Source organism: Wenxinia marina DSM 24838, assembly GCF_000379485.1.
GTDB classification, from domain to species: Bacteria; Pseudomonadota; Alphaproteobacteria; order Rhodobacterales; family Rhodobacteraceae; genus Wenxinia; species Wenxinia marina.
Genome location: NZ_KB902281.1, coordinates 1 through 54,042 on the forward strand (window position 1 = coordinate 1; position 54,042 = coordinate 54,042).

The 54,042-nt window shown below is 71.7% G+C and carries 62 protein-coding genes (1 of these 62 only partly in view); 35 read left to right on the top strand and 27 right to left on the bottom strand.

What is annotated here, in order from left to right; genetic code table 11:
• Positions 1-231, top strand: a 231-nt coding sequence (locus tag A37W_RS0105410) for an integrase core domain-containing protein (RefSeq protein ID WP_018302008.1), incomplete at its 5' end; no start/stop codon positions are given.
• A gap of 402 nt (positions 232-633) precedes the next feature.
• Here the strand turns inward: A37W_RS0105410 and ilvN are convergent.
• Genes ilvN through tyrS form a run of 3 tightly spaced genes read right to left on the bottom strand, consistent with a single transcriptional unit; the run spans position 634 to position 2,755 of the window.
• Positions 634-1,197, bottom strand: a complete 564-nt coding sequence (gene ilvN / locus A37W_RS0105415) for an acetolactate synthase small subunit (RefSeq protein ID WP_018302009.1) — start codon at positions 1,195-1,197, stop codon at positions 634-636.
• 21 nt (positions 1,198-1,218) lie between these two features.
• Complete coding sequence (locus A37W_RS0105420) at positions 1,219-1,500, bottom strand: hypothetical protein (protein ID WP_018302010.1); 282 nt, start codon at positions 1,498-1,500, stop codon at positions 1,219-1,221.
• A 4-nt stretch (positions 1,501-1,504) separates the two neighbouring features.
• Positions 1,505-2,755, bottom strand: coding sequence for a tyrosine--tRNA ligase (tyrS, locus tag A37W_RS0105425; protein WP_018302011.1), 1,251 nt, complete (start codon positions 2,753-2,755; stop codon positions 1,505-1,507).
• Between the two features lie 122 nt (positions 2,756-2,877).
• Here tyrS and A37W_RS0105430 point away from each other — a divergent pair, with 122 nt between their 5' ends.
• A complete protein-coding gene (locus A37W_RS0105430) occupies positions 2,878-4,008 on the top strand; it encodes an anhydro-N-acetylmuramic acid kinase (protein ID WP_081617036.1) in 1,131 nt (376 codons plus the stop codon).
• 161 nt (positions 4,009-4,169) lie between these two features.
• Here A37W_RS0105430 and A37W_RS0105435 read toward each other — a convergent pair whose 3' ends face one another.
• Genes A37W_RS0105435 through soxR form a run of 4 tightly spaced genes read right to left on the bottom strand, consistent with a single transcriptional unit; the run spans position 4,170 to position 7,878 of the window.
• Positions 4,170-5,381, bottom strand: a complete 1,212-nt coding sequence (locus A37W_RS0105435; RefSeq protein WP_026198314.1) for a TPM domain-containing protein — start codon at positions 5,379-5,381, stop codon at positions 4,170-4,172.
• Between the two features lie 9 nt (positions 5,382-5,390).
• Positions 5,391-6,203: an isocitrate lyase/PEP mutase family protein gene (locus A37W_RS0105440; protein ID WP_018302013.1), complete on the bottom strand. Its 813-nt coding sequence runs from the start codon at positions 6,201-6,203 to the stop codon at positions 5,391-5,393.
• The gene (locus A37W_RS0105445) at positions 6,200-7,393 is read right to left on the bottom strand and encodes a pyridoxal phosphate-dependent aminotransferase (protein ID WP_018302014.1); all 1,194 of its coding nucleotides are present in this window, start codon (positions 7,391-7,393) and stop codon (positions 6,200-6,202) included. The genes A37W_RS0105440 and A37W_RS0105445 overlap by 4 nt, the downstream gene beginning before the upstream one ends.
• 32 nt (positions 7,394-7,425) lie before the next feature.
• Positions 7,426-7,878 carry a redox-sensitive transcriptional activator SoxR gene (gene soxR, locus A37W_RS0105450; RefSeq protein WP_018302015.1) on the bottom strand — a complete coding sequence of 151 codons (453 nt, stop codon included), beginning with the start codon at positions 7,876-7,878 and terminating at the stop codon, positions 7,426-7,428.
• 79 nt (positions 7,879-7,957) lie between these two features.
• Here soxR and A37W_RS23665 point away from each other — a divergent pair, with 79 nt between their 5' ends.
• Both A37W_RS23665 and A37W_RS0105460 read left to right on the top strand, forming a co-directional pair.
• Positions 7,958-8,134, top strand: a complete 177-nt coding sequence (locus A37W_RS23665; RefSeq protein WP_018302016.1) for a hypothetical protein — start codon at positions 7,958-7,960, stop codon at positions 8,132-8,134.
• A complete protein-coding gene (locus A37W_RS0105460) occupies positions 8,134-8,520 on the top strand; it encodes a VOC family protein (protein WP_018302017.1) in 387 nt (128 codons plus the stop codon). Before A37W_RS23665 ends, A37W_RS0105460 begins: the two co-directional genes overlap by 1 nt.
• A gap of 557 nt (positions 8,521-9,077) precedes the next feature.
• Here the strand turns inward: A37W_RS0105460 and A37W_RS0105465 are convergent.
• Positions 9,078-9,434, bottom strand: coding sequence for an MmcQ/YjbR family DNA-binding protein (locus A37W_RS0105465; protein WP_018302018.1), 357 nt, complete (start codon positions 9,432-9,434; stop codon positions 9,078-9,080).
• A gap of 28 nt (positions 9,435-9,462) precedes the next feature.
• Between A37W_RS0105465 and A37W_RS0105470 the strand changes: the two genes are divergently transcribed.
• The 5 genes from A37W_RS0105470 to A37W_RS0105490 all read left to right on the top strand — a co-directional run bounded on the left by A37W_RS0105470 (position 9,463) and on the right by A37W_RS0105490 (position 14,690).
• A complete protein-coding gene (locus tag A37W_RS0105470; protein WP_026198315.1) occupies positions 9,463-10,002 on the top strand; it encodes a DUF1697 domain-containing protein in 540 nt (179 codons plus the stop codon).
• 135 nt (positions 10,003-10,137) lie between these two features.
• Positions 10,138-11,499, top strand: coding sequence for a cysteine--tRNA ligase (gene cysS, locus A37W_RS0105475; RefSeq protein ID WP_018302020.1), 1,362 nt, complete (start codon positions 10,138-10,140; stop codon positions 11,497-11,499).
• A 103-nt stretch (positions 11,500-11,602) separates the two neighbouring features.
• Positions 11,603-13,237: a citramalate synthase gene (cimA, locus tag A37W_RS0105480; RefSeq protein ID WP_018302021.1), complete on the top strand. Its 1,635-nt coding sequence runs from the start codon at positions 11,603-11,605 to the stop codon at positions 13,235-13,237.
• A complete protein-coding gene (locus A37W_RS23670; RefSeq protein WP_018302022.1) occupies positions 13,234-13,926 on the top strand; it encodes a class I SAM-dependent methyltransferase in 693 nt (230 codons plus the stop codon). Before cimA ends, A37W_RS23670 begins: the two co-directional genes overlap by 4 nt.
• Positions 13,923-14,690 carry a phytoene/squalene synthase family protein gene (locus tag A37W_RS0105490; protein ID WP_018302023.1) on the top strand — a complete coding sequence of 256 codons (768 nt, stop codon included), beginning with the start codon at positions 13,923-13,925 and terminating at the stop codon, positions 14,688-14,690. The genes A37W_RS23670 and A37W_RS0105490 overlap by 4 nt, the downstream gene beginning before the upstream one ends.
• A gap of 1 nt (position 14,691) precedes the next feature.
• On the opposite strand, the gene A37W_RS0105495 is transcribed toward A37W_RS0105490, so the two are convergent.
• From A37W_RS0105495 to cobA, 4 genes are read right to left on the bottom strand one after another with little or no spacing between them, the layout of a single operon-like run.
• Complete coding sequence (locus tag A37W_RS0105495) at positions 14,692-15,093, bottom strand: DUF6157 family protein (protein ID WP_026198316.1); 402 nt, start codon at positions 15,091-15,093, stop codon at positions 14,692-14,694.
• Positions 15,094-15,124: 31 nt separating this feature from the next.
• Positions 15,125-16,363, bottom strand: coding sequence for an MFS transporter (locus A37W_RS0105500; RefSeq protein ID WP_018302025.1), 1,239 nt, complete (start codon positions 16,361-16,363; stop codon positions 15,125-15,127).
• A gap of 10 nt (positions 16,364-16,373) precedes the next feature.
• Positions 16,374-17,660 carry a cobyrinic acid a,c-diamide synthase CobB gene (locus tag A37W_RS0105505; protein ID WP_018302026.1) on the bottom strand — a complete coding sequence of 429 codons (1,287 nt, stop codon included), beginning with the start codon at positions 17,658-17,660 and terminating at the stop codon, positions 16,374-16,376.
• Positions 17,661-18,491 (bottom strand): uroporphyrinogen-III C-methyltransferase, encoded by an 831-nt coding sequence (gene cobA / locus A37W_RS0105510; RefSeq protein WP_018302027.1) that lies wholly within the window; start codon positions 18,489-18,491, stop codon positions 17,661-17,663.
• Positions 18,492-18,579: 88 nt separating this feature from the next.
• Here cobA and A37W_RS0105515 point away from each other — a divergent pair, with 88 nt between their 5' ends.
• The 4 genes from A37W_RS0105515 to A37W_RS0105530 are packed head-to-tail and all read left to right on the top strand — an operon-like array spanning position 18,580 to position 21,645.
• Positions 18,580-19,620 carry a cobalt-precorrin-5B (C(1))-methyltransferase gene (locus A37W_RS0105515; protein ID WP_018302028.1) on the top strand — a complete coding sequence of 347 codons (1,041 nt, stop codon included), beginning with the start codon at positions 18,580-18,582 and terminating at the stop codon, positions 19,618-19,620.
• Complete coding sequence (locus A37W_RS0105520) at positions 19,617-20,351, top strand: cobalt-precorrin-6A reductase (RefSeq protein WP_018302029.1); 735 nt, start codon at positions 19,617-19,619, stop codon at positions 20,349-20,351. Before A37W_RS0105515 ends, A37W_RS0105520 begins: the two co-directional genes overlap by 4 nt.
• Positions 20,348-20,980, top strand: coding sequence for a DNA-3-methyladenine glycosylase family protein (locus A37W_RS0105525; RefSeq protein ID WP_018302030.1), 633 nt, complete (start codon positions 20,348-20,350; stop codon positions 20,978-20,980). Before A37W_RS0105520 ends, A37W_RS0105525 begins: the two co-directional genes overlap by 4 nt.
• Positions 20,977-21,645, top strand: coding sequence for an alpha/beta hydrolase (locus A37W_RS0105530; protein WP_018302031.1), 669 nt, complete (start codon positions 20,977-20,979; stop codon positions 21,643-21,645). The genes A37W_RS0105525 and A37W_RS0105530 overlap by 4 nt, the downstream gene beginning before the upstream one ends.
• Positions 21,646-21,657: 12 nt before the next feature.
• Here the strand turns inward: A37W_RS0105530 and hemB are convergent, their stop codons facing one another.
• The gene (gene hemB, locus A37W_RS0105535) at positions 21,658-22,668 is read right to left on the bottom strand and encodes a porphobilinogen synthase (protein WP_018302032.1); all 1,011 of its coding nucleotides are present in this window, start codon (positions 22,666-22,668) and stop codon (positions 21,658-21,660) included.
• 144 nt (positions 22,669-22,812) lie between these two features.
• Between hemB and A37W_RS0105540 the strand changes: the two genes are divergently transcribed.
• Complete coding sequence (locus A37W_RS0105540; RefSeq protein WP_018302033.1) at positions 22,813-23,343, top strand: hypothetical protein; 531 nt, start codon at positions 22,813-22,815, stop codon at positions 23,341-23,343.
• A gap of 251 nt (positions 23,344-23,594) precedes the next feature.
• Complete coding sequence (gene mfd, locus A37W_RS0105545) at positions 23,595-27,062, top strand: transcription-repair coupling factor (protein WP_018302034.1); 3,468 nt, start codon at positions 23,595-23,597, stop codon at positions 27,060-27,062.
• A gap of 16 nt (positions 27,063-27,078) precedes the next feature.
• Here mfd and A37W_RS0105550 read toward each other — a convergent pair whose 3' ends face one another.
• From A37W_RS0105550 to A37W_RS24005, 4 genes are all read right to left on the bottom strand, one after another.
• A complete protein-coding gene (locus A37W_RS0105550) occupies positions 27,079-28,407 on the bottom strand; it encodes an HlyC/CorC family transporter (protein WP_018302035.1) in 1,329 nt (442 codons plus the stop codon).
• 138 nt (positions 28,408-28,545) lie between these two features.
• Complete coding sequence (locus A37W_RS0105555) at positions 28,546-29,505, bottom strand: site-specific tyrosine recombinase XerD (protein ID WP_018302036.1); 960 nt, start codon at positions 29,503-29,505, stop codon at positions 28,546-28,548.
• Entirely contained in the window at positions 29,505-31,043 is a 1,539-nt protein-coding gene (locus tag A37W_RS0105560) for a hypothetical protein (RefSeq protein WP_018302037.1), read from the bottom strand. The genes A37W_RS0105555 and A37W_RS0105560 overlap by 1 nt, the downstream gene beginning before the upstream one ends.
• Positions 31,043-31,198 (bottom strand): hypothetical protein, encoded by a 156-nt coding sequence (locus A37W_RS24005; RefSeq protein ID WP_018302038.1) that lies wholly within the window; start codon positions 31,196-31,198, stop codon positions 31,043-31,045. Before A37W_RS24005 ends, A37W_RS0105560 begins: the two co-directional genes overlap by 1 nt.
• Before the next feature lie 172 nt (positions 31,199-31,370).
• Here A37W_RS24005 and A37W_RS0105570 point away from each other — a divergent pair, with 172 nt between their 5' ends.
• The 6 genes from A37W_RS0105570 to A37W_RS0105595 all read left to right on the top strand — a co-directional run bounded on the left by A37W_RS0105570 (position 31,371) and on the right by A37W_RS0105595 (position 36,878).
• Positions 31,371-31,964, top strand: a complete 594-nt coding sequence (locus tag A37W_RS0105570; protein WP_018302039.1) for a shikimate kinase — start codon at positions 31,371-31,373, stop codon at positions 31,962-31,964.
• Positions 31,961-33,073, top strand: a complete 1,113-nt coding sequence (aroB, locus tag A37W_RS0105575) for a 3-dehydroquinate synthase (RefSeq protein ID WP_018302040.1) — start codon at positions 31,961-31,963, stop codon at positions 33,071-33,073. The genes A37W_RS0105570 and aroB overlap by 4 nt, the downstream gene beginning before the upstream one ends.
• A 44-nt stretch (positions 33,074-33,117) precedes the next feature.
• Positions 33,118-33,861, top strand: coding sequence for an RNA methyltransferase (locus A37W_RS0105580; RefSeq protein ID WP_018302041.1), 744 nt, complete (start codon positions 33,118-33,120; stop codon positions 33,859-33,861).
• 68 nt (positions 33,862-33,929) lie between these two features.
• A complete protein-coding gene (gene ctaA, locus A37W_RS0105585; RefSeq protein WP_018302042.1) occupies positions 33,930-35,081 on the top strand; it encodes a heme A synthase in 1,152 nt (383 codons plus the stop codon).
• Positions 35,078-36,547 carry a carboxypeptidase M32 gene (locus A37W_RS0105590; RefSeq protein ID WP_018302043.1) on the top strand — a complete coding sequence of 490 codons (1,470 nt, stop codon included), beginning with the start codon at positions 35,078-35,080 and terminating at the stop codon, positions 36,545-36,547. The genes ctaA and A37W_RS0105590 overlap by 4 nt, the downstream gene beginning before the upstream one ends.
• A gap of 94 nt (positions 36,548-36,641) precedes the next feature.
• Positions 36,642-36,878: a hypothetical protein gene (locus tag A37W_RS0105595; protein ID WP_018302044.1), complete on the top strand. Its 237-nt coding sequence runs from the start codon at positions 36,642-36,644 to the stop codon at positions 36,876-36,878.
• Positions 36,879-36,894: 16 nt separating this feature from the next.
• Here A37W_RS0105595 and A37W_RS0105600 read toward each other — a convergent pair whose 3' ends face one another.
• The gene (locus tag A37W_RS0105600; protein WP_018302045.1) at positions 36,895-37,677 is read right to left on the bottom strand and encodes an enoyl-CoA hydratase; all 783 of its coding nucleotides are present in this window, start codon (positions 37,675-37,677) and stop codon (positions 36,895-36,897) included.
• A 59-nt stretch (positions 37,678-37,736) separates the two neighbouring features.
• Here A37W_RS0105600 and A37W_RS0105605 point away from each other — a divergent pair, with 59 nt between their 5' ends.
• Entirely contained in the window at positions 37,737-38,156 is a 420-nt protein-coding gene (locus A37W_RS0105605; RefSeq protein WP_018302046.1) for a PaaI family thioesterase, read from the top strand.
• Positions 38,157-38,256: 100 nt separating this feature from the next.
• On the opposite strand, the gene A37W_RS0105610 is transcribed toward A37W_RS0105605, so the two are convergent.
• Entirely contained in the window at positions 38,257-38,451 is a 195-nt protein-coding gene (locus tag A37W_RS0105610) for a DUF1127 domain-containing protein (protein ID WP_018302047.1), read from the bottom strand.
• An 88-nt stretch (positions 38,452-38,539) separates the two neighbouring features.
• Here A37W_RS0105610 and A37W_RS0105615 point away from each other — a divergent pair, with 88 nt between their 5' ends.
• Positions 38,540-39,937, top strand: a complete 1,398-nt coding sequence (locus A37W_RS0105615) for an aminotransferase-like domain-containing protein (RefSeq protein ID WP_018302048.1) — start codon at positions 38,540-38,542, stop codon at positions 39,935-39,937.
• A 13-nt stretch (positions 39,938-39,950) separates the two neighbouring features.
• On the opposite strand, the gene A37W_RS0105620 is transcribed toward A37W_RS0105615, so the two are convergent.
• On the bottom strand, positions 39,951-40,451 hold the full coding sequence (locus A37W_RS0105620; protein WP_018302049.1) for a 2'-5' RNA ligase family protein: 501 nt from the start codon (positions 40,449-40,451) through the stop codon (positions 39,951-39,953).
• Between the two features lie 186 nt (positions 40,452-40,637).
• Here A37W_RS0105620 and rplM point away from each other — a divergent pair, with 186 nt between their 5' ends.
• The 8 genes from rplM to A37W_RS0105660 all read left to right on the top strand — a co-directional run bounded on the left by rplM (position 40,638) and on the right by A37W_RS0105660 (position 46,529).
• On the top strand, positions 40,638-41,099 hold the full coding sequence (rplM, locus tag A37W_RS0105625) for a 50S ribosomal protein L13 (RefSeq protein ID WP_018302050.1): 462 nt from the start codon (positions 40,638-40,640) through the stop codon (positions 41,097-41,099).
• A 3-nt stretch (positions 41,100-41,102) separates the two neighbouring features.
• Positions 41,103-41,603 (top strand): 30S ribosomal protein S9, encoded by a 501-nt coding sequence (gene rpsI, locus A37W_RS0105630; RefSeq protein ID WP_018302051.1) that lies wholly within the window; start codon positions 41,103-41,105, stop codon positions 41,601-41,603.
• Between the two features lie 231 nt (positions 41,604-41,834).
• Positions 41,835-42,707, top strand: coding sequence for an ABC transporter permease (locus A37W_RS0105635; RefSeq protein WP_018302052.1), 873 nt, complete (start codon positions 41,835-41,837; stop codon positions 42,705-42,707).
• On the top strand, positions 42,707-43,504 hold the full coding sequence (locus tag A37W_RS0105640) for an ABC transporter permease (protein WP_018302053.1): 798 nt from the start codon (positions 42,707-42,709) through the stop codon (positions 43,502-43,504). The genes A37W_RS0105635 and A37W_RS0105640 overlap by 1 nt, the downstream gene beginning before the upstream one ends.
• Positions 43,501-44,589, top strand: coding sequence for an ABC transporter ATP-binding protein (locus tag A37W_RS0105645; RefSeq protein ID WP_018302054.1), 1,089 nt, complete (start codon positions 43,501-43,503; stop codon positions 44,587-44,589). Before A37W_RS0105640 ends, A37W_RS0105645 begins: the two co-directional genes overlap by 4 nt.
• 192 nt (positions 44,590-44,781) lie before the next feature.
• Positions 44,782-45,282, top strand: a complete 501-nt coding sequence (locus tag A37W_RS0105650) for a chaplin family protein (RefSeq protein ID WP_157236466.1) — start codon at positions 44,782-44,784, stop codon at positions 45,280-45,282.
• A 235-nt stretch (positions 45,283-45,517) separates the two neighbouring features.
• The gene (locus A37W_RS0105655) at positions 45,518-46,192 is read left to right on the top strand and encodes an FAD-binding oxidoreductase (protein ID WP_018302055.1); all 675 of its coding nucleotides are present in this window, start codon (positions 45,518-45,520) and stop codon (positions 46,190-46,192) included.
• Positions 46,193-46,262: 70 nt separating this feature from the next.
• Positions 46,263-46,529, top strand: a complete 267-nt coding sequence (locus A37W_RS0105660) for a hypothetical protein (RefSeq protein WP_018302056.1) — start codon at positions 46,263-46,265, stop codon at positions 46,527-46,529.
• 2 nt (positions 46,530-46,531) lie between these two features.
• Here the strand turns inward: A37W_RS0105660 and A37W_RS0105665 are convergent, their stop codons facing one another.
• A complete protein-coding gene (locus A37W_RS0105665; RefSeq protein WP_026198321.1) occupies positions 46,532-47,218 on the bottom strand; it encodes a M48 family metallopeptidase in 687 nt (228 codons plus the stop codon).
• Positions 47,219-47,357: 139 nt separating this feature from the next.
• Here A37W_RS0105665 and A37W_RS23675 point away from each other — a divergent pair, with 139 nt between their 5' ends.
• On the top strand, positions 47,358-47,516 hold the full coding sequence (locus tag A37W_RS23675; RefSeq protein ID WP_018302058.1) for a hypothetical protein: 159 nt from the start codon (positions 47,358-47,360) through the stop codon (positions 47,514-47,516).
• Here A37W_RS23675 and A37W_RS0105675 read toward each other — a convergent pair.
• From A37W_RS0105675 to A37W_RS0105695, 5 genes are all read right to left on the bottom strand, one after another.
• On the bottom strand, positions 47,513-48,706 hold the full coding sequence (locus A37W_RS0105675) for a vWA domain-containing protein (protein WP_018302059.1): 1,194 nt from the start codon (positions 48,704-48,706) through the stop codon (positions 47,513-47,515). The genes A37W_RS23675 and A37W_RS0105675 overlap by 4 nt on opposite strands.
• Positions 48,707-48,722: 16 nt before the next feature.
• On the bottom strand, positions 48,723-48,893 hold the full coding sequence (locus A37W_RS23550) for a hypothetical protein (protein WP_018302060.1): 171 nt from the start codon (positions 48,891-48,893) through the stop codon (positions 48,723-48,725).
• Complete coding sequence (locus A37W_RS0105685; RefSeq protein WP_229666046.1) at positions 48,890-50,176, bottom strand: DUF2927 domain-containing protein; 1,287 nt, start codon at positions 50,174-50,176, stop codon at positions 48,890-48,892. Before A37W_RS0105685 ends, A37W_RS23550 begins: the two co-directional genes overlap by 4 nt.
• A 74-nt stretch (positions 50,177-50,250) precedes the next feature.
• Entirely contained in the window at positions 50,251-50,703 is a 453-nt protein-coding gene (locus tag A37W_RS0105690; protein WP_018302062.1) for a GNAT family N-acetyltransferase, read from the bottom strand.
• A gap of 88 nt (positions 50,704-50,791) precedes the next feature.
• Positions 50,792-51,640: an AAA family ATPase gene (locus A37W_RS0105695; RefSeq protein ID WP_018302063.1), complete on the bottom strand. Its 849-nt coding sequence runs from the start codon at positions 51,638-51,640 to the stop codon at positions 50,792-50,794.
• 184 nt (positions 51,641-51,824) lie between these two features.
• Here A37W_RS0105695 and dksA point away from each other — a divergent pair, with 184 nt between their 5' ends.
• The 3 genes from dksA (at position 51,825) to A37W_RS0105710 (ending at position 53,794) form a co-directional block, all read left to right on the top strand.
• On the top strand, positions 51,825-52,247 hold the full coding sequence (dksA, locus tag A37W_RS0105700; RefSeq protein WP_018302064.1) for an RNA polymerase-binding protein DksA: 423 nt from the start codon (positions 51,825-51,827) through the stop codon (positions 52,245-52,247).
• Between the two features lie 106 nt (positions 52,248-52,353).
• Positions 52,354-52,674 (top strand): hypothetical protein, encoded by a 321-nt coding sequence (locus A37W_RS0105705; protein WP_018302065.1) that lies wholly within the window; start codon positions 52,354-52,356, stop codon positions 52,672-52,674.
• A gap of 13 nt (positions 52,675-52,687) precedes the next feature.
• Complete coding sequence (locus tag A37W_RS0105710) at positions 52,688-53,794, top strand: FAD-dependent monooxygenase (RefSeq protein WP_018302066.1); 1,107 nt, start codon at positions 52,688-52,690, stop codon at positions 53,792-53,794.
• Here A37W_RS0105710 and A37W_RS0105715 read toward each other — a convergent pair.
• Positions 53,735-54,042, bottom strand: partial view of a hypothetical protein gene (locus A37W_RS0105715; protein ID WP_018302067.1) — the 3' portion only. It continues 91 nt past the right edge of the window; the window shows 308 of its 399 coding nt (coding positions 92-399); its start codon lies off the right edge, out of view; its stop codon occupies positions 53,735-53,737. The genes A37W_RS0105710 and A37W_RS0105715 overlap by 60 nt on opposite strands.

Here is a 54,042-nt window from a genome sequence, read left to right on the forward strand (position 1 = left end):
GACTTCTCGCGCCCCGGCAAGCCGACCGACAACGGGTTCATCGAGGCGTTCAATTCGAAGCTCCGGGCGGAGTGCCTGAACGCCCACTGGTTCATGAGCCTTGCCGACGCCCGCGAAAAGCTCGAGGATTGGCGTAGGCACTACAACGAGGACCGACCCCACAGCGCGATCGGATACAACGTCCCGATCGCGATGCATTTTCCCGATGGCGCGACCAGCCCGTCATCGTGAGACGGCCGGAAAAATCCAGCTTCCGGCGGTCCAGCGCTGGGGAGCGGAGCAACGGCCGGAAAAATCCAGCTTCCGGCGGTCCAGCGCTGGGGAGCGGAGCAGCCTCGGCCGAGCATCGAATCAGGAGCCGGGGGTGGGAGGTCTTTGCAGTTTCGATGTCGCGCGCCTCCGGAGGGTGCAGGCCACGACATCACGAACTGGGGACGATGGCACTCGCGGGCGCACGCCGGTGGCGTCCGTGCCTTCCGGCCCCGGCGACCGGGCCCGAGGTGAATCGGACGCAAGCGCGACTTCAGGCGCTCGGCCGATCGAGGTGGTGGGTCAGGCCCGGGACGTGTGATCGCTCGTGGGACGATCTCTCGAAGGCTGCGTGCAGGGGACTTCGAGCGTCTCCCCGGACCCTCAGCTCTGCCCGCGCGACAGCGCCGCGACGCCGGTGCGCGCCACCTCGACCAGCCCCAGCGGACGCATCAGGTCGGCGAAGGCGTCGATCTTCTCGGGCGTGCCCGTCACCTCGAAGATGAAGCTCGACAGCGTGGAATCCACCACGTTGGCGCGGAAGATCTCGGCCAGGCGCAGCGCCTCGATCCGCTTGTCGCCCTCGCCGGTGACCTTGAAGAGGCCGAGCTCGCGCTCCACCGCGCGGCCCTCGACGGTCAGGTCGTGGACCTCGTGCACCGCGACGATGCGGCCGAGCTGCGCCTTGATCTGCTCGATGATCTGCGGCGTGCCGGAGGTGACGATGGTGATCCGGCTGCGGTGGCCCTGGTGGTCGACCTCGGCCACCGTCAGGCTCTCGATGTTGTAGCCGCGGCCCGAGAACAGGCCGATCACCCGCGCCAGCACGCCCGGCTCGTTCTCGACCAGCACGGCCAGCGTGTGCCGCTCCACCGCGTCGCCGTAGGCGGAGCGCAGGTTGTAGGCCGAATGGCTGGTCGAGCCCTTCTCGATGTTCAGAGGTGACATCCCCGTCTCCTTGTCAGCGTGTCAGCAGGCGAGCCGCGCATCGTAGGTGTTGACGCCCTGCCGCTGGGTGAGGCTTTCGACGTCGCAGCCGGTGGCCATCACCACCGCCGCCTCGGCGTTGCGGAAGAGGCGGCCCTGGTTGGCGATCCCGGTCGAGAAGTTGCGGACGGTGGCGGTGCGGCCCTGCCGCTCGACCGAGAAGACGTCGCCGCCGATCTCCACCCGCTCGCCCTCGCCGCGGAGATCCACGACGGCGCCGCCGGTACAGGCGGCGAGGGTCAGGACAAGGGCGAGCGCCCGCACCGGGTCAGCCCAGCTGCACCAGGGCGTGGCGCTTGCGCCCCGCCGAAAGCTTGACCGGCGCCGAGAGGCGCGCGGCGTCGAACATCAGGCCCGGATCGCTCACCACCTCGTCGCCGACGCGGGCGCCGGCGCTGTCGATCAGGCGCTTGGCTTCCTTACCCGACGCGGCGAGCCCCGATCGCACCAGCAGCTGCGTCAGCGAGATGCCCTCGCCCACGTCGTCCGCGCTCAGCGTCAGCGTCGGCAGGTCGTCCCCCACGCCGCCCTTCTCGAACACCTCGCGCGCCGTCGCCTCGGCCGCCGCCGCCGCCTCGGTCCCGTGCAGCAGCCCCGTCACTTCGTTCGCCAGACGGATCTTCGCCTCGTTGATCTCGGCCCCGCCGAGGGCGCCGAGGCGCTCGCACTCGTCCACCGGCACCTCGGTGAAGAGTTTCAGGAACCGGCCCGCGTCCGCGTCGGTCGTGTTGCGCCAGAACTGCCAGTATTCGTAAGGGCTCAGCATGTCGGCGTTCAGCCACACCGCGCCGCCCGCCGTCTTGCCCATCTTCCGCCCGTCCGACGTAGTCAGGAGCGGCGTCGTCAGGCCGAAGATCTCGTGCTCCAGCACCCGGCGCGTCAGGTCGATGCCGTTGACGATGTTGCCCCACTGGTCCGACCCGCCGAACTGGGCGAGGCAGCCGTAGCGGCGGTTCAGCTCCAGGAAGTCGTAGGCCTGCAGGATCATGTAGTTGAACTCCAGGAACGACAGCGACTGCTCGCGGTCGAGCCGGGACTTCACGCTCTCGAACGACAGCATCCGGTTCACGCTGAAATGCCGGCCGATGTCGCGCAGGAAGGACAGGTAGTTGAGGCCGTCCAGCCACTCGGCGTTGTTCAGCATCAGCGCGCCTGTCGGGCCGTCGTCGTAGGACAGGAACCGGGTGAACACCGTCTTCAGCCGGTCAGCGTTGGCGTCGATCTGCTCGTTCGTCAGCAGCGGACGCTCGTCGGCGCGGAAGGACGGATCGCCGACCTTCGTCGTGCCGCCGCCGATCAGGGTGATCGGCTTGTGCCCCGTCTTCTGCAGCCAGCGCAGCAGCGTGATGTTCACCTGGTGGCCGACATGCAGCGACGCCGCCGTCGCGTCGTAGCCGACATAGGCGGTGACGACCTCCCGCGACAGCCGCTCGTCGAGGCCCTGATAGTCGGTGCAGTCGGCCAGGAAGCCGCGCTGCATGATCGTGGCCATGAACTCGGACTTGGGATGGTAGGTCATCGCCTCTCGCCGCCTCGCACCTTGCATGTCCCCGACTTGCGTCTTCCCGTCGGGTCGGCGCACTCTATAGGGCGAAGCCGGGGCGGGGGGAACCGCCCTTTGCGGGGCAAGCGGGGCACGGGATGGGCGCTGGCAGAGACGACCCGTGGCGGCGGGGTCCGGTGAGGGCGCTCGGCGCGATGTCGGGCACCTCGCTGGACGGCGTGGACGCCGCGATGATCGAGACCGACGGCGAGACCGTGACCGGCTTCGGCGAGGCCGCCTACCGACCCTATTCCGACGACGAGCGCGCGGTGCTGCGCGCCGCCCTCGGCCGCTGGGAGGGGCCGGAGGTCGACGCGGCGGCCGAGGTGGTCGAGACCGCCCATGCCGAGCTGCTGGCGACGTTCGAGGACGTGGACGTGGTCGGCTTCCATGGCCAGACGCTGGCGCACGATCCGCGCGGCCGCGGCACCCTGCAGGCCGGGGACGGGCGGCTGCTGGCCGAAGTGCTGGGCCGGCCGGTGGTCTGGGACTTCCGCTCCGCCGACGTGCGCCTCGGCGGGGAGGGGGCGCCGCTGGCACCGTTCTTCCACTTCGCGCTCGCGCGGCACGTCGGGGCCGCGGCGCCGCTCGCGATGCTGAATCTCGGCGGCGTCGGCAACCTGACGTGGATCGACCCCGCCGCCGCGCGTCCCGAGGATACCGGTGCCTTGCTGGCCTTCGACACGGGGCCGGCCAATGCGCCGATCGACGATCTCGTCGCCCGCCGCACGGGGGAGCGGCGCGACGAGGGCGGGGCGCTGGCGGCGGCGGGCGAGGTGGACGAGCGCATCGTCGAGCGTTTCCTCGGCCATGCCTACTTCTACCGGATGCCGCCGAAGTCGCTGGACCGCGACGCCTTCGCGGCGCTCGCCGAGGCGGTGGCGCCGCTGTCCGACGCCGACGCGGCCGCGACGCTGACCGCCTGCGCGGCGGCGGGGGTGATGCGGGCGATGGAACATTGCCCGGCGCCGCCCGAGCGGCTGCTGGTCACCGGCGGCGGGCGGCACAACCCGGTGCTGATGGCGATGATCGAGGCGGGCGTCGACTGCCCGGTCCAGCCGGTCGAGGCCGCCGGCCTCGACGGCGACATGCTCGAGGCGCAGGCCTTCGCCTATCTCGCCGTGCGGGTGGCGCGCGGCCTGCCGACCTCGGCCCCGGGGACGACCGGAGTGCGGGCGGCGGTGGGGGGCGGCACGCTCAGCCGGCCGGGAGAGCTGGTGGTGGCGTGAGCGCCGTCGCCGTCGATGGAAGGCGACGCCGAGCATTTGGGGCCGACCCGTCCCGGGCTCGACCCGGGACCTCGACCCTCTGGGCACTGGCCCATCCGCAGCGAGGCCCCTGCTCGGGGCCGGGGCGGGTAGGCCTCTCCGGCTGACCGCCTCCCTGACCGCTACCAGCTGCCGCTCGCGCCGCCGCTCTTGTCGTCGTCGGGCGCGTCCGTCGACCTGGACGCGGGCCTCGCGCCGCCGGCCGGCTTCGCGCCGGCCTTGCCCGGGGCCTTGGAGCCCGGCTCCGGCTCCGTCCGCGCAGCCGATTTCGTCGCGTCCTGCGGCTCGGCTCCGCCCGCAGACTTCGTCGCCTCCCGCGGCTGCGTCCCGCTGGCCGATTTCGTCGCCTCGCGCGGGACCGCGCCGCTCGCCGACGTCGTCGCCTCGCGCGCCTGGGGTCCGCTCGCCGACGTCTTCGCCTCCGTCGGCACCACCCCGCTGGCCGGCACCGCGGCGGCCGTCATGGCCGGGCTGCCGGTCGGCCGTGCGCCGCCGCTGGCCGAGGTGGCCCTGGACCGCGCCGGATCGGGCTCTTCCCTGGGGATCGTGTAGCCCTCGCGCTCCACGTGGCCGCAATGCGGACAGGTGGTGCGGACTTCGCCGCGGCCGGCGTGGTCGACCGTCGCCTCCTGCAGGGTGACCCGCTCGCGCGTCAGGCCGGTCTTGCCGCAGGCCGCGCAGGGCATCGCGGCGAGCTTGGCGGCCGAGCGGCGCATCAGCGCCCAGATGCCGGCCGCCGCCGCCACGATGATCCCGCCGAACCACAACAGCGCGTTGCCGCCGCCCTCGGCGTCGCCCCCGGCCGCGCCCACCGGCTCGGCCGCCGCAACCGGGGTCTCCTCGGCGGCGACCGTCGGCGCGACGATCCGGCTGACGATGGCGTCCGCCCCGGCGGTGATGCCTTGCGCGAACTCGCCGTCCTGGAAGGCCGGCACAACCTCGTCGTCGATGATGCCCTGCGCCTCTTCCGAGAGGTCGGCGAAGGCGGGGCCGAGCCGGATGGCAAGGTCGCGGTCCTCGGAGATGACGAGGAGCATCGCCCAGCGACCCTCGGTCTGGTCGCCGAGCGCCCATTCGCCGGCGAGCATCTGGGCGTAGTCCGACACCTCCTCGCCCATCGTGTAGAGGCCGGAATTGAGCAGCGTGACGACGACGACCTCGGCATTCTCCTCCTGCCGGACGGCGATCAGGCGCTCGGCCAGTTCGGCCTCCTGCACCGGGGTCAGGAGGTCGGCGTCATCGGTGATCGGGGTCTCGCCCCGTGTGGGATAGACCTGCGCGAGGGCAGGCAGGGCCGCGAAAATGGCGGCGACGGTCAGGATCAGGAAACGCATGTCTGAAGGTCACTCCTTCGTGAGCAATGCGTCCACGATATCCCCGCCGAGTGAATTGCCAAGCCTTTCGAACCGCCCGTCCCCGAACATCTCCTCGGCCGCGTCGCGGATCGTGCGGTGCGTCACCCGCGCCAGCGACGAGCCGAGGGACAACCGCGCCGCCCCGGCGGCCGCGAACTCCGCCACCGTATGGCCCCGCATCGCGCCCGCGATCAGCACGTTCACCGGCCCCGGCACTTCAGAGCAGACGCGGCCCACGGTCGCGAGGTCGGGCAGCAGCGGCGCGTACAGGCAGTCGGCGCCCGCCGCGGCGAAGGCGGTGAGCCGCCGGACCGCCTCGTCCACGTCGTAGCGGCCGGTGAGGACGCCGTCCGCCCGCGCCGTCAGGACGAAGCTGTCCGGCAGCGCGCGGGCCGCCGCGGCGGCCGCCCGGATACGTTCCACCGCGAGGTCGAACGCGTAGGCGTCTTCGCCCGGCAGCGCCGTGTCCTCGATGCAGATCCCGGCAAGTCCGATTTCGGCGGCAAGACGCACCGTTTCGGCGCAGGTCTCCGGGCTCTCGCCGAAGCCGTTCTCGAAGTCGCCCTGCACCGGCACGGTCACCGCCCCCACGAGGTCTGCCGCGTGCGCCAGCGCCTCATCCCGGCTGACCGTCCCGCCGTCCGGCCGGCCGAGGGTGAAGGCATGGGCGGCCGAGGACGTCGCTATGGCCTGCGCCCCCAAAGCCGTGAGCATCTTCGCCGAGCCGCGGTCCCAGGCGTTCGCCAGGATGAACGGCCGGCCGGGCACGTGCAGCGCCCGGAATTGCTCTCCCATCGTCATCGTGCCGCACCTCTCCGCGCTCCCGCCCGCGCGGCCGCGAAGGCGAGGAGCCGCCCCAGCGCGTCCGCGTAGGCCGCATCCTCGACCGTCATCGCGACGCGGACATGGCCCGCCGCCGCGGCGCCGAAGCTCTCGCCCGGCATCACCGCCACGCCCTCCGCGTCCAGCAGCCCCTCGGCGAAGTCGGAGCCCGACAACCCTGTCGCGCGGACGTCCAGCATCGCGTACATCGCCCCGCCCATCGGCGCGAGGCCGACCGCCTGCTGCCGCGCCACCAGGTCTCGCGTGATCTCCCGCCGCCGCCGGAACGGCTCGGCGATCCGCGCCTCGAACTCCGGCCCCTGCCGCAGGGCGTAGAGGCCCGCCTGCTGGACGAAGCCCGGGATGCCGTAGGTCGTGTGCGTGGCGAGGTCGATCATCGCGGCGATGGCGTCCGGCGGTCCGATCACCCAGCCGAGGCGGCTGCCGGTCATCGCGTGGCTCTTGGACAGCGAGCCGACGACGAGCGTCCGCTCCGCCATCCCCGGCAGGGCGCGGGGCGAGAGGTGCGCCCCCTCCCACACCTGCGCGTCGTAGACCTCGTCCGAGATCAGCCACATGCCACGGTCCGTCACGACGCGGGCGATCCCGTCCAGCGCCGCGCGGTCGTAGACGACGCCTGCCGGGTTGTTCGGCGTGTTGATCAGCAGGCTCCGCGCCCCCTGGGCCGCCTCCGCCAGAGCGGCCGGGTTCGGGACGAAGCCGCGGCTCGCCGGGGCGGGAACGGCGACCGGGATCGCGCCGGCGGCGCGGACGGTGCCGGGGTAGGTGGCGTAGTAGGGGTCGATGAACAGCGCCCGGTCGCCCGGATCGCACGCCGCCATGTGCGCGGCGAACAGCGCGGCCTGCCCCCCGGGCGTGACGAGGACGTTCTCGGCCCGCGTCTCCGCCCCGGTGGTCCGCGTCACCCGCTCCGCGATCGCCTCCCGCAGGGCGGCGGAGCCGGCGATGGGCGAATAGCCGGTGTGTCCGCCCCGCGCCGCCGCATCCATCGCCGACAGGATCGAAGGATCGGTCGGCACGTCGTGCTCGCCGATGGTCAGCTCGACGATGGGCTGGCCGGCCTCCTTCAGCGCGCGGGCGCGGCGATAGAGGCCCCAGCCGTCGTCGCCGCCGGTGGTGAGGGTGGTGATGCGTCTCGACAGGGTCATGGCGCGCACCTCGCCCCGGAGGGCGCGTGCTGTCAATCGCGCTCCAGCAGCACCGGCCCCGGCCCCTCGTCCGCCCGCGCGTCGTCGGGATTGTAGAGCGCGCAGCGGTCGAGCGAGAGGCACCCGCAGCCGATGCACCCGTCGAGCTTGTCCCGCAGCCGCGTGAGCGCCGCGATCCGGGCGTCGATGCCGGCCCGCAAGTCCCGCGAGATGCGTGTCCAGTCCGCCTGACTGATCGCCCGGTCGGGCGGCAGGTCCTTCAGGTGCCCCGCGATCTCGGCCAACGGCAGGCCGAGCTTCTGCGCCGCCATGGCGAAGGACAGGCGCCGGATGTCGGACCGGGCGTAACGCCGGTGGCCGCCCGCGTTGCGCACGGGCGCCAGGATGCCGTGCGTCTCGTAGAAGCGGATGGCCGACACGGCGAGGCCGGTGCGGGCGGCAAGGTCGCCGATGGCGAGGCCTTGCGAGGGCAGGGGACGGGGCAAGGAAGATGGTCCTTGATCTGAAGTGCGCTTGAGAAATTACACATGAGTCGTCCCGAACGCCACACAAAGGAGAGAGACGATGACGATACGCATCTGCGCCAACCCGCTGGAGGCCCGCCTGATCGAGCGCGACGGCCTCGGCTGGGGGCTCGACTACGCTTGCGGCTGCCTGGACGCCGTGACCGACGGCGCCCGCCGCCAGCGCCGGCGCCTCGTCCGCCGCCTGATCGACGCCGTCGCCCGGAGGACCGCGTGATGGCCGGCCGGATCGAGCACGCGAACGTCACGGTCGCCGACCCCGACGCCACCGCCGCGATGCTGAGCGACCTGTTCGGCTGGCACGTCCGCTGGTCGGGCCCGTCGATCCACGGCGGCCGGTCGGTGCATGTCGGCACGGACGACGATTATCTCGCCCTCTACGCCGGCCCCGCCGCGCGGGGGCAGTCGGCCGCGCCGGACAGCTATGTCACGAAAGGCGGGCTGAACCATATCGGCATCGTCGTGGACGACCTGGATGCCGCGGAAGCGCGGGTGACGGCCCGCGGCTACGAGGCCCACAGCCACGCCGACTACGAGCCCGGACGACGGTTCTACTTCCGCGAGGAGAACGGGATCGAGATCGAGGTGGTGAGTTACGGATGAGGGGGAAGGGCGCCGAAACCCAAGAGGCGGTTTCGGACGACCCGGCCCGTTGACCACGAGCCGCCGCTCCAACCCAACACAACCCGCCCCGGCCTCGAGCCGGGGCCTCGCGGTCCCGGGGCAGGCGCCCGGCGGAGCGAGGTCCCGGGTCAGTGCCCGGGACGGGTTTGCTGCGGGGACGGGGAGCCGCGCCCCCGCCTTGAGCCGGGGCCTCGCCATCATGGGGCTGGCGCCCGGCGGGCGGGGTCCCGGGTCAGGCCCGGACGGGTTTGCTGCGGGGACGGGGAGCCGCGCCCCCGCCTTGAGCCGGGGCGGCAGGAGTCGCGGCGCGAGGTCCCGGGGCAGGCCCGGGACGGGTTGTCCCATGGTGACGCGCCGAGCCCTCGGGGCGGACGCCCCGGGGACCCGCCCGTTCTGCCACGACACGCCCGCCCCGGCCCTGAGCCGGGGCCTCGTGAAGACCGGGCGCCCGGCGACGCGAGGGCCCGGGTCGGGCCCGGGACGGGTCGGCCCTTGTATTGCCGCCTCGACGTGTACTCGGGGCCGGGAATTGCCGGTCAGGCTTCGGGGACCGGCTGCAGCGCGGCCTGCGTCTTCTTCGGCAGGCCCGCCCGGACCGTGCGGTAGGACACCAGCAGCCGGTGCCGCAGCAGCGCCTCGTCCGCGCCGCCATCGAGTGCGATCTCGACCCAGCTGCGGTGGAAATACTTCGCCTTCGGCCAGCCGAAGAGGTCGTTCAGGTGCTCGGCCTCCTCGACCGATCCGCACTTCACCGCGACCGCCTCGTTCACCGCGCCGATGCAGGCGAACATCTTGCCGCCGACCTTCCACGCGTCGTGCCCGCCGCCCCAGGGGTCGGACACCTCGGCGCCCGGAAAGGTCTCGCAGATGCGGTTGACTGTGGCCCGGCTCATGGGGTCAGGCTGGGGCATGGACGAGGACATGACAAGATGGGTCGCGCTGCTGCGCGGGGTGAACGTGGGCGGCGTGAAGGTCGCGATGGCGGATCTGCGCGCCGCGGCCGAGGGGCTGGGGTGGCGGGACGCGCAGACCTACATCGCCTCGGGCCAGATGGTGTTCCGTGCCGCGGGCGAGGACGACGCGCTGGCCGGGGACCTCCGCACGGCGCTGAAGGATCGGGCGGGCGTGGACACGCCCGTCATGGTGCTGCCGAAGGTGGACCTCGACGCGGCACTCGCCGACTGCCCGTTCGAGCCCGAGGAGGGCAGCCATGTCCACGTCTTCTTCCTCTGGGACGCCCCCGAGGTTGACATCGACGCCTACCACCGCTGGAAGGCCGACGACGAGGAACTGAAGGTCGACGGCCGCCGCGCCTGGCTGCACGCGCCCTCGGGCATCGGCCGCTCGAAGCTGGCGGAGCGGCTGGACAAGGTCCTCAAAGGCACCGACATGACCGCCCGCAACCTCAACACCGTCCGCAGGCTGGCCGAAATGCTGGACGCGATGGACGCAGAGGGCTAAGAAGGCCGCATGAAGAGCATCTGCATCATCGGCTGCATCATTCCCTGCTGACACCACGTCGCGGGCCGCTCTTTCACACCTTCCCAAACCGGTTGAAATCAGTCAGGCCCGCGGGCGAACCCCGCGAGAGGTCCCATGACGACGATCCGGCTGACCAACACGCTGACGAAGCGCAAGGAGACGTTCGAGCCGCTCGATCCGCGGAACGTGCGGATGTACGTCTGCGGGCCCACCGTCTACGACCGCGCCCACCTCGGCAACGCGCGGCCCGCGGTGGTGTTCGACGTGCTGTTCCGGCTGCTCCGCCACGTCTACGGGGCGGAGCACGTCACCTACGTGCGCAACATCACGGACGTCGACGACAAGATCAACGCGCGGGCGGCCGAGAGCGGGCGGACGATCCGCGAGATCACCGACGAGACGGCGCAATGGTATGCCGATGACATGGCGGCGGTGGGGGCGCTGACGCCCACCCACACGCCGCGGGCGACCGAGTGGATCGCGCCGATGGTGGCGATGATCGAGGAGCTGATCGACGGCGGCCACGCCTACGAAGCCGAAGGCCACGTCCTGTTCCGCGTCCGCAGCGACCCCGCCTACGGCCGCCTCTCCGGTCGCTCGGTCGACGACATGATCGCGGGCGCCCGCGTCGAGGTCGCGCCGTACAAGGAGGACCCGATGGACTTCGTCCTCTGGAAGCCCTCCACTCCCGATCTGCCCGGCTGGGACAGCCCCTGGGGCCGCGGCCGCCCCGGCTGGCACATCGAATGCTCGGCCATGGCCGGAGAGCTGCTGGGCGAGACGTTCGACATCCACGGCGGCGGCATCGACCTGGCATTCCCGCACCACGAGAACGAGCTGGCGCAATCCTCCTGCGCCCATCCGGACGCCGGCTTCGCCCGGGTCTGGATGCACAACGAGATGCTGCAGGTGGAGGGCAAGAAGATGTCGAAGTCCCTCGGCAACTTCTTCACCGTCCGCGACCTGCTGGACCAGGGCGTGCCGGGCGAGGTGATCCGGTTCGTGTTCCTGGGAACGCACTACAGCAAGCCGATGGACTGGACGGAGAAGAAGCGGGAGGAGGCGGAGGCGACGCTGCGGAAGTGGCGGGCGCTGACGGACGGCGTCGAGCCCGGTGCCCCGCATCCCGAGGTGCTGGCCGCGATCGCGGACGACCTCAACACCGCCGGCGCGCTGGCCGTCCTGCACCGCCTCGCCGGAGAGGGCGACGCCGCAAGCCTCGCGAGCTCCGCCGCGCTCCTGGGGCTGCTCGGGACCGACCTCGGCGGATGGGAGACGGCGCCGGACCTCGGGCCGTTGGCCGAGCGGCTTTCGGCGCTGCGGGCCGAGGCGATGGCGTCGAAGGACTTCGCCGCCGTGGACGCGATGAAGGCGGCCCTCGCCGCCGCGGGCGTCGAGGTGCGGATGTCGAAGGGCGGCGTCGACCTCGTGCCGGGCGCGGGCTTCGATGCCGGCAAGCTCGGGGCCCTGACGTGAGCGCGGGGCGGCAATCGGGGAGGGGGGCCGTCTGCCCCCCGCGTGCTGGCGCACGCCCCCCCGAGAGGTATTTGCAGCAAGATAGGAGCAGGGGGCGGGCGCGATGACCGAACGGCTCTATCTCTACGACACCACGTTGCGGGACGGGCAGCAGACGCACGGGGTCCAGTTCTCGACCGGAGAGAAGGTCAGGATCGCGGGCGTGCTGGACCAGCTCGGCCTCGACTACGTCGAGGGCGGCTGGCCGGGAGCGAACCCGACCGACAGCGAGTTCTTCGAGACCGCGCCCACGATGCGGCCGACGCTGACGGCGTTCGGCATGACCAAGCGGGCAGGACGCTCGGCGCAGAACGACGAGGTGCTGGCGGCGGTGCTGAATGCGGGCACGCCGGCCGTCTGCCTGGTCGGCAAGACGCACGATTTCCACGTCTCCACCGCCCTCGGCATCTCGCTGGAGGAGAACACCGAGAACATTCGCCAGAGCGTCGCCCATGTGGTCGCCGAGGGGCGCGAGGCGCTGTTCGATGCCGAGCACTTCTTCGACGGCTGGAAGGCGAACCGCGCCTATGCGCTGGAGGCGGTGCGGGCGGCCCACGAGGCGGGCGCGCGGTGGATCGTGCTGTGCGACACCAACGGCGGCACGCTGCCGCATGAGGTGGGCGCGATCGTCGCCGACGTGATCGCCGCCGGCATCCCGAGCGAGCGCCTGGGCATCCACACCCACGACGACACCGGCAACGCGGTCGCCAACACCCTCGCCGCCGTGGATGCGGGGGCGCGGCAGATCCAGGGCACCCTCAACGGCCTCGGCGAGCGCTGCGGCAACGCCAACCTCACCACGCTGATCCCGACGCTGCTGCTGAAGGAGCCCTACCGGAGCGCCTTCGAGACCGGCGTGACGATGGAGGCGCTGGCGGGCCTCAGCCGCGCGTCGCGGCTGCTGGACGACATCCTCAACCGGGTGCCGCTGAAGCAGGCGCCCTACGTCGGCGGCGCCGCCTTCGCCCACAAGGCGGGGCTGCACGCCAGCGCGATCCTCAAGGACCCCTCGACCTACGAGCATGTCGACCCCGCCCTCGTCGGCAACGTCCGCATCGTGCCGATGTCCAACCAGGCCGGGCAGTCCAACCTGCGCCGCCGCCTCGCCGAGGCGGGGCTGGAGGTGGCGCCGGGCGCCGCCGCGCTGCCGGCCATCCTCGACCGGGTGAAGGCGCGCGAGGCCGAGGGCTACGCCTACGACACCGCGCAGGCGAGCTTCGAGCTGCTGGCGCGGGCGGAGCTGGGGCAGCTGCCCCGCTATTTCGAGGTGGAGCGCTACCGCGTGATCTCGGAACGGCGGCGCAATGCGCGGGGCGAGGTGGTGGTGGAATCCGAGGCGGTCGTGACGGTCCAGTTGCCCGACGGGTCCAAGCGCACCTCGTTCTTCAAGAACGAGCACGCGCAGGAGATGCAGGACGCGGGGCCGGTCAATGCGCTGTGGCAGGCGCTCAAGTCCGACCTCGGCCCCCATTCCGAGGTGGTCGAGGACATGCACCTCGTCGACTTCAAGGTGCGGATCACCAACGGCGGGACCGAGGCGGTGACCCGGGTCATCATCGATTCGTCCGACGCCACCGGGCGGCGCTGGGCGACGGTCGGGGTCTCGGCGAACATCGTCGACGCCAGCTTCGAGGCGCTGCTGGATGCGGTGACCTGGAAGCTGGTGCGCGACCTCGGGACGGTCGGGGCGGCTGCGTGAGCGGCTTCTTCGCCGTCCACAAGGGGCTGCCCCGGGAGGGGCCGGGGAGCGAAGCGGACGTCGCGCGGGTGGCGGCTTCGGTCGGGCAGGTCTCCCGGCTCTGCGATGCCGGCTGCGGGCCTGGGGGCGATCTCGCGGCGCTGCGTACCGCGTTTCCGAAGGTGCGCATCAGCGCGGTCGACGCGCACGCGCCGTTCGTCGGGACGGTGCGGGACGCGCATCCGGATGTCGACGTGCGGGTCGGCGATCTTCGGGACCTCGGCGGGCCGTACGACCTGATCTGGAGCGCCGGGGCCGTCTACATCGTCGGCATCGCGGCCGCGTTGCAGGCGTGGCGGGGCGCCCTGGCGCCCGGCGGGCACGTCGCCTTCTCGCATCCGGTGTTCTTCTCGGACGACCCGTCGGACGAGGCGCGGGCGTTCTGGGGCGGCTACCAGGCGCAACCCGTGGCGGCGGTGCTGGACGCGGTCGCGGCCGCCGGCTGGTGGGTCCGCGACCAGTGGCCGGTCGGCCCCGAAGGGTGGGAGGCGTATTACGGCCCCCTCGAGGCGCGGGCGAAGGAGCTGATCGGCGCGACCGACTCGAGGACGATGCGTACCGCGGCGAGACTGGCCCTCGAAGAGGCGACGGCCTGGCGCCGGCACGCCGACGAGACCGGCTATCTCTTCATCCTCGCGGCCCCGGTGTGACCGTTGCCGCCTGCGCCGAGATCGTCCGCAGGGGCGACCCCGACCGCTTTCTCGCCGCGATGGCGGCTCCGGTGGAGGCGCGCGCCGCGCTCTTCCCGCTCTACGCCTACAATGTCGAGATCGCCCGCGCGCCCTGGGTGTCGGCCGAGCCGATGATCGGCGAGATGCGGCTGCAATGGTGGCGCGACGCGGTGGCCGAAATCGGCGAGGGCAAGCCGCCCAGGGCGCACGAGGTCGTCGCGCCGTTGGCGGAGGTCGTGGCAGAGCGAAATCTGCCGATATGGCTGCTTGACGGAATGGCCGAGGCGCGCCGGCGGGATCTGTGGCCGGAGGACTTTGCCGACGCGGACGCGCTGATGCAGCATCTGGGCGCGACGGCGGGGCACCTGATGTGGCTCTCCGCGCTCGCCCTCGGCGCGCCGGCGGGGCTGGAACTGGCGGCGCGGGACGCCGGCCTCGCGCAGGGCCTTGCCGCGTGGTTGCAGGCGGTGCCGGACCTGCGGGGGCGGGGCCAGAGGCCGCTGCCGTCGGCGGAGCCGGAGGCCGTCGCCACCCTCGCCCGCGACGGGCTGGCGGCGCTGAGCCGGGCGCGGGCGGCGCGGGTCGGGGAGGCGGTTCCGGCCTTTCGCGCGGCATGGCTTGCGGGGCCGATCCTGCGGCAGGCGGCGGCCCGGCCCGAGCGGGTGCTCGAGGGCGGCCTCGGCGTGTCGGAGTTCCGCCGCCGCGCCTCGCTCGCCTGGGCGGCGGCGCGGGGGCGCTGGTAGGTCAGGCGCGGGACGAGCGCATCCCGGGCACCTTGGCGACGGCCGGGTCCGCCTCCAGCCGGGCGTAGTCCGCCGAGTCGCGGGCCACCAGCGCGACCCGGCCCTCGGCATCGTGGTGGATGCCCCAGCCGTAGCTCTTCACCAGCGGCGAGGTGCGCAGGCAGGCGCGGCCGGTCGCGAAGTAGTCCGCGCGGAATGCCGCGCGCTCCGCCTCGGCGATGTCCTTGCGATCCGCCTCGACCGTCGCGATCACGTCGTCGCTGGTCAGCGCGTAGGGCGCGGCCGCGATCATCCGGTACTGCCGCTCGGCCACCGTGCCGGGACGGTTCGGAACCGATGCCCTCCTTGCCCGCGTGTCGGCGGAGACGGTGATGAGCGTGTTGCGATAATTCGTCGTATGCACCGCCGCCCTCTCGCGATGTTCCGCTTCCGTTCTAGGCCCGCGCGCCGTCCCGGTCAACGGGGCGCAGCCACAGCCAGAGCAGCGCCGCGACGGCCAGCGTCAGCGGCGGGACCATCGCGATGTTCACCGCCGCCCAGCCGCTCTCGGCCGTGCCGCCGGCGCAGTTCATCAGCCCGCCCGACGCGAGGCTGCCGAGGGTGACCGAACCGAAGACGATCATGTCGTTCAGTCCCTGGATGCGCCCGCGCTCGGCGTCGATATGGCGGGCGGTCAGCATCGCCGTCGCGCCGATGAAGCCGAAGTTCCAGCCGATTCCGAGGAGGATCAGCGCGCCGAAGAAGTTCGTCAGCTCGACCCCCGCGAGGCCGACCGCGGCCGAGGCGCCGAGGATCGCGAGGCCGATCGACACGATCCGCGTCGCCCCGAAGCGGGCGATCAGGTTGCCGGTGAAGAAGGAGGGGACGAACATCGCCAGGACGTGGGCCGACACGATGTCGGCCGCGTTGTCGCGGGTGTATCCGCAGCCGACGACGGCCAGCGGCGTCGAGGTCATCATCAGGTTCATCAGCGCGTAGCTGACCGCGGCGACGAGGATCGCGACGGCGATGCCGGGGGTGCGGATCATCTGCCCCAGCGAGCGTCCGGCGTCGGCCACCGCGCCGGCGGCGCGGCGCGGGGCGGGCAGGTCGAGGCCGAAGAACAGGAACACGCCGAGGGCGTTGATCGCCATCGCGGCGGCGTAGGTGCCGATGAAGGGGATCGCCGTCAGGTCGTCCGTCACCTTCACCAGCTGCGGCCCGATCAGCGCCGAGGCGAGGCCTCCAGCCATCACCCAGCTGATCGCCTTGGGCCGGAACGCGGCCGAGGCGGCGTCGGCGGCGGCGAAGCGGTAGAACCCCTGCGCCGACATGTAGATGCCCGTCAGAAAGCTGCCGGCGAGGAGCAGACCGAAGCTGCCGACCGACAGGCCCAGTGCCGAGACCGCGGCGCCGAGGAACCCGCCCGCCGCGCCGATCTGGAAGCCGAGTCGCCGGCCGCGGCGCTGCATCAGCGGGCTCAGCCAGGGCGCGGTGGTCATCGAGCCGAAGACGATGAGAGAGATCGGCAGCGTCGCGAGGCACGGGTTCGGCGCCAGCATCTGCCCGGCGAGGCCGCCGATCACGAACAGCATCGGCATCTGGCTGCCCAGCAGCGCCTGCGCGAGGATCAGGACGCCGACGTTGCGCCGGGCGCGGCGGTCGGTGTCGGCGGAAAGGGCGGCGTCGGTCATGCCGCCCCGGTTACGCCCCCGCCGGAGGAAGGTCCATCGGCTCGATCAGGTGCAGGAACGAGCCGGAGACGCGGCCGAGCCGCAGGCCCGCGTCGAGGAGGTCGGCGCCTTCGGCATCGCTCACGTCCGTCAGGAGCGGGTCGCCTTCGGCGCGGAGCGTCCGGGCATAGTGGAACTCGTGAGCGGCCCAGGGTCCGGCGAGCGGCCCGGCGACGACACGCGCGCGGCGATAGCCGAGGTGCAGCCGGGGGGCAGCGAAGGAGGTCTCGAGCCGCAGCAGGCCCGCCATCGCATGCCGCGTTCCGGCCGCGTCGACGAGACCGTCGCCCAGAACCATGTAGCCGCCGCATTCTCCCACGACATCAGCCGTCTGAGAGGCTTTCCTCAGGCTTTGCATGAAAGTCTGCGCCACGCTCAGGCGCTGCGCGTGAAGTTCCGGATAACCGCCCGGCAGATAGACGAAATCCGCCCCCGGCACCGTCTCGTCCGCGAGCGGCGAGAAGAAGGCGATCTCGGCGCCTGCCTCGCGCCAGTCGGCGAGGAGGTGGGGATAGCTGAAGCCGAAGGCGGCGTCGCGGGCCACGGCGATGCGCTGGCCCGGCGGGCGGCGCCGGGGCGGCACGGCTCCGCCTGTCGGCGGTCGCGCCAGCCCTTCCAGCGCATGGAGATCGATCCGCTCCGCGACGGTGCGGCCGGCGTGGGCGAGGAAGGCGTCGAGGTCGTCGCGCTCCTCCGCCTGGACGAGGCCCAGGTGGCGGGAAGGATGCGCGAGCGCGGCATCCCGCGGGATGGCGCCAAGGACGGGGACGTCAAGGGAATCAAGAGCCTGCCGCAGCATCCTCACGTGACGCTCCGACCCCGTCCGGTTCAGGATCACGCCCGCGATCCGCACCTCCGGGTCGAACCCCGCAAAACCGGCCACCAGCGCCGCCACCGACTGGCCAATCCGCGCAGCGTCCACCACCAGCACGACCGGCAGGCCCAGCACCTTCGCGAGATCCGCGACCGATCCGCCGCCGCCTGCCGCGCCGTCGAACAGTCCCATCGCACCTTCGACGATCAGCAGGTCGTCCGTCGCCGCCAGCGCCCGCAGCCGCGCCGGCGACATCGCCCAGGCGTCGAGGTTCACCGACGGCGCGCCGCAGGCCGCCTCGTGGAAACGCGGGTCGATGTAGTCCGGCCCCGACTTCGCGCCCCGCACGGCCACGCCCCGGTCCCGGAACGCCCGCAGCAGGCCAAGCGTCACCAGCGTCTTGCCGCTTCCCGAGGCGGGGGCGGCGACGATCAGGCCGGGCATTCAGCCCGCATCGGAGAGCCGCCGCGTGCCCAGCGGATCGGCGTCGGCGGCCTCCCACGGCTCGGCCAGGACCTGCCGCAGCAGGACCGTCCGCCCGACGCACAGGATCGCCGGCGGCTCCAGTCCCGCCGCGTCGATGTCCGCCTCCAGCCGCGCAAGGGTCGTCTCCAGCACGCGCTGGCGGGGCGTCGCGGCCTCGCAGACGACCGCGCAGGGCTCGTCCCCCGAGCGGCCTGCGCCGATCAGCGAGGCGGCGATGCGGCCGACATGCTTCATCCCCATGTAGATCACGATGACCTGGCTGCCGCGGGCGATCGCGTCCCAGTCGAGGGCGGAGGGCGCCTCGCCGGACTGGTCGTGGCCGGTGACGAAGGTGACGGACTGGTTCACGTCGCGGTGGGTGACCGGGATGCCGGCATAGGCGAGGCCGCCGATTCCCGCGGTCACGCCCGGAATGACGCGGACGGGGACGCGGTGGGCGACCAGCGTCTGCGCCTCCTCGCCGCCGCGGCCGAAGACGAAGGGATCGCCGCCCTTCAGCCGCAGGACGCGCTTGCCGGCCCGCGCCAGCTCCACCAGCCGCAGCGAGATGTCGCGCTGCTTGGCCGACGGCTTGCCGCCGCGCTTGCCGGCGTAGATGTGCTCCGCCCCCGGCGCGAGGTCTAGGATCGTGGTGTCGACGAGCGCGTCGTAGACCACCACGTCCGCCTGCCGCAGGCCGTTCAGCGCGTGCAGGGTCAGCAGGCCCGGATCGCCCGGCCCGGCGCCGCACAGCCAGACCCATCCGGGCTGGAACACCGGCAGGCCGGCGGGAAGAGTCGACTCGCTCATGTCCCCGTCATGCCACCTCGCGCCGCTGCGGCAAAGCGCGGGCGCGACCATTGGCGGCGCAGGTGCGTCCCGCTAGTGTCGCGCGGCGATGACCGACACCCCCCTCCGCCGCGGCTGGACCACCGGCGCCTGCGCGACCGCGGCGACGAAGGCTGCGCTGACGCGGCTTTGGGGCGGGAGCTGGCCCGAGGCGGTGACGATCCGCCTGCCGAAAGGGGAGACGCCGAGTTTCGCGGTGGCGCACAGGGCGGAGGGCGACGGCTGGGCCGAGGCCGGCATCGTCAAGGACGCCGGCGACGACCCCGACGTGACGCACGGCGCGATGATCGTGGCGCGCGTGGCCGGCTCGCAGGGCGGCGTGATCTTCCGCGCGGGCGAGGGCGTCGGCACCGTCACGAAACCCGGCCTGCCGATCCCGCCGGGGGAGCCGGCGATCAACCCGGTGCCGCGGGCGATGATGGACGAGGTGGTGGCGGAGCTCGCCTCCGAGCACGGGCGGGCGCCGGACGTGGAGATCACCATCTCCGTCCCCGGCGGCGCGGCGCTGGCGGCGAAGACCTGGAACCCCCGCCTCGGCATCGAAGGGGGCCTGTCGATCCTCGGCACGACGGGCATCGTCCGCCCGTTCAGCTGCGCCGCCTGGATCGCCTCGATCCACCGCGGCATCGACGTGGCCCGCGCCTCGGGCCAGGCCCACGTCGCCGGCTGCACCGGGGCCACGTCGGAGAGGGCGGTGCAGGCGCGGTACGGCCTGCCGGACCATGCGATGCTCGACATGGGCGACTTCGCGGGGGGCATGCTGAAGTACCTGCGCCGACACCCGGTGGAGCGGATCACCATCGGCGGCGGCATCGGCAAGCTGGCGAAGCTGGCGCAGGGGGCGGGGGATCTGCATTCGGGGCGCAGCCAGGTGGATCTCGGCCGGCTGGCGGAGTGGGCGGGGGACGCGCGGGTGCAGGGCGCGAATACCGCGCTGGAGGCGCTGACGCTGGCCCCGCATCTGGCGGACATCGTCGGCCGCGAGGCTGCCGCGGCAGCGCTCCGCCTGCTCCGGCCGGAGACCCCGGTCCGCCTCGGCGTCGTCGTGGTCGCCCGCGACGGCACGATCCTGGCGGAGGCCGAGGCGTGAAGGTCCTCCTCCTCGCCGGCACCCGAGAGGGGCGCGAGATGGCGGAACGGCTGTCGCGCGCCGGCGTGCCCGCGCTCGTCTCGCTGGCGGGCGCGACGGACCGGCCGCTGCCCCTGCCGCTGCCGACGCGGCGGGGCGGCTTCGGAGGGGCGGAGGGCTTTCTCGACTGCCTGCGGGTCGAGGGGATCACGGCCGTGGTCGATGCCACGCACCCGTTCGCCGCCCGCATCACCGATCGCACGGGGCGACTGTGCGCCGAGCAGGGCGTCCCCTACCTGCAGATTCTCCGCCCCGGCTGGCAGGAGGGCGACGGCGACCGCTGGACCCGCATCGCCCGGCTGGAGGACGCGGCCGGGCTGATCCCCACCGGCGCGACGGTCTTCCTCGCCACCGGGCGGCAATCGCTGGGCGCCGCCGCAGAGCTCGCCGGGCGTCGTCTCATGCTGCGGGTGATCGATCCGCCCAAGGAACCGTTCCCGATCGAGGGAGGGGACTACGTCGTCGGCCGCCCGCCCTTCACGCTGGACGCCGAGAAGGCGCTGTTCGCGCTGACCGGCGTCGACTGGCTTGTCGTCAAGGATTCGGGCGGCGACGAGGGCCGGGCGAAACTGGACGCCGCCCGCGCGCTCGGGCTGCCGGTCGCTTTGATCGACCGACCGCCGCTGCCGGACGCGCCCCGCGTGACGACGGCGGAGGCGGCGATGGCATGGGTGCGGGGCCTGCCGCTGTGAGCGTCGGGCGGATCATCGTGGGCGACGCTTGCGTCGCCGAGGGCGCCGAGTGGCTCGCCGTCGCCGAGCCGCGCTTCGCCCCGGCGCTGGCGGCGGTCGGCCCGCTGCCGCTGCGCCGGACCAGCGACGGCTTCGACCGGCTGTTCAACGCCATCATCGGCCAGCAGGTCTCGGTTGCCTCGCAACGGGCGATCTGGGCGCGGATCGAGGCGGCGGGGCTGACCGATCCGCAGGCCGTCCTCGCGGCCGACGACGAGACGCTGCGCGCCGTCGGCCTGTCGCGGCCGAAGATGCGCTATGCCCGCGCGCTCGCCGGGGCGGGCATCGACTATGCGGCGCTGCGCGAGACGCCCACCGACGAAGTGATCGCCACTCTCACCGCCATCCCCGGCATCGGGGTCTGGACGGCGGAGATCTACGCCATGTTCGCCCTCGGCCGCGCCGACGTCTTCGCCCCCGGTGACCTTGCGCTGCAGGAGGGGGCGCGCCTTCTCTTCGACCTGCCCGAGCGGCCGACGGAGAGGGCGCTCCGCGAGATGGCCGGGGCGTGGAGCCCGTGGCGCAGCGTTGCGGCCCGTGCGCTGTGGGCCTACTACCGGCACGCCAAGGGCAGGGAAGGGATCACATGACACGCGCACTGGACGCCGGCCGGCGAGAGCCGCTTTCGGGCGAGACCCGCTCGGCCGTCATCTTCCTGCACGGCTACGGCGCCAACGGCGCCGACCTGCTCGGCCTCGCCGACCCGCTGGCGGAGTTCATGCCCGACACGCTGTTCCTCGCCCCCGACGCGCCCGAGGCCTGCGCCGGGGCGCCGTTCGGGTTCCAGTGGTTCCCGATCCCCTGGATCGACGGGTCGAGCGAGGAGGAGAGCCGCGCTGGCGCCGTCCGCGCGGCCGAGGACCTCAACGCCTTTCTCGACGGCGTGATGGTGGACGAGGATCTGCTACCCGAGCAGGTCATGCTGTTCGGCTTCTCCCAGGGGACGATGATGGCGCTCCATGTCGCACCGCGCCGCGAGGATCCGGTCGCCGGCGTCGTCGCCTTCTCCGGCCGCCTGCTGGAGCCGGAGCTGCTCGCCGACGAGGTGGTCAGCCGCCCGCCGGTCCTGCTGGTCCACGGCGACCAGGACGAGGTCGTGCCGCCGCAGTCGCTGCCCGACGCCGCGCAGGCGCTGCAGGAGGCCGGCTGGACCGAGGTCTACGCCCACGTGATGAAGGGCACCGCCCACGGCATCGCGCCGGACGGCCTGCAGGTGGCGCTGGCCTTCATGCGCGAGCGGCTGGGACTGGGCTGACGGCGGGCGGCCTCAGCCGTTCAGCAGGCGGGCCGCCGCGGGGGCGTAGTAGGTGAGGATGCCGTCGCAGCCGGCGCGCTTGAAGGCGAGAAGGCTCTCCATCATCACCGCCTCGCCCTTCAGCCAGCCGTTCTGCGCGGCCGCCTGCAGCATCGCGTACTCGCCCGACACCTGGTAGGCGAAGGTCGGCACGCCGAAGCCGTCCTTCACCCGGCGGCAGACGTCGAGGTAGGGCATCCCCGGCTTCACCATCACCATGTCGGCCCCCTCGGCGAGGTCGCGGGCGACGCAGCGCATCGCCTCGTCGCCGTTTCCCGGGTCGATCTGGTAGGTCTTTTTGTCGCCCTTGAGCGCGGCGGACGCGCCGACGGCATCGCGGAACGGACCGTAGAAGGCGCTCGCGAACTTGGCGGCGTAGCTGAGGATCGCGACGTCGCGGTGGCCTTCGGATTCCAGCGCCCCGCGGATCGCGCCGATCCGCCCGTCCATCATGTCCGAGGGGCCGAGGATGTCGGCCCCCGCCTCCGCCTGCGCCAGGGCCATCTTCACCAGCGCCTCGACCGTCTCGTCGTTCACCACGTCGCCGTCCCGGACGTACCCGTCCTGGCCGTCGATGTTGTAGGGGTCGAGCGCGATGTCGGTCATCACCGCGATGTCGGGGCAGGCGTCTTTGATCTCGCGGATCGCGCGATTGGTGAGGTTGTCGGAATCCCAGGCCATCGCGCAGTCGGAGGTGCGCGCCTCCATCGAGGTGTAGGGAAAGAGGCAGATCGCCGGGATGCCGAGGGCCTGCGCCTCGCGCGCGGCGGCACCGATCCGGTCGACCGTGCGGCGCACGACGCCGGGCATCGAGGGCACGGGCGTCTCCTCGTCGCGGCCCTCCATCAGGAAGACCGGCCAGATGAAGTCGGCCGGAGAAAGTGTGTTCTCGGCCACCATGGCGCGCAGGGCCGGAGTGCGGCGGACGCGGCGCATCCGGGCGGCGGGGTAGGGCGCGGGAAACTGTACGAGGGGCGTAACCATGCGGAAACTGCCTTTCATGTCACACCCCGAGCGCTCGCACGGATCGGCCTCGGCGGCAAGTCTGGCGGCCCGCCGGGGCCGCCGCTAGGGTCCGCGCGAACCGGCCCGCCAGAGGCCGCCGCTGCCAGCAACCGACCGATCCCGGTGACCTTTACCCAGACCCTCTTCGAAGTCATCGACATGCGGTCGTTCTCGAACCTGTGGTTCTGGATCGTCCTCGCGGTCATGTGGTCGTCGGCCAGCCACTACGTCATGGGCATCCCCTACGACATGCTGATCCGCGCCCGCCGGCACGGCGGGCAGGCGACGGCCGACCTCGAGGACATGGTCCGGGTGATGGTCAACCGGATCCTCTACATCACGCGCCAGTCGGGGCTGTGGCTGCTGGGGTTCGGCGCCTTCCTGATGACCGCGCTCCTCGTCCTCGCCTTCTGGTACTGGGTGGAGTTCGCGCAGGCCGTGGTCCTGCTCGCCCTGCCGATGAGCCTCGTCGGCGCGATGAGCATCGCGACCGCCCGCCGGATCGAGGCCGAGCAGCCCACGGGCGAGGCGCTGTTCAAGCGGCTGACGCGGCACCGGCTGTGGACGCAGGTGATCGGAATGGTGTCGATCTTCGTCACCGCGATGTTCGGCATGTACCAGAACCTGACGGTCAGCCCGATCCCGGGCTGGTAGGCTGCGGACGGGGAGAGGGGCGGCGCTCAGCTGCGCGGGGTTCGGTCAAGCCTTGCATCTGCAAGAGACCCCGCCCCGGCCCTGAGCCGGGGCCTCGCCCTGTCCAGCACTCTGTCACGTCGGGGCCCCGGCTCAAGGCCGGAGCGGATCGACAAAAGCGCCGCCGACAGCGCCCGTGGCCTCCTCACGACACCGTTCACCGTGCGCGGCGCGCCAGTTGACTCCGCCCGCGCAAGCCGTAGGTCAGCGCCATGCCTCGCTCCCCCTCCCACGTCACCGTCTCGGGCGCGCCCGAGGGGTTCGACGCCCGCCTGATCCTCGACGAGATTTCCCGCTCCGGCGGGCCGGTCGTCCATGTCGCTCGTGACGACCGCCGGGCCGAGGCGATGCGCGCCGCGCTCGCCTTCTTCGACCCCGCGCTGCCGGTGGTGACCTTTCCGGCGTGGGACTGCCTGCCCTACGACCGCGTCTCGCCGTCGGCGGACATCACCGCGACCCGGATGGCGACGCTTGCGGCCCTCGTGCACCGGATGCCCGAGCGCTTCGTCCTGCTCACCACGCTCAACGCCGCGACGCAGCGGGTGCCGGCGCGCGAGGTGCTGAAGGACGCGGCCTTCATCGCGAACGTCGGCAGCCGGGTCGACGAGGACGCCCTGCGCAAGTTCCTCGTCCGCATGGGCTTCACCCAGTCGCCCACGGTGACCGAGCCGGGCGACTACGCCGTCCGCGGCGGCATCATCGACATCTACCCGCCGGGGCAGGACGGGCCGGTCCGGCTCGACCTGTTCGGCGACGTCCTCGACGGCGCGCGGCGCTTCGATCCCGCCACCCAGCGCACGACCGAGAAGCTGAAGACCGTCGAGCTCGCCCCCGTCTCGGAGGTCATCCTCGACGACGCGGCGATCACCCGCTTCCGCCAGAGCTACCGGATCGAGTTCGGCGCCGCCGGCACCGACGACCCGCTCTACGAGGCGGTGAGCGCGGGGCGCAAGCAGGCGGGGATGGAGCACTGGATGCCGTTCTTCCACGACCGGCTCGAGACCCTGTTCGACTACCTGCCGAACGCGACCATCACCCAGGACGACCAGATCGACGCGGCGCGGGACGCGCGCTGGACGCTGGTGGAGGACGCCTACGAGACCCGCCGCGCCGCGATGGCGCAGAAGGGGCGGATCGACACCGTCTACAAGCCTGCGCCGCCGGGCGGATTCTACCTGGACGACGCCGCCTGGACCGCGGCGCTGAAGGATCGCCGCGTCCTGTCCTTCGCGCCGCTGAAGCAGCCGACGGGCCCCGGCGTCACCGACGCGGGCGGGCGGATCGGCCGCGACTTCGCGCCGGAGCGACAGGCGGAGAACGTGAACGTCTTCGCTGCGCTGGCGAAGCACGTGAAAGCGAGGGCGGCCGACGGCCCCGTGGTGATCGCCAGCTACTCCGCCGGCGCGCGCGAGCGGCTGGAGGGGCTGATCGAGGACGAGGGCATCGGCGAGACGATCCCCGTCGACAGCTTCGCCCGCGTCGGCAAGTCCGGCGTGCACCTCGCCGTCTGGGCGCTGGAGCATGGGTTCGAGGCGCCGAACCTCACCGTCATCTCCGAGCAGGACGTCCTCGGCGACCGTCTGATCCGCCAGTCGAAGAAGCGCCGCCGCGCCGAGAACTTCCTCACCGAGGCGCAGTCGCTGTCGCCCGGCGACCTCGTCGTCCATGTCGACCACGGCGTCGGCCGCTACCACGGGCTGGAGGTGGTGACCGCCGCCGGCGCCGCGCACGAGTGCCTCAAGATCGAGTATGCCGAGGGCGCGACCCTGTTCCTGCCGGTCGAGAACATCGAACTGCTCAGTCGCTACGGCCACGAGGAAGGCCTTCTCGACAAGCTGGGCGGCGGCGCCTGGCAGGCCAAGAAGGCGCGCCTGAAGGAACGCATCCGCCAGATGGCCGAGCGGCTGATCCGCGTCGCGGCCGAGCGGGCGCTGCGCAAGGCCCCCGTCCTCGATCCGCCGGACGGCATGTGGGACCAGTTCCTCGCCCGCTTCCCCTATGCCGAGACGGACGACCAGCTGCAGGCGATCGAGGAGGTGCTGGAGGACATGGAATCCGGCACGCCGATGGACCGCCTCGTCTGCGGCGACGTCGGCTTCGGCAAGACCGAGGTGGCGATCCGCGCCGCCTTCGTCGCCGCCATGTCCGGCGTGCAGGTCGCCGTGATCGCGCCGACGACGCTGCTGGCGCGGCAGCACTACAAGGGCTTCGCCGAACGCTTCCGCGGCTTTCCGATCAACGTCCGCCCGCTGTCGCGCTTCGTCTCGACCACCGACGCCAACCTCACGCGGCAGGGCCTCGCAGACGGGTCGGTGGACATCGTCATCGGCACGCATGCGCTGCTGGCGAAGGGGGTGAAGTTCAAGAACCTCGGCCTGCTCGTCATCGACGAGGAGCAGCATTTCGGCGTCGCCCACAAGGAACGGCTCAAGGCGCTGCGCTCGGACGTCCACGTCCTGACGCTGACCGCGACGCCGATCCCGCGGACGCTGCAGATGGCGCTCTCCGGCGTGCGCGAGCTGTCGATCATCGGCACGCCGCCGATCGACCGGCTCGCCATACGCACCTATGTCAGCGAGTTCGACAGCGTCACCATCCGCGAGGCGCTGCTGCGCGAGCACTTCCGCGGCGGGCAGTCGTTCTTCGTGGTGCCCCGCCTGTCGGACCTGCCCGAGATGGAGGACTGGCTGAAGCGCGAGGTGCCCGAGGTCAGCTACGTCGTCGCCCACGGCCAGATGGCGGCCGGAGAGCTCGACGACCGGATGAACGCCTTCTACGACGGCAAGTACGACGTGCTGCTGGCGACGACGATCGTCGAGAGCGGCCTCGACATCCCGACCGCCAACACGATGATCATCCACCGCGCCGACATGTTCGGCCTGGCGCAGCTGTACCAGATCCGCGGCCGGGTCGGCCGCTCCAAGACGCGCGCCTACGCGTATCTCACCACCAAGCCGCGCAGCCCGCTGACGCCGAACGCGGAGAAGCGCCTGCGCGTCATCGGCTCGCTCGATTCGCTCGGCGCCGGCTTCACGCTGGCGTCCCAGGATCTCGACATCCGCGGCGCCGGAAACCTCCTCGGCGAGGAGCAGTCGGGCCAGATGCGCGAGGTCGGATACGAGCTGTACCAGCAGATGCTGGAGGACGAGATCGCGCGCATCCGCTCGGGCGCGGGCGAGGCGATGCCGGACGAGGGCAGCTGGGCGCCGCAGATCAACCTCGGCGTTCCCGTGCTGATCCCCGAGGAGTACGTGCCCGACCTCGACGTCCGGCTCGGCCTGTACCGCCGCCTCAGCGACCTGTCGACGAAGGTGGAGCTGGAAGGCTTCGCTGCCGAGCTGATCGACCGCTTCGGCAAGCTCCCGCGCGAGGTGAACGTGCTGCTGACGATCGTGCGCATCAAGGCGATGTGCAAACGCGCCGGCATCTCGCAGCTGGACGGCGGGCCGAAGGGCGCGACCATCCGCTTCCACAACGACAAGTTCGCCTCGCCTCAGGGGCTGGTGGAGTTCATCCAGGGACAGGACGGGCTGGCGAAGGTGAAGGACAACCGCATCGTCGTCCGCCGCGACTGGAAGGACGACAAGGAGAAGATCCGAGGCGCCTTCGCCATCGCCCGCGACCTGGCGGAGAAGGTCGAGGCGAGCAAGAAGGAGAAGGCGAAGGCGGCGGCGAGCTGACAGCCGGCGCCGGCGGTCAGCCCTCCGCCGGCTCCAGCGGCGTGATCTTGAGGAGGGCCACTCGGTTCTCCTCCTTCTGCAGCACCTCGAAGCGGAAGCCGTGGAAGGCGAAGACCTGCCCCTCGGCCGGGATCAGCTGGGCCTCGTGGATCACGAGGCCGGCGACCGTGTTCGCCTCCTCGTCCGGCAGATGCCAGTCGTGCAGGCGGTTGAGGTCGCGGATCGTCATCTGGCCCTCGACGAGGTAGCCGCCATCCTCGGTCCGGGCGACCTGCGCCTCGCTCTGGACGTCGAACTCGTCGCTGATCTCGCCGACGATCTCCTCGAGGATGTCCTCGAGCGTGATCAGGCCCTGCAGCGTGCCGTACTCGTCCACCACCAGCGCGAAGTGCGTGTGCCGCTTGAGGAACTGGCGCATCTGGTCGTCGAGCGTGGTGTATTCGGGGATGAAGTAGGGCTTCATCGCCACGCTGAGGATGTCGAAGTTCGCCATCTCCGCCTCGTTCACCTGCCCGTCGTCGCGCAGCATGCGGTTCAGCGCGCGCAGCAGATCCTTGGCGTGGAGCACGCCGACGATGTTCTCGGGCGTGTCCTTCCACAGGGGCAGGCGGGTGTGCGGGCTCTCCAGCACGCGGGTCAGGATCTCGGACACCGGCAGGCCGGCATCGAGCGTCTCGACCTGGCTGCGGTGGCGCATGATCTCCTCCACCGCGCGGTCGCCGAGGTCGAGCGCGCCGAGGATGCGATCGCGGTCTTCCTTCTCGATCGCGCCCTCGTCCTCGCCGAGGGACAGGGCGCCCGCAATTTCCTCGCGCACGGCGAGGACGGAGGCGTCGGGATCGGTGCGCACGCCGAAGACTCGCAGCACGCCCCGGACGATCAGCCGGACGAGCGAGACGACGGGCGCCAGCACCTTGACGATCAGCGAGATCGGCGCGGCGACGGTCGAGGCCATGCTCTCGGCGTTGGTGATGGCGTAGGTCTTGGGCAGCACCTCGGCGAAGATCAGCACGAGAACCGTCATCACCAGCGTCGCGAGCGCCACGCCGCCGTCGCCGACCACGCGCGTCAGCAGCGCGGTCGCGAGCGAGGTCGCGAGGATGTTGACGACGTTATTGCCGAGAAGGACCGAGCCGATCAGCCGCTCGCTGTCCTCGGTCACGTCGAGGGCGCGGGCGGCGCCCTTGTGGCCCCTGTCGGCGGCGGAGCGCAGCTTGCCACGGCTCGCGGCGGTGAGGGCGGTCTCGGAGCCCGAGAAGAAGGCCGAGGCGACGAGAAGGCACAGGATGGCGCCGGCGGTCATCCAGAAGGCGGCGTCGGAGAAAAGGGGGGTCATCGGTTCCATGGGGCGCACTTGCGCGATTGTGTCTTAATGCGGCCAGATCGAGCCGTGTTCAACCCGCCGCGCCGGTCCGCCCGGCGACGACGGCGGCGGCAGGACGGTCGATCGGCGCCGCGGCCGCAGCGGGGCATGGTCCTGCGCTCAACCGGCCGGGGCCTCGGCGGTTCCGCCGCCATCCTCGCGTGCGAGAGGGTGATGCCGCGTCACCAGCTCCCGCAGGCGGGCGTCGAGGACGTGGGTGTAGATCTCGGTCGTCGAGACGTCGGCATGGCCGAGCAGCGTCTGGATCGCGCGCAGGTCCGCGCCGTGGGCGAGGAGGTGGGTCGCGAAGGCGTGGCGCAGGGTGTGCGGCGAGACCTTCGCCGGAGACACGCCCGCCCGCACCGCCAGCTCCTTGATGAGCGCGTGGAAGCGGTGGCGCGTCAGGTGCCCCTCGCGCCCGGTGGAGGGGAACAGGAACCGCGACGCCGGGCGGCCCTTCGCGCGCGCCGCATCCTCGGCGGCGTCGCGCCTGATCAGCCATTCGGCCAGCGCCGCCCGGGCGGGGCCGGACAGCGGTACCATCCGCTCCTTGCCGCCCTTGCCCTTCACCAGCAGCATCCGCGGATCGCCCCGCACCGCCGCGACGGGCAGCGAGACCAGCTCGGTCACCCGCAGGCCGGTGGCGTAGAGCAGCTCCATCAGGCAGGTGTCGCGCACCGCCTCGCGCCCCTCGCGGGCGGCGTCGATCAGGCGCGTCGCCTCGTCCTCGGTCAGCGTCTTCGGCAGGCGCTTGTCCTTGCCGGGGCCGCTGAGGCGGATCGCGGGATTGTCGTTCCGCCACCCCTCGTCGAAGGCGAACCGGTAGAGCTGGCGGATCGCCGACAGGCGCCGGGCGCGGGTGGCGCGGGACAGGCCCTCGGCCTCGCACGAGACGAGGTAGTCCTCGATGTCCGACTGCGCGGCGGTCGCGAAGGACGCGCGTCGATGCGCCAGCCAGCCGGCCGCGTCCTTGAGGTCCCGCCCATAGGCCAGCAGCGTGTTGCGCGCGGCCCCCGCCTCCGCCGCCTGCGCCTCCAGGAAGACCGAGATCCAGCCGGCATCGTCCCGTGGCGCGGTCATCACGGCGCCCGGTCGAGGATCAGCACCTGCAGCGCCGCGCGCCGGGCGAGATCCTCGAGGCCGACCGCCCGAAGGGTGGCCAGCGCCCCCGTCAGGGCCGTCGTGTCGCCCGCGAGGCCCTGGTTGAACTGGGTGCCGGCGCGAAGAAGCGCTTCGCCCAGACGGCCCGCCTCTATCAGTTCCGCCGCGCTCTGCGGCACTTCGGCGCCGGCGAAGGCCGCCACGATGGCCGTCTCGGCCGGGCCGGAGGGCGACAGACCGGCGACGTCGCCCCGCGCCACGCCGTTCAGAAGGCGGCCCGTGCCATCGTCGGCGGGGCGCGCCAGCGCCGCCGCCTCGTAGTCCGGTGACAGCAGCGCGATACGGTGCGCAAGCGCCGCCGCCTCGCCGGTCAGCGGGACCCCGGCCAGGGCGGCGGCGTATTCCTGCGCGAACGGCACCTCGGCGCGGATCGCCTCCATCGCCGCCCAGGCCTCGGGCAGCGCCTCCGCCACGGCGGCCGGCCCGTCCTGCAGCGCCGCCTCGAAGCGCTGGATCGCCGCGGCGCGGTCCCAGACGCCGCCCGACGCGCCGGGGCTCTGACGGGTGTAGAGGTCGAACAGGACGTTCTGCGAGACCGCGCCGTTGCGCGCCAGCCGCTCCGCCGCCTCGATCTGGAGCCGCCAGGCGGTGATCTCGCGCAGGTCGGCATGGGCGAAGGCCCGGGGCAGGTCGGCGGTCGGCAGCGCCTCTCCGATCGCTTCGTAGAGGCGGAACATCAGCGGCGTCACACGTTCGGGCACCGGCAGCGGGAACGCCGTCTCGTCCAGCGTCACGTCGAGGAAGCGGGTCAGCAGCGCCTCTTCCTCGGGCGTCACGTCGCCGAGCGCGATGGCGGTGTTCAGCGTCAGCGCCGCCGCGTTCCAGTCGCCCTGCCGTGCGAGGCAGAAGACGCGGGCGGGCAGGGTGGGCGCGATGGTCGGGCGGTCGCGCATGGCCGCGCAGGCCGCGTCCTCGGTCCCCAGCAGAAGCGAGACGTCGAACCAGCGGCGGAACCGCTCGGGGTCGTCGACCGGTCCCGCGGCCTCCAGCAGCGCCGCCGCCGGCTCCAGCGCCCCGAGGTCGAGGAGCTTGTCGACGCGGGCGAGGAACAGCGCGCCGCCCGGGCCGGCGTCCATCGGCGGATCGGCCTCCGCCAGCATCAGCATCGAGATCAGATCCTGCATCGCCGGTAGCGTCTCGATCCGCTCGCCCCGGACGAGCTCAGTCAGCGCCGCCTCGGAGGAGCGCGACCACAGGCTCGCCGGCAGGCCGGTGACGGATGGGGGCAGCAGGCCGACCGGATCGGCCGTCGGCTGGTCGAGCGGGGTCACCGTGATCTCCGGCGAGGTCGCGTCGCCCGAGACCGGAGGCTCGGCCGCGGCCGGGTTCGCGGCGGGCGGCGCCGTCTCGACGCTGCGGGATAGCCAGTCGATCGCCGACAGAGGTGCGTCGGCCTCCTGCGCGGCGGCAGGGCCCGCGAGCGCCGCCAGCGCGACCAGTCGGGCGAGCGCGCGCATCAGTCGGTCGGCGTCAGGGTGACCGGCTCGGTCACCTGCCGCTCGGGCGCGGCGAAGTCGTCGGGGAAGAAGACGGGGCCGACATAGGCATAGGCCACGAGGCAGATCGCGGCGAGAAGGACGAGCCAGAACAACAGCTTGATCAGTCTCCACATGCGCCTGTTCCCTTCCTGCCGTCCTGCCCGGCGCCGTTCCGGCTGCCTGTTCCGCCCGACTTATATATGGCTTTTCGCCCAAGTTCACGCCATTCAGGTCCGCGCGGCGGGAGCGGGCCGCGAGTCAGGGCGGACAGGCCACACGGCCCCGGCCGGGAGGGGAAGGACGGCGATGCAGCGGGCGGCGGGGCAGGCGGGGACAGCGGCACGGCCGCGCCCCTATCGCCTTCACCGGACCGTCGTCCTCGTCGGCATGATGGGCTCGGGCAAGAGCGCGGTGGGCCGCACGCTCGCCGGGCGGCTCGGCGTGCCGCACATCGATTCGGACGTCGCGATCGAGGAGGCGGCCAACGCCACCATCGCCGAAATCTTCGCCCGCGACGGCGAGGCCTTCTTCCGCGATCGCGAGCGGGCGGTGATCTCGCGCCTGCTGTCCGGCCCGCCGGTCGTCCTGTCCACCGGCGGCGGCGCGTTCGTCTCGGCCGAGAACCGGCGCATGATCTCGGAGCGAGGGGTGTCGATCTGGCTGGACGCTGCGCTCGACACGCTGTGGGAGAGGGTGCGCCACAAGGACACCCGCCCGCTCCTGAAGGCGCCCGATCCGAAGGGCCGGCTGGCCGAGCTGATGGAGGCGCGCACGCCCCTCTACGCCGAGGCGGACCTGTCGGTGGCCAGCGAGCCGGGCTACAGCCTCGACCAGACGACGGATCGGGTGATCGCGGCCCTGCTGACCCGGCCCGACGTGCTGACGGAGGAGACCGCATGAGCATCGAGACCGTCCGCGTCGACCTGCCGGGGCGCGCCTACGACATCCGCATCGGCCCCGGCCTGCTGGACGGCATCGCGGCTGACCTCGCTCCGCTTCTGCGCCGGCCGCGGGTGCGGATCGTGACGGAGGAGAGGGTCGCGGCTGCGCACCTGCCGCGGCTCGAGGCGGCGCTGGACGCCGGCGGCGTCGATCACGCGACGCTGGTGCTGCCGCCGGGCGAGGGGACCAAGGGCTGGGACGGGCTGTCGCGGACCTGCGAGTGGCTCCTCGCCGAAGGAGTGGAGCGCAAGGACGTCGTCGTCGCCTTCGGCGGCGGCGTGGTGGGCGACCTCGTCGGCTTCGCCGCCGCGGTGCTGCGGCGAGGGACGGCGTTCGTGCAGGTGCCGACGACGCTGCTGGCGCAGGTCGACAGCTCGGTCGGCGGCAAGACCGGCATCAACACGCCGCAGGGCAAGAACCTCGTCGGCGCGTTCCACCAGCCGCGGCTGGTGATCGCGGACACCGGCCTGCTGTCGACCCTGCCGGAGCGCGACTTCCGCGCCGGCTATGGCGAGGTGATGAAGTACGGCCTGCTCGGCGACGCGGACTTCTTCGCCTGGCTGGAAGGGGCCGGGCCGTCGCTGCGGGACGATCCCGCGGCGCTGGTCCGTGCCGTCCGGCGGTCCTGCGAGATGAAGGCCGAGATCGTGATGCGCGACGAGACCGAGGAGGGGGACCGGGCGCTCCTGAACCTCGGCCACACGTTCTGTCATGCGCTGGAGGCGGCGACCGGATATTCCGATCGGCTGCTGCATGGCGAGGGCGTCGCGATCGGTTGCGCGCTGGCGTTCGAGCTGTCGGCGCGCCTCGGCCTCTGCCCGCAGGAAGAGCCGTCGCGGGTGCGGGCGCACCTCGCCGCGATGGGGCTGAAGCGGGATCTGGCGGACATCCCGGGCGACCTGCCGGACGCGGAGGGGGTGCTGCGGCTCATGGCGCAGGACAAGAAGGTGCAGGACGGGCGCCTGCGCTTCGTCCTCGCCCGCCGGATCGGGGAGGCGTTCGTGACCGCCGACGTGCCGCGCGAGACGGTGGCCGGGATGCTGCACGAGGCGCTGGCGGCGCGCTGATCGGCCGCTTGCCGCCCCGGCCCGCGCGCCGTAACACCGCGCCCATGCCAGAGACCGTCCCGCCCGCCTTCGTCCTGATCCGCCCGCAGATGGGCGAGAACATCGGCGCCGCCGCGCGGGCGATGTGGAACTTCGGCCTCGCACGGATGCGTCTCGTCGATCCGCGCGACGGCTGGCCCAACCCGGCCGCCGCGGCGATGGCGAGCGGGGCGGGACGCCTGCTCGACGCCGCCGGCCTCTACGCCACGACTCCCGAGGCGGTGGCCGACGCCACCCGCGTCTACGCCACCACGGCCCGCCCGCGCGGCCTGACGAAGCCGGTCCTCACCCCCGAGGAGGCGATGCGCGAGGCGGCGGGCATCGTCGCGGAGGGGGGCCGCGTCGCCGTCCTCTTCGGGCCCGAGCGGACGGGGATGGAGAACGACGACATCGCGCTCGCCAACGCGATCGTCAGCGTGCCGGTGAACCCGGAGTTCCCGTCGCTCAACCTCGCCCAGTGCGTCCTCCTCATGGCCTACGAGTGGCGCCGCGCCGCCGAGGCGGCCGAGGCGCGGCGGGACGAGATGGCCGGCGCGACCTGGGCCACGGCAGGCGACGTGGAGAGTCTCGCGCGGACCTACGAGGCGCGGCTGGAGGAGACGGGCTTCTTCTTCCCCGCCGACAAGGCGCCGGGCATGAAGATGACGCTGCGCAACCTGTGGAGCCGGATGCCGCTGACCCGGCCGGACGTGCAGATCCTGCACGGCATCCTGCGACACTTGGCCCGGCGGGGCGGCGGGGCCGGCTGACTTGCGGCCCCCGGGCGGCGGGCCTAGCTTGCCGCCCGCCACGACACGACCAGCGGACGGACGATCTCATGGGCCTGAAACCCGGCAAATCCCGCGCGATCTTCGAGGAGGTGACGACGACCGAGAAGGCCGTCGCCGCCCCCGGCCAGATCGACCGCGGCCGCGGCGGCGCCCGCGGCGCGATCCGCGTCTGGCTGATGATCCTGTTCGCGCTGGTCTGGGTGATGATCGCCGTCGGCGGCGCGACGCGTCTGACCGACTCGGGCCTGTCGATCACCGAGTGGGCGCCGATCTCGGGCGCCATCCCGCCGTTGAACGCGGCCGACTGGGAGGCGCAGTTCGCCGCCTACCAGGAGACCGACGAGTTCCAGCAGCAGAACAGCCAGATGACCCTCGACGAGTTCCGCTCGATCTTCTGGTGGGAATGGGGGCACCGGCAACTCGGCCGGGTGATCGGCCTCGTCTGGGCCGTCGGCTTCCTGTGGTTCCTGGTGCGGCGGCAGATCCCGCCGGGCTGGACCGGGCGGCTGATCATCCCCGGCGCCCTCGGCGGCCTGCAGGGCGCGGTCGGCTGGTGGATGGTCTCCTCCGGCCTCGGCACCGGGCGGCTGGACGTGGCGAGCTACCGCCTCGCCGTCCACCTCGGCCTCGCCTTCGCGATCCTCGGCCTCCTGGCGTGGTACGTCTTCGCCCTCGGCAGGAGGGAGGCGGACCTGATGCAGGCACGGCGCAGCGCCGAGCGGCGGCTGTTCGGCGGCGCCACCGGCCTGATGCACCTGACCTTCGTGCAGATCCTCCTCGGCGCGCTCGTCGCCGGCATCGATGCCGGCCGCGCCTTCCCGACCTGGCCGCTGATGGGGAGCGGCTGGCTGCCGCCGGAACCGTTCACGCTCACCCCTTGGTGGCGCAACTTCTTCGAGGATGCGGGGCTGGTGCAGTTCGTCCACCGCTGCGCCGGTTACCTCCTCGCCATCCTCGGCGTCGTCGTCTGGGCCCGCGCCCGCCGCTCGCCGCACCCGGCGACGCGCTTCGCCTTCAACGCCATGCTGGCGATGGTCGCGGTGCAGATCGTCCTCGGCATCATGACCGCGCTCTATTCCGCGCCGCTCGGCCTCGCGCTGATCCACCAGCTCGGCGCCGTTGCCCTGTTCGTGCTGATCCTGCGCGGCCGCTTCCTCGCCCGCTATCCGAAAGTCCAGTCCATACGAGGCCGCGCATGACCGCCTTCGACGAGCTCCTCGCCTTCCAGCGCGAGACCGAGGCCCTCTCCCAGATCGCCGGCCGGCTCGGCTGGGACCAGGAGACGGTGATGCCGAAGGGCGCGGGGCCCCAGCGCGCGGAAGAGCACGCGGCGATGGCGAACGTCCTGCACGCCCGCCGCACCGACCCGCGCATCGGCGAGTGGCTGGCGGCGGCGGAGCCGGCGGACGAGGTCGCCGAGGCGCACCTGCGCCACATCCGCCGCGACTACGAGCGGATGGCGAAGGTGCCGGCGCGGCTCGCGGCAGAGATCGCGCGCACGACCTCGCTCGCCCACGCCGTCTGGGCGCAGGCCCGCGCGGACGAGGATGTGGCCGCCTTCCTGCCGATGCTGGCCAAGGTGGTCGACCTCCGCCGCGAGGAGGCGGACTGCCTGCGGGGGCAGGGCAGCCGCTACGACGCGCTGCTGAACGACTACGAGTCCGGCGCGTCGTCGACGCGGATCGCCGGCATGTTCGACGCCCTGCGCCCCCGCCTCGTCACCCTGCGCGACGCGATCCGCGAGAAGCCGGCGCCGCAGCCGCTCACCGGGACCTTCGCCGAGGAGGGGCAGCTGGCGCTCAGCCAGGAACTTGCGGCGACCTTCGGCTACGATTTCGGCAACGGCCGGATCGACAAGGCGGTGCACCCGTTCTCCAACGGCTCCGGCCTCGACGTGCGCATCACGACGCGGACCAACCCGCTGGACCCGTTCAACTGCTTCTATTCCACGATCCACGAGGTCGGCCACGCCGCCTATGAGCAGGGGATCGACCGGGCCTACCTGCTGACGCCGCTGGGGCAGGGCGTCTCGATGGGGGTGCACGAGAGCCAGAGCCGCATCTACGAGAACCAGCTCGGCCGCTCCCGCGCCTTCGCCGGCTGGCTGCACGGGCGGATGACGGAGACCTTCGGCGACCTCGGCGTGGCGGACGCGGACGCCTTCTACGCCGCGATGAACCGGGTGCACGAGGGCTACATCCGCACCGAGTCGGACGAGGTCCAGTACAACCTGCACGTCATGCTCCGCTTCGACCTGGAGCGGGCGCTGATCGCGGACGACCTGCAGGTCGCGGACCTCGAGGCGGCGTGGAACGACCGCTTCCTCGCCGACTTCGGCTTCGCCGTCGACGTGCCGTCGAACGGCCTGCTGCAGGACGTCCACTGGTCCGAGGGGCTGTTCGGCTACTTCCCGACCTACTCCCTCGGCAACGTCTATGCCGGCTGCCTGCACCAGGCTCTGCGCACCGCCGTCCCCGATCTCGACGCCGCACTGGTGCGCGGCGACACCGCGCCCGCGACGGCGTGGCTGCGCGAGACCGTGCAACGCCACGGGGGCCTGCGCGAGCCGCGGGCGACCATCGCCCATGCCTGCGGGTTCGAGCCGTCGGAAGCGCCGCTGCTTGACTATCTCGAAGGCAAGTTCGGCGCCCTCTACGGCCTCTGACGGCGAAGGTCCGCCTCCCCGGAAGCCGTGAATGGATCGGGTTCGGCCGTCATGCGTAGACTGGCCGAACGCGACCCTATCCGGAGGTCAGACGATGTCCGAAAATCTGAATGACGCTCTCGACCGGCTCGAGGACGGCGACTGGGACGGGGCGCACGCCATCGTCCAGGACATGCCGAGCGAGGAGGCCGCCCGCGTCCACGCGCTGCTGCACCGCATCGAGGGCGACCGCTTCAATGCCGAGTTCTGGTACAGGCGCGCCGGCCGCCGCCGGTTCGAGGGCAGCGAGGAAGAGGAGATCGCGCTGCTGCGGTCCGAGCTGAGGCACTGACCGCCGGCCCGGCGGGTCAGTGCCAGTCGGGCTTGCGCTTCTCCAGGAACGCCTGAATGCCCTCGGCGGTATCGCGCATCAGCATGTTCTCGACCATCGCGGCGCCGGCCAGCGCGTAGGCATCGGCCTCGCCGCGCTCGCCCTGGTCGTAGAACAGCCGCTTGCCGATCCGTACCGCGCCCGACAGCTTGCCCGCCACGGTCCGCGCCAGCTCCTCCGTCGCCGCCGCAAGCTCCGCCTCCGGCACGGCGCGGTTGATCAGGCCGATCTGCACCGCCTCGTTCACCTCCACGAAGCGTCCTGTTGTCAGCATCTCGAATGCCGCCTTGGCCGGGACCGCCCGGGTCAGCGCGACCATCGGGGTCGAGCAAAACAGGCCGATATTCACCCCGTTGACGCCGAACCGCGTGCCTTCGGCCGCCACGGCCATGTCGCAGGTCGCGACCAGCTGGCAGCCCGCGGCCGTCGCGATGCCGTGCACCTGCGCGATGACGGGCTGGGGCAGGGCGCGGATGCTGCCCATCAGGCGCGAGCAGCGGCCGAAGAGGTCCCCGAAATAGGCCGCGCCGCGATCTTCGGACTGGCGGCCCGCCTGCATCTCCTTGAGATCGTGGCCGGCGCAGAAGGCGCGGCCGGCGCCGGAGAGGATGACGACCTTCACGCCCGGGTCCGCCGCAATGGCGTCGAACGCCGCCTGCAGCTCCGCCAGCATCGCGTCCGACAGCGCGTTCAGCCGCTCCGGCGCGTTCATCGTCAGCCGGGCGATGCCGCCCTCGTCCGTCCGCTCCACCAGCGCCATGCTTGACCCTCCCGCCGCTCGCGTGAAGCGTATGCGCCGGGCGGGACGGAGGAAAGACCATGCCGACGATGGATGCCGCAGATCTGGCCGCGTTCCTGGCCAGCGACTTCCCGCAGGTGTCGGACGATTACGTGATCGACGGCCCGCCCGACATGGGCCTGCGCGTGCGCCTCAAGCCGGCGGAGCGGCACCTCCGGCCCGGCGGCACCGTTTCGGGCCCGACGATGTTCGCACTGGCGGATGTCAGTGTGTACCTCGCCATCCTCGCCGAGATCGGGCCGCAGGCTCTCGCGGTCACCACGTCGGCGTCGTTCGACTTCATGCGCAAGCCGGCGGCGGGGGCGGACCTGATCTGCGAGTGCCGCCTGCTGAAGCTGGGCCGGGTCCTGGCGGTCGGCGACTGCCTGATCCGCTCCGAAGGAGACGAGGCGCCGGTCGCCCGCGCCAGTCTCACCTACTCGATTCCGCCCTCGCGATGAAACGGCCCTGAAAAAACGGGCCGGCGCAGGGAGCGCCGGCCCGGGAGGAGGCCGCCAGCGCCGGGGAGACGCGAGGCGGCGGAAGAGATCGTGAGTGGTGTCAGGCCTTCCAGAACGGGCGCGCCGCCTCAACCTCGGCCTCGCCCAGATCCAGCCCGATATCGCGCAGCAGGTGCGGATCGAGGCGTGCCAGCGCACGGCGGCTGGACCAGAGCTGCGCCCAGCGGGCGATGGGCCAGGCGGCGTCGGCGGAACGGAAGGCGGGGGCGATCGGGAGCGATCGGGCGGCGGGCATTGTCCTGGTCCTTTTGTTTCGATACAATTTGCACTGTTGCGGCATCTTTTGCTACAATCCGCCGCGGGTGACTGTCGAGGAGAGTTTTGTGGCCGATACAATCTGGTGGCCGGATCTCGCCGGCGATCACGTGAAGAAGACCCAGGGGCTCAAGGTCTCGATACGCGGCGCCATCGCCTCGGGCCGGATCGGCGTCGGCGCCCGCCTGCCGCCGGTGCGCGAGGTCGCCTGGCGGCTCGGCATCACGCCGGGGACGGTCGCCAAGGCCTACAAGGACCTCGTCGACGACGGCGTCCTCGAGGCCGTGGTGGGCCGCGGCACCTTCGTCGCGACCGAGGCGGCGCCGGTCGCGCCGCCGGTCCATGCGGGCTTTCTGGAACGCCTGCCCGAGGGCATGGTCAACCTGCGCAGCGCCGAGGTCGCCGACGTGGGGCAGGCGGACGCGTTCCGCGAGGCGATGCGGGCGCTGCCGCCGGCCGGCCCCGGCGATTACGTCGGCTACCCGCTCACCGGCTTCGACATCACGCTGCGCCGCCACATCGCCGACTGGTTCGCGGCCCCGGCACATGGCGAGATCGCGGCCGAGGACGTGGTGCTGACGCAAGGCGGCCAGCACGCGCTGGTGATCCTGATGCAGACGCTGCTGCACGGGCCGCGGCCGGTCGTCCTGACGGAGGAGCTGGCCTATCCCGGCATCCGGCACGCCGCCGCCCTGGTGCGGGCCGACATCGCGGGCGTGCCGATGGACGACGAGGGGCTGCTGCCCGACGCGCTCGACCGGGCGGCGACGGAGACCGGGGCCCAGCTGCTTTGTACCAGTGCCGAGGCACACAATCCGACGACGGTCCGCACCTCCGACGAGCGGCGGGCCCGGATCGTCGCCGTCGCCCGGGCGCACGGGATGCAGATCGTCGACGACAACTGCTTCTGCCCCGCGGGCGCCGCCGCCCCCGGCTACCGGACGCTGGCGCCCGAGCGGTCGTGGCTCGCCGTGTCGCTATCCAAGAACCTCAGCCCCGACATCCGCGTCGGCGCCATCGTCGCGCCGCCCGGCGGGTCGGCGGCCGTGCGGCAAGTGGCGCAGCAGCAGTTCTTCGGTCTCGCCCGGCCGCTGGTCGAGGTGGTGACGGCGATCATGGAGTCCGGCCGCGCCGCCGGGTTGCGGGATGCGATCCAGGCCGCGAGCGGACGCCGCGTCGCGATGGCCCGCGAGGCGCTGGCCGGCTGGGACGCCGCGATCCGCGACGACGTGCCGTTCGTCTGGCTGCGGATGCCCCGCGGCTGGCGCGCCTCGTCCTTCCTGCGTGCGGCCGAGGCGGCGGGCATCCGCCTCAAGGCCGCCGACGAGTTCGCGCTGATCGACGGGCGCGCGCCGAATGCCGTCCGCCTGACGCTGACGTCCGAGCAGGACGACGGGCGCTTCCGTGCCGCGCTGGACCGCCTTGCCGGCCTTCTCGCGCAGCCGCCGCTGGAGGTGGACGTCTAGGCCGTCCGGACGCTTAGCCGCCGAAGGCCCAGTCGCCCGCCGCCTCCCACGGGCCGCCGCGATAGTGCCAGAGGAGGAGGCCGGTGCCCGTCCCCTCGAACGGCGCGAAGCCGGCGGCGAGGCGGGGATACGCGTTGTCCTCCGTCGGGATCTTGTTCTGCACCGTCACGTGCGGCCGCCACCCCTGCCGGTCCTGTCGGGTCAGGCGGTCCTGCCAGCGGACGGCGAGGTCGGCGCGCAGCCGGTCCAGCGCCTCGCTGCGGACGCGGTAGGCGACGCCGGGACGCAGGTCCATCAGCTCGGCGAAGCGGAGGGGCAGGGGAGGCGTCCGCGCCGCGACCTCAAGGAGCGCCTGGCCGATCGGGACGAGGTCGTCGCCCGGCAGCGCGTGGAACAGCGTCAGGTGCGCGGGCAGGCGGTAGCGCCGGTCGGGGAACAGCGCTCGGCGTTCGGCATCGAACCGGGCGAAGGTCGCACGGTCCAGGGCCAGGGTCAGAATCAGCGGCGCGGTCATGGGCGGGAGTTGGAGCAGCGGCCGGCGGCGGCAAGCGCTATGGGGTAACCTGTTACCGTAATTTCAAGCCATTGTTTCGACGTTGTTTTTCGGCGCGGATCGCGCTTGACCGGGCCGCGGCGATCTCTATAACCCGCCCATCCCGAACGCCGGGCGGTCCGCCGCCCCCGACTGATGAGACCAACGATGAAAACCTTTACCGCAACGCCTGCGGACATCGAGAAGAAGTGGATCGTGATCGACGCCGAGGGCGTCGTCCTCGGCCGGCTCGCCTCGATCGTCGCGATGCGCCTGCGCGGCAAGCACAAGCCGACCTTCACGCCGCACATGGACATGGGCGACAACGTGATCGTCATCAACGCCGACAAGGTGCAGCTGACCGGCCGCAAGCGCGAGAAGCCGAACTACTGGCACACCGGCCACCCGGGCGGCATCAAGTCCCGCACCACCGGCGAGATCCTCGAGGGCGCGCACCCCGAGCGCGTGGTGATGCAGGCCGTCAAGCGGATGCTTCCCGGCAACCGCCTCAGCCGCCAGCAGATGACCCACCTGCGGGTCTTCGCCGGCGCCGAGCACGGCATGGACGCCCAGCAGCCCGAGAGCATCGACGTGAAGTCGATGAACAAGAAGAACACGAGGACCGCGTAAATCATGGCCGAACAAGTCAATTCGCTCGAAGAGCTGGGCGCGGTCGCCGGCGACGTCGCCGTGGCAGAGCCCGAAACCCCGCGCGAGCCGGTCCGTGACGAGCTGGGCCGCTCCTACGCCACCGGCAAGCGGAAGGACGCGGTCGCCCGCGTCTGGATCAAGCCGGGCTCCGGCAAGTTCCTGATCCGCGACGCCAAGGGCAAGTACATCGACTACACCGCCTACTTCGCGCGTCCGGTGCTGCAGATGATCCTGCGCCAGCCGTTCCAGATCGCCGGGGTCGAGGGCCAGTTCGACGTCCAGGCGACGGTCGCCGGCGGCGGCCTGTCCGGCCAGGCCGGCGCGGTCAAGCACGGCATCTCCAAGGCGCTGCAGCTGTACGATCCGTCGCTGCGCTCGGCGCTGAAGGCCGCCGGCTTCCTCACCCGCGACAGCCGCGTGGTCGAGCGCAAGAAGTACGGCAAGCGCAAGGCGCGCCGCAGCTTCCAGTTCTCGAAGCGCTGATCCCCGCTGCACCGAGTATCGAGAGGGCCGCCCCACCGGGCGGCCCTTCTGCGTTGCCCGGCGGGACCGCCGGCCTCCGTGCCGACCGCCTGCGGTCAGGCCGGAGCCGCCGCTGCCCGATGTGCGGGCAGGGAAGAAACGCACCCTGCGGAAGGGACAGAACCGCCTTGATCTTTCCGCGGCCGTTGCCCAACCATCGGGCGGGGCACTCGTGGGGAACGTGACGGACAGATGGCCATCGGGACCTGGCTGACGACGGAGCGCGGTCGCGCGGCCACGCTTGTCGTCCCCCCCTTCGTCTACGCGCTTCTCCTGCTCGCCATTCCGGTCGGCGCGGTGATCCTGTTCTCCTTCTGGACGCAGGACTTCATGACCGTGGACCGGACGTTCACGCTGGACAACTACCGCGAGATCGCGACCACGCCGGTCTACGGTCTGCTGCTGCGCCGCTCGCTGTTCGTGTCGGGCACCGTGACCATCGTCACCGTGCTGCTGGCCTACCCGATCGCCTACTTCGTGTCGTTCCACGTCCCGGCGCACCGCAAGTCGCTGTGGCTGTTCCTGATCACCATCCCGTTCTGGACCAGCTACCTGATCCGCGTGTTCCTGTGGAAGGTCATCCTCGGCTACAACGGCGTCATCAATTCCGGACTGCAGGGCCTCGGGATCATCGACGAGCCGCTGACCTTCATCCTCTACAACGTGAACGCGGTCATCATCACGCTGGCGCACGCCTTCGCGCCGTTCGCGATCCTGCCGATCTTCGTGGCCCTGGAGAAGATCGACCGCTCGCTGCTGGAGGCGTCGCAGGATCTGGGCGAGACGCGCCTGACCACCTTCCTGCGGGTGACGCTGCCGCTGTCCATGCCGGGCCTCGTCGCGGCGGTCCTCATCGTCTTCATCCCCACCATCGGCGACTACGTCACGCCCGAGCTGATGGGGGGCGCGGGCGGCAAGCTGATCGCGAACATGATCCAGACGCAGTTCCTGCAGCTGAACAACGCGCCGCTGGGCGCCGCGCTGGCGCTGGTGGCGATGGTGTCGGTGACGGCGATCAGCCTCGTGTTCATCCTGCTCAACCGCCGCTGGCTGAGGGGGCGCTGATGCTGCGGGGCTACGCCGTCCTGTACCTGATCTTCCTCTATGCGCCGATCGCGCTCCTGCCGATCTTCGCCTTCAACGACGGCTCGATCATCGCCTTCCCGCTGCAGGGCTTCACCACGCGCTGGTTCTCCGAACTGTGGACCAATTCGGCGCTCCACAACGCGGTGCAGAACTCGCTCTTCATCGCGGTGATGACGGCGGTCTTCGCGACGCTCCTCGGTATCTGCGCCGCCCGCGCCGGCGCAATGGCGAGCTTTCCGGGCAAGCAGGGCATCCTCGGCTTCGTGATGCTGCCGCTGGTCCTGCCCGAGATCATCGTCGCGGTGTCGCTGCTCATCGTGTTGCGGCAGGTCCTGGGCCTGCAGCTGTCGAACTGGTCGGTGATCGCGGCGCACGTCCTGATCTGCACGCCGTTCTCCATCGCGATCCTGAACGGCGCGTTCCAGAACCTCGACCCAGCGATGGAGGAGGCGGCGATGGATCTGGGCGAGAGCCGCTGGTCCGCCTTCCGCCTCATCACGCTGCCGCTGGTCATGCCGGGGATCGTCTCGTCGCTGCTGATCTCGTTCACCATCAGCCTCGACGAGTTCATCATCGCCTTCTTCCTCACCGGCACGAACCCGACGATGCCGGTCTACATCTGGGGCCTTCTGCGCTTTCCCGGCCAGCTGCCCGTCGTGATGGCGCTGGGGACGATCCTCGTCGCGCTGTCGATCATCCTGCTGACCATCGCCGAATATTATCGCCGCCGGGGCCTGGCCCGTGCGGGCGTGGCCGATACCGGAGGCTTCCTGTGACCCGCCCGCTGATCCATCTCGAAAGCATCCACAAGTACTACGGCGACTACCACGCGCTGCGCGGCATCGACCTCGACATCCGGCCCGGCGAGTTCTTCTCGCTGCTGGGGCCGTCGGGATGCGGCAAGACCACGCTGCTGCGCACCATCGCAGGATTCGAGGACGTCTCGTCCGGCAACATGTTCATCGACGGCCGCGACATGAAGCGGGTGCCGGCGAACCAGCGGCCGACCAACATGGTGTTCCAGTCCTACGCCATCTTCCCGCACCTGACCGTGGCCGAGAACGTGGGCTTCGGCCTGCGGCGCGACCCCCGGCCGAAGGCCGAGAAGGCGAAGGCGGTGGAGGAGGCGCTGGAGATGGTGGGCCTGCGCGGCTACGGCAAGCGGGCCGCGCACGCTTTGTCGGGCGGCCAGCGCCAGCGCGTGGCGCTCGCCCGGGCGCTGATCCTCAAGCCCAAGGTCCTGCTGCTGGACGAGCCGCTCTCCGCCCTCGACAAGAAGATGCGCGAGCAGATGCAGGTGGAGCTGATCCGCCTGCAGCGCAGCGTCGGCATCACCTTCATCCTCGTCACCCACGACCAGGAGGAGGCGCTGGTCATGTCCGACCGGATCGCGGTCATGTTCGAGGGCGAGATCGGCCAGATGGCCGACCCCGAGACGCTGTACCGCCGCCCCAACAGCCGCCGCGTGGCCGAGTTCATCGGCAAGATGAACATCCTGCCCGGCCACGTGACCGAGGGCGGGCCGGGCGTCACGGTCGACGTCGCCGGTCTCGGCCGGGCCGAGGTCGCGACCGAGCAGGCGCCGGGCGGCGTGGTGGCAGGCGACACCGCCGTCGGCATCCGGCCCGAGACGCTGGCGATCCTGTTCGAGGGGGAGGAGACGACGCGGCGGGTGGTCGAGGGCGTGGTGGACGAGGTCGTCTACTACGGCGACATGACCTACTACGACGTCCGCGTCGACGGGGTGCCCGAGCCGCTCAACATCTCCATGAAGAACCTCATCGGCCGCCCGGTCCTCGACGTCGGCACCCGCACGCGGGTCGCGTGGGACGAGCGCTCGCTGGTGGTCCTCGCCCGGTAGTGCGGCCTGCCGGCGGCGAAGCGCCCAGACTGACTCGGCGCCATCGGCGGTTTGTGGCTGCACGTCCGCAGCCGTCGTAACCAATCCGGAGGCACGCCGTTGTGGGCTCGACCTGTCGGGGAGACGCCCCGCAGGACGAGGACGGCCTGACGGGGCATGCGGGTCGTCGATCATTGGTCACAGGAGGACCTCATGACCAAGACCACCAACATCTTCGCCGCAGCCGTCGCTGCCCTGTCGCTTTCGGCCGGCGCTTCCTACGCGCAGGACCAGGAGGGCCTCGTGAACGTCCTCGTGGACGGCAACAACGTCCAGGTGCCGATCGACGTCGCCGCCAACGTCTGCGACGTGTCGGTCGACGTGCTGACCTCGCTCGTCGGGACCGAGGACACGGCCTGCGAGGTCGACAGCGAGACCGCCGCGGCCAACGACTTCCCCGGCTACGAGGAATCGCCCGGCAACGGGAACGGCCAGCAGAACGGCCTGGTGAACGTGGCCGTCGAAGGCAACAACGTGCAGGTGCCGATCGGCGTCGCCGCGAACGTCTGCGACGTGGACGTCTCGGTGATCCAGGAGGCCCGTGGCACCGACGAGAGCGTCTGCGACATCGACCAGGAGACGGCGGCGGCGAACAACTTCCCGACGCTGCGGGACGCCCAGCCGGCGGACACGACGATCGACGACCAGGGCTGACGTCCGACCGGACGACGAGCGCTGCTCGAACGGGACCCCGGCCGCAGGCCGGGGTCTTTCGTCTCGACGGAGCGATGAAGGTCCCAAGCGAGCCGCGAAGGAAATTTAACGAATTTCCCTCTGCGCCAGACGAAGGTTCGACGAGTATTCTTCGCGCCGCTCCGGCCGCGGCGCGACATCCCGCCCCGGGAACCTCGCCCAAACCCTCCCGGTTGCTCCGTCGAGAGGAGAGACCATGGCCCATACCCTGACCCTGCAGAGCGTCGCCCCCGTCACCCACGACACCCATCACCTGATCTTCGACCGGCCCGAGGGCTATTCCTGGACGCCGGGGCAGGCGACGCTGCTGTCGCTGGACCAGGAGGGCTGGCGCGACGAGAAGCGGCCCTTCACCTTCGTCTCCTCGCCCGACGCGAGGACGGTCGAGTTCGTCATCAAGTCCTACCCCGACCACGACGGCGTCACCAAGCGGATCGCCCAGCTGTCGCCCGGCGACACCGTCATCGTGCGCAGCACCTGGGGCGCGATCGAGGACAGGGGCCCGGGCACGTTCCTCGCCGGCGGAGCGGGCATCACGCCCTTTATCGGCATCCTGCGCGAGCGGGCGCGGCAGGGCGGCGCCGGGGGCTCGACGCTGATCTTCTCGAACGCCACCGAGAAGGACATCATCCTGCGCCAGGAATGGGAGGGGATGGAGGGGCTGCGAACGGTCTTCACCCTCACGGAGGAGGAGGTGCCGGGGCTGGAGCACGGCCAGATCGACGGGCCGTTCCTCGACCGCCACGTCACCGACTGGGACGGCGTGTTCTACGTCTGCGGGCCGCGCAAGATGGAGGACACGCTGATCGAGGTGCTGAAGGGCAGGGGCGTGCCGTCGCAGCGGATCATCAGCGAGGATCACCCGGACTGATCGGCGGGCGGCGTCACGCAACCCGCCGCGTCTCGCCCGCGTTTGCCGTCAAAGGACAAGGAGACACACCATGAGCGACGCGGAAACCACCCAGGACCACGACACGATCCGCAAGTGGGCGGAGAAGCGGGACGGCCACCCGGCCAAGGTCGACACCGGCGGCGAGGGCGGCATCCTCCGGATCGACTTCGGCGAGCCCGAGGACCGGCTCACCCAGATCGAATGGGACGAGTTCTTCGAGATCTTCGACGGAAACGGTCTGCACTTCCTGTACCAGGAGCGGACGAAGGACGGCGGCACCAGCCGGTTTCACAAGTTCACGAACGAGGCGGCGTGAGGTCAGCCTGCCAGCCACTTCGCCTCGTTCTCCTCGATCGCCTTGATGCGTTCATCGGTACGCGGGTGGCTCAGCAGCCAGGCCGGTGTGGCGCCGCCGCGTCCGCCGCTGAGCCCTTCGAGCTTGCGAAACATTGATTTCTGAGGGCCGGCCCCGAGGCCGGCCTTCATCATGAGGGCCGTCGCATAGGCGTCCGCCTCGTACTCGTCCCCGCGGCTCATCTTGGCGGCGACGAGGCTGACGAGGCCGGTCGCGAGATAGCCGCCGATGCCGGGCAGCACCCGGTTGAGCAGCAGCGCCAGGGCGGTGCGCACCGCATTCTGGCCCGAGAAGTCGATCATCCGCCGCTTGGTGTGGCCCAGGGCCACGTGCCCCAGCTCGTGCGCGATCACGCTGGCCATCTCTTCGGCGCTCACCGCGCCCGAGCGGAACTTGTCGTAGAACCCGCGCGTGAGGAAGATACGACCGTCCGGGGCGGCCAGACCGTTCACGGCGTCGATTTCGTAAAGATTGACCTTAATCCTCGGCAGATCGAGCGCCTCGGCAAGTTTCCGCGTTGCAGCAAGGAGCCTCGGGTCGGCCAGCTCCGTCGATTTCTCGTCCAGTTCGCGCGCGGTGCGCCACGCGGAAAAGCGATAGACGGCAATGCCGTAGCCGATGGCGAGGAGGATCGGGAGGAACTTCAGCACGCCCATAATATGGGGATCGGCCGGGCGAACGACAATTGATGCACTCTTGCCATACTCCGCCGAAGCGGGCATCAATAGGGAACTTCGCGCTTTCTCTGGCGTCTTCTCCCCGTAGCAGCAGTCAAGAAGAATGGCGAAGATGTTTAGCGATAACGAACAGAGCCTGTCCGATCAGGCGGGAGTCTGCCTGAAGGCGGCCTACCGTGTGTCGCACGACGCCGAGCCCCGGTTCGACGCCTTGCTGGAGCGTCTGCGCGAGGCCGCGAAGACTCCCGCGACGAGCGAAGCGGGACGCTAGGCCCTGCCCATGAGCAGGCGCATCCCCCTGTCCAGTCCGTCCAGCGTCATCGGCACCATGCGCTCCGCGCCGACGATCTGCTGCATCATCCCGACCGACTGCGTGTAGGCCCACTGCCGCTCCGGCAGCGGATTGATCCACAGGATCCGCGGCCACCGCTCCGCCGCGCGCCGCAGCCAGACCTCCCCCGTTTCCTCGTTCCAGTGCTCGTTCGCCCCGCCCGGGACTGCGATCTCGTAGGGACTCATCGCAGCGTCGCCGACGATGACGCAGCGCCAGTCGGGGCCGTAGGTGTTCATCAGATCCAGCGTCGCCGTCCGCTCGCTCCAGCGCCGCGCGTTGTCGCGCCACACGAACTCGTACAGGCAATTGTGAAAGTAGGCGTGCTCGAGGTGACGGAACTCGGACCTCGCAGCCGAGAACAGCTCCTCGACCACCTTCACGTGCGGGTCCATGGAGCCGCCCACGTCCAGCAGCAGCAACACCTTCACCGCGTTACGCCGCTCCGGCCGGGTCCTGACGTCGAGCCAGCCGCGATCGGCCGTCGCCCGGATCGTGCCGTCGAGGTCCAGCTCGTCCGCCGCCCCGTCGCGGGCCCACTGGCGCAGGCGGCGCAGCGCGATCTTGATGCTCCGCGTTCCCAGTTCGACGCCGTCGTCGAGATCGCGGAACTCGCGCCGGTCCCAGACCTTCGTCGCCCGCTGGTGCCGGCTCTCGTCCTGCCCGATGCGCACGCCTTCGGGGTTGTAGCCGTAGGCGCCGAAGGGCGAGGTGCCGGCGGTGCCGATCCATTTGCTGCCGCCCTGGTGGCGGCCCTTCTGCTCGGCCAGACGCTCGCGCAGCGTCTCCATCAGCTTGTCGAAACGGCCGAGCGCCTCGACCTCGGCCTTCTCCTCCTCCGTCAGGTGCTTTTCCGCCAGCTTGCGCAGCCAGTCCTCCGGCAGGTCGAGCGCGTTCAGGATGTCGTCGACCGTCAGCCCCTCCAGTCCCCGGAACGCCTGTGCGAAGGCGCGGTCGAAGCGGTCGATGTGCCGCTCGTCCTTGACGAGGGCGGCGCGGGCGAAGTGGTAGAAGGCGTCGATGTCGTAGATCGCGAGGCCGGCGCGGATGCCTTCGAGAAACGTCAGGAACTCGCGCACCGACACCGGCACGCCGGCGGCCCGGAGCGTCGCGAAGAAGCCCAGGAACACGGCCCCGGCGCCCGGCTCAGGCCATGGCGCGCGACACGAAGATCAGCGCGAACAGGCCGAGAAGCGCGCCGATCAGCGCATGCACCGCCGCCCATTGCAGGAGGTCGGCGGTCCGCCCCTCGCGGGCGCGGGCGCGCAGGGCGCCGATCAGGGCGCCGAGGACGAGACCGGCGAGGGGCAGGATCATCGGACGGGTCCTTCTGGCGGGGGCGACAGGCCGGCGATCTCGGCGAGGCGGTCGCGGACCGCCGCGTCGGGGCCGAAGCCGTAGCGCGCCCAGCCGAGGCTGTCCAGCCGCACCGCCGCCGCGTCCGAGCGCTGGCCCATCGCCTGCAGCGCCTCGGCGCGGACCATCATCAGGCTGGACATCAGCGCCGCGTTCTCGTGCGCCTCGGCGGCCGGGATGCCGCTGGTGGCGAGATCCAGCGCGCGGGCCGCGTCGCCTCGGCCGAGGGCGTCGGCGGCGAGGTGCAGCAGGACGTGCGCCTCGTGGAGCCGCGTCTCGGGCCGGGCGGCGAAGAGCGTCCGCGCCTCGGCCAAGACGGCCATGGCGGCGCCCGGGTCGCGGCCCACGGTCAGCCGGCCGAGGACGTAGAGGGAGAAGCCCCGCTCCGGCCCGGTCGTCCCCGCCGCCAGCTCTGCCGCGCGCGCCGCCGCCGCGCGGCGCGCCGGGCCGCTGCCGGTTCCCAGCGCGGTGCGCATCGCGTCCAGCCACGCGGCCGAGGCATCGCGGGGGAGGGCGCCCGGCCGCTCTCCGCCCGGGTTCAGTCGGGCGAGGACCGCCGGCAGCCGCGCCGCCACCTCGCCCTCGCTCATCCCCGAGCGCAGTTCGGGCGCGTAGAGCGCGCGCAGGACCAGCATGTCGAAGCCGGTGAGGATCGTGTGGATGTTGTCGTCGTTGAAGACGGAATCCGGCAGACGGTACAGGTCGTTCGGCGGTCCCAGCGCCTGCGCCAGCTCCTCGTGCAGGCAGTCGCGCACCTCCTGCGGCGCCTCGTCGGCGGGCAGGAAGATCGCGGCGCGGGTGCGCTGGCGCAGCAGCGTCCAGTCGATCACCGGTGCGTTGCGCAGGGCGAGGTACTCGCCCCACGACCGGACGTTCGGGACCGTGAAGCAGGCGGCGCCGGGCACCGCACGCACCAGCTCGGCCTTCGGGACCGCGACGACGGTGATCGCCGCCACGCGGCCGTCGACGGGGCGGATGTCGATCCCGGCCTCGGTGCGCAGCCGCGCGACCAGCGCCGCGAGGTCGTGGCGCAGGGCCGGAGACGGCGCGCCGGACAGCGTCACCGTCACCGGCCCCTCGAACCGCGTCAGGACAGGAACCGTACGTCCGCTCTCCATCCGGAAGGCGAGGTCGAGGATGTCGCGGGCCATCTCGACGTTCGGCCGCATCGGCGGCGGAGCCGTCCGTCCGGTCGGCATCCGCATCGGCGGCAGCGCAAGCTCGGCCGGCTGCGCCCGGCTCACGGGGCCGCCTGCCGGTCCCGGGGCGGCCGCCGGGCCGCAGGCCGCGAGCAGGGCGCACAGAAGGAGCGCCCGCCTCACGGCAGCGGCCTGTCGTAGCGGATGAACGCGCTCTTGCGGCCGATGCGGTCGTAGAGACGCCGGGCCGTCGCGTTGAAGTCCTGCGTCAGCCAGTAGACCCGCGGCGCGCCTTCCTTGTCCGCGGCGGCGTAGACCGCCTCGATCAGCGCCCGGCCCACGCCCGTGCCGCGCACCTGCGGGTCGGCGTAGAGGTCCTGCAGGTAGCAGACCCTGTCCTGCCGCCAGCCGTGCCGGTGGAACAGGTAGTGCGCGAGACCGACGAGGTGCCCGTCCGCCTCGGCCACCAGCCCGTGGAAGTCGTCCGGATCGCCCGACAGCAGCCGCGCGAAGGTGGCGTCGTACTGCGCCGCGGGCAGCTCGGTCTCGTAGAAGGCGAGATAACCTCGCCAGAGGCGCGCCCAGTCGAGGCGGTCGGCAGCGGCGAGCGGGCGGATCAGGATCTCGGTCACGTCGGGTCCACGACAAGGAAGCACCGTCCGACAACCGTCGGGGCGGGCAGGAGCCACTCTGCCGCCCACGCCGGTGCCGGTCGAGGGGTCAGCGCCGCTGGCCCCGCGCCATGAAGGCGAGGCGCTCGAACAGGTGCACGTCCTGCTCGGTCTTGAGGAGCGCGCCGTGCAGCCGCGGCAGCGCGTCCGTCGCGCTGCCCTTCAGATCGTCGGGCGACAGGTCGTCCGACAGGATCAGCCGCAGCCAGTCCAGCACCTCGGAGGTGGACGGCTTCTTCTTCAGCCCCGGCGTCTCGCGGATCTCGTAGAACCGGGTCAGCGCCGCGGTCAGCACCGCCTCGCGGATGCCGGGATGGTGGACCTCGACGATCCGCCACATCGTCTCGATGTCGGGAAAGCGGATGTAGTGGAAGAAGCAGCGCCGCAGGAACGCGTCCGGCAGCTCCTTCTCGTTGTTCGAGGTGATGATGACGACCGGCCGGTGCCGCGCCCGCACCGTCTCGCCGGTCTCGTAGACGTGGAACTCCATCCGGTCGAGCTCGGTCAGCAGGTCGTTCGGAAACTCGATGTCGGCCTTGTCGACCTCGTCGATCAGCAGCACCACCCGCTCGTCCGCATCGAAGGCCTGCCACAGCTTGCCGCGGCGGATGTAGTTCGCGACGTCGTGCACCCGCTCGTCGCCGAGCTGGCTGTCCCGCAGGCGGCTGACGGCGTCGTACTCGTACAGGCCCTGGGCGGCGCGGGTGGTCGACTTCACGTGCCACTCGATGAGATCCATGCCAAGCGAGGCCGCGACCTGCCGGGCCAGCTCGGTCTTGCCCGTTCCCGGCTCTCCCTTCACCAGGAGCGGCCGCTCCAGTGTGACCGCGGCGTTCACCGCGATGGCCAGATCGTCCGTCGCCACATACGCGTCCGTGCCCGTGAAGGTGCCTGCCACCGTGCTGCCTCATCCTTGCCCGGGGCACAGGATAGGCCCGCACGGGCACGGCCACAACGCATGACACAGGCAGGGAAATCCGGGGGGTGACAGCGTTGGACCGACGGAGTATGTGGGCGCCATAAGGGGGGTCGACGTGTCGAACGACCTTGAAAATCACGGTGACAGGTTCGGGGGAGCAGCGATGAAGGCCGAGGTCTTTGTACCGGATGATTACCGTCCCGCCGAGGACGAGCCGTTCATGAACGAGCGCCAGCTCGAATACTTCCGCCGCAAGCTGTTGCACTGGAAGTCCGAGCTGATGGCCGACAGCCGCGACACGATCGAGGGCATGCGCGACCAGACCCGCAACATCCCCGACATCGCCGACCGCGCGAGTGAAGAGACCGACCGCGCGCTGGAACTTCGCACCCGCGACCGCCAGCGCAAGCTGGTCGCCAAGATCGACAGCGCCCTGCGCCGGATCGACGAGGGCGAGTACGGATTCTGCGAGATCACCGGCGAGCCGATCTCGCTCAAGCGCCTCGACGCCCGCCCGATCGCCACGATGAGCCTCGAGGCGCAGGAGCGGCACGAGCGGCGCGAGCGGGTGCACCGCGACGACTGACGGGCGCCGCGTCAGGCCGCGCCTTGGCGGTGTCGCCCGATGATTAACCATTCGTCAACCACCGATACCTCATTCTGCCGCGGACGACGCGGGCAGGAGGGGACACATGGGACGCACGTTGATCGCGGCGGCGCTGACGGCGCTGAGCACGGCCGCGACCGCAGACCCGGAAGGTTCGGTGAGGTCGGCGTACCTCGCCTGCGCGGTCTTCGATTCGACGGGTCTACTCAGCGCCCCGTGCGAGGTGTCGGGCTGGCATTCGGCGGTCGACGTGAGCATCGACACCTCCGCCCGCGAGGCGCAGGAAATCTGCCGCGGCGTGGCGGCGATGCTGCGCGACAGGGCGGCGCTCTTCGATCCCGGCTGGTCCCTGCGCATCTACTCCCCGTTCTCGAGCGGCAACACGATCGCGACCTGCGGCCTCTGATCCCCCGGGCCGCATGGACCTGACAGGATGCCCGGCCACGATCGTCGGCGGCGGGATCGGCGGCATGGCCGCGGCGCTGGCGCTGGCGCGGGCCGGGGCGCTTGTGACGGTGCACGAGGCGGCGCCGGCGCTGACGGAGGTCGGGGCGGGCCTGCAGGTCAGCGCGAACGGGCAGGCGGCGCTGCGGGCGCTCGGCCTGGCGGACGCGCCGGCGGGCGCCGTCGTCTCCACCGGCACCGTGATGCGCGGGCACCGCGGCCGGGCAATGACGCGCCTGCCGCCGCCGGCCGCGGGGGCGACGTGGTACGTCCACCGCGCGGACCTGCTGTCGATGCTGACGGAGGGCGCACAGGCGGCGGGCGCGCGGATCGTCACCGGCTCGCGTCTCGCACCCGGAGAGGCGGGCGGCGATCTCGTCGTCGCCGCCGACGGCTCCCGGTCGGCCCACCGGGTGCTGATCGACGGCCCCGCCGAGGCCCGCTTCGCCGGGCAAGTCGCGTGGCGGGCGCTCGTCCCGGCCGAGGGGACGCCGGCGCCGGAGGCGTCGCTGACGATGGGGCCGGGGGCGCATGTCGTCTCGTATCCGCTGCGGGGCGGGCGTCTGATGAACCTCGTCGCGGTGGAGGAGCGGCGGGACTGGACGGAGGAGGGCTGGCGCCTGCCCGGCGATCCGGCCGAATTCCGGCGCCGCTTCTCCGCCTTCGGCGGTCCGCTGGGCGACCTGATCGCGCGGGTGGAGGAGGTGAACCTCTGGGCGCTGCACCTGCGCCCGGTCGCGGAGCGCTGGCAGGACGGCCGGACCGCGCTGCTGGGGGACGCGGCGCACCCGACGCTGCCCTTCGCCGCCCAGGGGGCGTGCCTGGCGCTGGAGGATGCGGCGATCCTCGGCCGGGCCCTCGCCCTGGCGACCGACATCCCCGACGCGCTCCGCCGCTACGAGGCCGCCCGCCGCACCCGCGCGGCCCGTGTCGTCCGCCTCGCCGGCGGGAACGCCTGGCGCTTCCACGTGCGCTGGCCGCTGACATGGGGCCGGGCAGTGGTGCTGCGGCTGGGGGGCGGGCTACTCGCCCGCGGAATGGACGCGGTTTACGACCACGACCCCGCCACGGTCGCCCTGTGAGACCGTATCGGGAAACGGCCGGCGCATCCGCGCCGTGACCCGCTCCAGCACCTCGTTGGTGCGGTAGTCGACGCGGTAGAGGTCGCCCTCGATCCGCATGTAGACCCACGGCCCGTCCGGCACGGGCAGGCCGTAGTAGCTCAGCTCGTGCACGATCCGCGTCGCGTCCCGCGGCAGGATCGCCCCGATCTCCACCGGCGCGGGGCCGAGGTCGCGCGCCCGCACCGCCTCTGTCCGCACCTCGGCGC

Coding starts and splice junctions, on each gene's coding strand:
- A37W_RS0105650 (WP_157236466.1), top strand. CDS start 44,782: ATGACCAAGACCACCAACATCTTCGCCGCAGCCGTCGCTGCCCTGTCG.
- A37W_RS0105460 (WP_018302017.1), top strand. CDS start 8,134: ATGGCCGGCCGGATCGAGCACGCGAACGTCACGGTCGCCGACCCCGAC.
- A37W_RS0105515 (WP_018302028.1), top strand. CDS start 18,580: ATGACCGACACCCCCCTCCGCCGCGGCTGGACCACCGGCGCCTGCGCG.
- A37W_RS0105470 (WP_026198315.1), top strand. CDS start 9,463: ATGACAAGATGGGTCGCGCTGCTGCGCGGGGTGAACGTGGGCGGCGTG.
- A37W_RS0105620 (WP_018302049.1), bottom strand. CDS start 40,451: ATGACCGCGCCGCTGATTCTGACCCTGGCCCTGGACCGTGCGACCTTC.
- cimA (WP_018302021.1), top strand. CDS start 11,603: ATGACCGAACGGCTCTATCTCTACGACACCACGTTGCGGGACGGGCAG.
- A37W_RS23665 (WP_018302016.1), top strand. CDS start 7,958: ATGACGATACGCATCTGCGCCAACCCGCTGGAGGCCCGCCTGATCGAG.
- A37W_RS0105640 (WP_018302053.1), top strand. CDS start 42,707: ATGCTGCGGGGCTACGCCGTCCTGTACCTGATCTTCCTCTATGCGCCG.
- A37W_RS0105430 (WP_081617036.1), top strand. CDS start 2,878: ATGGGCGCTGGCAGAGACGACCCGTGGCGGCGGGGTCCGGTGAGGGCG.
- cysS (WP_018302020.1), top strand. CDS start 10,138: ATGACGACGATCCGGCTGACCAACACGCTGACGAAGCGCAAGGAGACG.
- A37W_RS23550 (WP_018302060.1), bottom strand. CDS start 48,893: ATGATCCTGCCCCTCGCCGGTCTCGTCCTCGGCGCCCTGATCGGCGCC.
- A37W_RS0105435 (WP_026198314.1), bottom strand. CDS start 5,381: ATGCGTTTCCTGATCCTGACCGTCGCCGCCATTTTCGCGGCCCTGCCT.
- cobA (WP_018302027.1), bottom strand. CDS start 18,491: ATGAGCGAGTCGACTCTTCCCGCCGGCCTGCCGGTGTTCCAGCCCGGA.
- A37W_RS23675 (WP_018302058.1), top strand. CDS start 47,358: ATGTTTAGCGATAACGAACAGAGCCTGTCCGATCAGGCGGGAGTCTGC.
- A37W_RS0105595 (WP_018302044.1), top strand. CDS start 36,642: ATGTCCGAAAATCTGAATGACGCTCTCGACCGGCTCGAGGACGGCGAC.
- A37W_RS0105705 (WP_018302065.1), top strand. CDS start 52,354: ATGGGACGCACGTTGATCGCGGCGGCGCTGACGGCGCTGAGCACGGCC.
- A37W_RS0105555 (WP_018302036.1), bottom strand. CDS start 29,505: ATGACCGCGCCACGGGACGATGCCGGCTGGATCTCGGTCTTCCTGGAG.
- aroB (WP_018302040.1), top strand. CDS start 31,961: ATGAGCATCGAGACCGTCCGCGTCGACCTGCCGGGGCGCGCCTACGAC.
- A37W_RS0105590 (WP_018302043.1), top strand. CDS start 35,078: ATGACCGCCTTCGACGAGCTCCTCGCCTTCCAGCGCGAGACCGAGGCC.
- A37W_RS0105530 (WP_018302031.1), top strand. CDS start 20,977: ATGACACGCGCACTGGACGCCGGCCGGCGAGAGCCGCTTTCGGGCGAG.
- rplM (WP_018302050.1), top strand. CDS start 40,638: ATGAAAACCTTTACCGCAACGCCTGCGGACATCGAGAAGAAGTGGATC.
- A37W_RS0105445 (WP_018302014.1), bottom strand. CDS start 7,393: ATGACCCTGTCGAGACGCATCACCACCCTCACCACCGGCGGCGACGAC.
- A37W_RS0105605 (WP_018302046.1), top strand. CDS start 37,737: ATGCCGACGATGGATGCCGCAGATCTGGCCGCGTTCCTGGCCAGCGAC.
- A37W_RS24005 (WP_018302038.1), bottom strand. CDS start 31,198: ATGTGGAGACTGATCAAGCTGTTGTTCTGGCTCGTCCTTCTCGCCGCG.
- ilvN (WP_018302009.1), bottom strand. CDS start 1,197: ATGTCACCTCTGAACATCGAGAAGGGCTCGACCAGCCATTCGGCCTAC.
- dksA (WP_018302064.1), top strand. CDS start 51,825: ATGAAGGCCGAGGTCTTTGTACCGGATGATTACCGTCCCGCCGAGGAC.
- mfd (WP_018302034.1), top strand. CDS start 23,595: ATGCCTCGCTCCCCCTCCCACGTCACCGTCTCGGGCGCGCCCGAGGGG.
- A37W_RS0105465 (WP_018302018.1), bottom strand. CDS start 9,434: ATGAGCCGGGCCACAGTCAACCGCATCTGCGAGACCTTTCCGGGCGCC.
- A37W_RS0105570 (WP_018302039.1), top strand. CDS start 31,371: ATGCAGCGGGCGGCGGGGCAGGCGGGGACAGCGGCACGGCCGCGCCCC.
- tyrS (WP_018302011.1), bottom strand. CDS start 2,755: ATGACCTACCATCCCAAGTCCGAGTTCATGGCCACGATCATGCAGCGC.
- rpsI (WP_018302051.1), top strand. CDS start 41,103: ATGGCCGAACAAGTCAATTCGCTCGAAGAGCTGGGCGCGGTCGCCGGC.
- A37W_RS0105560 (WP_018302037.1), bottom strand. CDS start 31,043: ATGCGCGCGCTCGCCCGACTGGTCGCGCTGGCGGCGCTCGCGGGCCCT.
- A37W_RS0105500 (WP_018302025.1), bottom strand. CDS start 16,363: ATGACCGACGCCGCCCTTTCCGCCGACACCGACCGCCGCGCCCGGCGC.
- A37W_RS0105655 (WP_018302055.1), top strand. CDS start 45,518: ATGGCCCATACCCTGACCCTGCAGAGCGTCGCCCCCGTCACCCACGAC.
- A37W_RS0105550 (WP_018302035.1), bottom strand. CDS start 28,407: ATGGAACCGATGACCCCCCTTTTCTCCGACGCCGCCTTCTGGATGACC.
- A37W_RS0105440 (WP_018302013.1), bottom strand. CDS start 6,203: ATGACGATGGGAGAGCAATTCCGGGCGCTGCACGTGCCCGGCCGGCCG.
- A37W_RS0105580 (WP_018302041.1), top strand. CDS start 33,118: ATGCCAGAGACCGTCCCGCCCGCCTTCGTCCTGATCCGCCCGCAGATG.
- hemB (WP_018302032.1), bottom strand. CDS start 22,668: ATGGTTACGCCCCTCGTACAGTTTCCCGCGCCCTACCCCGCCGCCCGG.
- A37W_RS0105660 (WP_018302056.1), top strand. CDS start 46,263: ATGAGCGACGCGGAAACCACCCAGGACCACGACACGATCCGCAAGTGG.
- A37W_RS0105600 (WP_018302045.1), bottom strand. CDS start 37,677: ATGGCGCTGGTGGAGCGGACGGACGAGGGCGGCATCGCCCGGCTGACG.
- A37W_RS0105710 (WP_018302066.1), top strand. CDS start 52,688: ATGGACCTGACAGGATGCCCGGCCACGATCGTCGGCGGCGGGATCGGC.
- A37W_RS0105610 (WP_018302047.1), bottom strand. CDS start 38,451: ATGCCCGCCGCCCGATCGCTCCCGATCGCCCCCGCCTTCCGTTCCGCC.
- A37W_RS0105505 (WP_018302026.1), bottom strand. CDS start 17,660: ATGCCCGGCCTGATCGTCGCCGCCCCCGCCTCGGGAAGCGGCAAGACG.
- ctaA (WP_018302042.1), top strand. CDS start 33,930: ATGGGCCTGAAACCCGGCAAATCCCGCGCGATCTTCGAGGAGGTGACG.
- A37W_RS0105635 (WP_018302052.1), top strand. CDS start 41,835: ATGGCCATCGGGACCTGGCTGACGACGGAGCGCGGTCGCGCGGCCACG.